This is a genomic window from Mesorhizobium sp. Mes31, assembly GCF_024519675.1.
Lineage (GTDB): Bacteria > Pseudomonadota > Alphaproteobacteria > Rhizobiales > Rhizobiaceae > Mesorhizobium.
Genome location: NZ_JALJRL010000003.1, coordinates 342,084 through 399,636, shown reverse-complemented (window position 1 = coordinate 399,636; position 57,553 = coordinate 342,084). Strand labels below are relative to the sequence as shown.

The 57,553-nt window shown below is 63.5% G+C and carries 49 protein-coding genes (2 of these 49 only partly in view); 17 read left to right on the top strand and 32 right to left on the bottom strand.

From position 1 onward, the window contains the following. The 8 genes from NR193_RS07160 to NR193_RS07125 form a co-directional block, all read right to left on the bottom strand. Nucleotides 1-1,600: the 5' portion of a peptide ABC transporter substrate-binding protein gene (locus NR193_RS07160; protein ID WP_256750170.1), read on the bottom strand. 71 nt of this gene lie to the left of the window's left edge; 1,600 of the gene's 1,671 nt are visible here — the first part of the coding sequence; the start codon lies at nucleotides 1,598-1,600; its stop codon lies beyond the left edge, outside the window. Between the two features lie 59 nt (nucleotides 1,601-1,659). Next, nucleotides 1,660-2,991, bottom strand: a complete 1,332-nt coding sequence (locus NR193_RS07155; RefSeq protein ID WP_256750169.1) for an FAD-binding oxidoreductase — start codon at nucleotides 2,989-2,991, stop codon at nucleotides 1,660-1,662. A 2-nt stretch (nucleotides 2,992-2,993) separates the two neighbouring features. Further along, nucleotides 2,994-3,713, bottom strand: coding sequence for an SDR family NAD(P)-dependent oxidoreductase (locus NR193_RS07150; protein WP_256750168.1), 720 nt, complete (start codon nucleotides 3,711-3,713; stop codon nucleotides 2,994-2,996). Then, nucleotides 3,710-4,198 carry a MarR family winged helix-turn-helix transcriptional regulator gene (locus NR193_RS07145; protein WP_256750167.1) on the bottom strand — a complete coding sequence of 163 codons (489 nt, stop codon included), beginning with the start codon at nucleotides 4,196-4,198 and terminating at the stop codon, nucleotides 3,710-3,712. Before NR193_RS07145 ends, NR193_RS07150 begins: the two co-directional genes overlap by 4 nt. A gap of 265 nt (nucleotides 4,199-4,463) precedes the next feature. Continuing rightward, nucleotides 4,464-6,110 carry an ABC transporter ATP-binding protein gene (locus NR193_RS07140; RefSeq protein ID WP_375162689.1) on the bottom strand — a complete coding sequence of 549 codons (1,647 nt, stop codon included), beginning with the start codon at nucleotides 6,108-6,110 and terminating at the stop codon, nucleotides 4,464-4,466. A 164-nt stretch (nucleotides 6,111-6,274) separates the two neighbouring features. Continuing rightward, nucleotides 6,275-6,418, bottom strand: a complete 144-nt coding sequence (locus NR193_RS07135; protein WP_256750165.1) for a hypothetical protein — start codon at nucleotides 6,416-6,418, stop codon at nucleotides 6,275-6,277. 147 nt (nucleotides 6,419-6,565) lie between these two features. Then, entirely contained in the window at nucleotides 6,566-7,027 is a 462-nt protein-coding gene (locus NR193_RS07130) for an Rrf2 family transcriptional regulator (RefSeq protein ID WP_256750164.1), read from the bottom strand. A 60-nt stretch (nucleotides 7,028-7,087) separates the two neighbouring features. Continuing rightward, entirely contained in the window at nucleotides 7,088-7,552 is a 465-nt protein-coding gene (locus NR193_RS07125) for a group III truncated hemoglobin (protein WP_256750163.1), read from the bottom strand. Nucleotides 7,553-7,985: 433 nt separating this feature from the next. Here NR193_RS07125 and NR193_RS07120 point away from each other — a divergent pair, with 433 nt between their 5' ends. Further along, the gene (locus tag NR193_RS07120) at nucleotides 7,986-9,152 is read left to right on the top strand and encodes a diguanylate cyclase (protein WP_256750295.1); all 1,167 of its coding nucleotides are present in this window, start codon (nucleotides 7,986-7,988) and stop codon (nucleotides 9,150-9,152) included. 240 nt (nucleotides 9,153-9,392) lie between these two features. Here NR193_RS07120 and NR193_RS07115 read toward each other — a convergent pair whose 3' ends face one another. The 10 genes from NR193_RS07115 to NR193_RS07070 form a co-directional block, all read right to left on the bottom strand. Beyond that, complete coding sequence (locus tag NR193_RS07115) at nucleotides 9,393-10,790, bottom strand: TolC family outer membrane protein (protein ID WP_256750162.1); 1,398 nt, start codon at nucleotides 10,788-10,790, stop codon at nucleotides 9,393-9,395. Between the two features lie 677 nt (nucleotides 10,791-11,467). Continuing rightward, nucleotides 11,468-11,815 (bottom strand): chaperone modulator CbpM, encoded by a 348-nt coding sequence (locus NR193_RS07110; RefSeq protein WP_256750161.1) that lies wholly within the window; start codon nucleotides 11,813-11,815, stop codon nucleotides 11,468-11,470. Beyond that, complete coding sequence (locus NR193_RS07105; RefSeq protein WP_256750160.1) at nucleotides 11,812-12,729, bottom strand: DnaJ C-terminal domain-containing protein; 918 nt, start codon at nucleotides 12,727-12,729, stop codon at nucleotides 11,812-11,814. The genes NR193_RS07110 and NR193_RS07105 overlap by 4 nt, the downstream gene beginning before the upstream one ends. A 109-nt stretch (nucleotides 12,730-12,838) precedes the next feature. After that, complete coding sequence (locus tag NR193_RS07100) at nucleotides 12,839-13,969, bottom strand: Acg family FMN-binding oxidoreductase (protein WP_256750159.1); 1,131 nt, start codon at nucleotides 13,967-13,969, stop codon at nucleotides 12,839-12,841. A gap of 272 nt (nucleotides 13,970-14,241) precedes the next feature. Then, complete coding sequence (locus tag NR193_RS07095; protein WP_256750158.1) at nucleotides 14,242-15,015, bottom strand: SDR family NAD(P)-dependent oxidoreductase; 774 nt, start codon at nucleotides 15,013-15,015, stop codon at nucleotides 14,242-14,244. A gap of 8 nt (nucleotides 15,016-15,023) precedes the next feature. Further along, nucleotides 15,024-16,358 carry a dihydroorotase family protein gene (locus NR193_RS07090; RefSeq protein ID WP_256750157.1) on the bottom strand — a complete coding sequence of 445 codons (1,335 nt, stop codon included), beginning with the start codon at nucleotides 16,356-16,358 and terminating at the stop codon, nucleotides 15,024-15,026. 22 nt (nucleotides 16,359-16,380) lie between these two features. After that, nucleotides 16,381-17,313, bottom strand: a complete 933-nt coding sequence (locus NR193_RS07085) for an allantoinase PuuE (RefSeq protein ID WP_256750156.1) — start codon at nucleotides 17,311-17,313, stop codon at nucleotides 16,381-16,383. An 11-nt stretch (nucleotides 17,314-17,324) separates the two neighbouring features. Then, on the bottom strand, nucleotides 17,325-18,344 hold the full coding sequence (locus NR193_RS07080; RefSeq protein WP_256750155.1) for an NAD(P)-dependent oxidoreductase: 1,020 nt from the start codon (nucleotides 18,342-18,344) through the stop codon (nucleotides 17,325-17,327). Nucleotides 18,345-18,374: 30 nt separating this feature from the next. Next, complete coding sequence (locus tag NR193_RS07075) at nucleotides 18,375-19,142, bottom strand: SDR family NAD(P)-dependent oxidoreductase (protein WP_256750154.1); 768 nt, start codon at nucleotides 19,140-19,142, stop codon at nucleotides 18,375-18,377. After that, nucleotides 19,142-20,392, bottom strand: a complete 1,251-nt coding sequence (locus NR193_RS07070) for an MFS transporter (protein ID WP_256750153.1) — start codon at nucleotides 20,390-20,392, stop codon at nucleotides 19,142-19,144. The genes NR193_RS07075 and NR193_RS07070 overlap by 1 nt, the downstream gene beginning before the upstream one ends. Nucleotides 20,393-20,708: 316 nt before the next feature. Here NR193_RS07070 and NR193_RS07065 point away from each other — a divergent pair, with 316 nt between their 5' ends. From NR193_RS07065 to NR193_RS07035, 7 genes are read left to right on the top strand one after another with little or no spacing between them, the layout of a single operon-like run. Next, entirely contained in the window at nucleotides 20,709-21,059 is a 351-nt protein-coding gene (locus NR193_RS07065; protein WP_256750152.1) for a RidA family protein, read from the top strand. 32 nt (nucleotides 21,060-21,091) lie between these two features. Then, nucleotides 21,092-22,522 carry a dihydropyrimidinase gene (hydA, locus tag NR193_RS07060; RefSeq protein ID WP_256750151.1) on the top strand — a complete coding sequence of 477 codons (1,431 nt, stop codon included), beginning with the start codon at nucleotides 21,092-21,094 and terminating at the stop codon, nucleotides 22,520-22,522. Then, complete coding sequence (locus NR193_RS07055; RefSeq protein WP_256750150.1) at nucleotides 22,507-23,421, top strand: nitrilase-related carbon-nitrogen hydrolase; 915 nt, start codon at nucleotides 22,507-22,509, stop codon at nucleotides 23,419-23,421. The genes hydA and NR193_RS07055 overlap by 16 nt, the downstream gene beginning before the upstream one ends. Before the next feature lie 46 nt (nucleotides 23,422-23,467). Next, nucleotides 23,468-24,766 (top strand): Coenzyme F420 hydrogenase/dehydrogenase, beta subunit C-terminal domain, encoded by a 1,299-nt coding sequence (locus tag NR193_RS07050; RefSeq protein WP_256750149.1) that lies wholly within the window; start codon nucleotides 23,468-23,470, stop codon nucleotides 24,764-24,766. Continuing rightward, a complete protein-coding gene (locus NR193_RS07045) occupies nucleotides 24,763-25,920 on the top strand; it encodes an FAD-binding oxidoreductase (protein WP_256750148.1) in 1,158 nt (385 codons plus the stop codon). The genes NR193_RS07050 and NR193_RS07045 overlap by 4 nt, the downstream gene beginning before the upstream one ends. Continuing rightward, the gene (locus NR193_RS07040) at nucleotides 25,917-27,200 is read left to right on the top strand and encodes a Zn-dependent hydrolase (RefSeq protein WP_256750147.1); all 1,284 of its coding nucleotides are present in this window, start codon (nucleotides 25,917-25,919) and stop codon (nucleotides 27,198-27,200) included. Before NR193_RS07045 ends, NR193_RS07040 begins: the two co-directional genes overlap by 4 nt. Continuing rightward, on the top strand, nucleotides 27,197-27,862 hold the full coding sequence (locus NR193_RS07035; protein ID WP_256750146.1) for a cysteine hydrolase family protein: 666 nt from the start codon (nucleotides 27,197-27,199) through the stop codon (nucleotides 27,860-27,862). Before NR193_RS07040 ends, NR193_RS07035 begins: the two co-directional genes overlap by 4 nt. Here NR193_RS07035 and NR193_RS07030 read toward each other — a convergent pair. The 9 genes from NR193_RS07030 to NR193_RS06990 are packed head-to-tail and all read right to left on the bottom strand — an operon-like array spanning nucleotide 27,847 to nucleotide 39,212. Then, nucleotides 27,847-29,337: an amidohydrolase family protein gene (locus tag NR193_RS07030; protein ID WP_256750145.1), complete on the bottom strand. Its 1,491-nt coding sequence runs from the start codon at nucleotides 29,335-29,337 to the stop codon at nucleotides 27,847-27,849. The genes NR193_RS07035 and NR193_RS07030 overlap by 16 nt on opposite strands. 30 nt (nucleotides 29,338-29,367) lie before the next feature. Beyond that, nucleotides 29,368-30,909 (bottom strand): trimethylamine methyltransferase family protein, encoded by a 1,542-nt coding sequence (locus NR193_RS07025; RefSeq protein ID WP_256750144.1) that lies wholly within the window; start codon nucleotides 30,907-30,909, stop codon nucleotides 29,368-29,370. Between the two features lie 21 nt (nucleotides 30,910-30,930). Further along, a complete protein-coding gene (locus NR193_RS07020; RefSeq protein ID WP_256750143.1) occupies nucleotides 30,931-31,899 on the bottom strand; it encodes a D-2-hydroxyacid dehydrogenase in 969 nt (322 codons plus the stop codon). A gap of 10 nt (nucleotides 31,900-31,909) precedes the next feature. Then, complete coding sequence (locus NR193_RS07015) at nucleotides 31,910-32,818, bottom strand: dihydrodipicolinate synthase family protein (protein WP_256750142.1); 909 nt, start codon at nucleotides 32,816-32,818, stop codon at nucleotides 31,910-31,912. Beyond that, nucleotides 32,815-33,405, bottom strand: coding sequence for a hypothetical protein (locus NR193_RS07010; RefSeq protein WP_256750141.1), 591 nt, complete (start codon nucleotides 33,403-33,405; stop codon nucleotides 32,815-32,817). Before NR193_RS07010 ends, NR193_RS07015 begins: the two co-directional genes overlap by 4 nt. Further along, complete coding sequence (locus NR193_RS07005; RefSeq protein ID WP_256750140.1) at nucleotides 33,406-36,264, bottom strand: 2Fe-2S iron-sulfur cluster-binding protein; 2,859 nt, start codon at nucleotides 36,262-36,264, stop codon at nucleotides 33,406-33,408. Beyond that, the gene (locus NR193_RS07000) at nucleotides 36,261-36,527 is read right to left on the bottom strand and encodes a sarcosine oxidase subunit delta (protein WP_256750139.1); all 267 of its coding nucleotides are present in this window, start codon (nucleotides 36,525-36,527) and stop codon (nucleotides 36,261-36,263) included. The genes NR193_RS07005 and NR193_RS07000 overlap by 4 nt, the downstream gene beginning before the upstream one ends. 19 nt (nucleotides 36,528-36,546) lie before the next feature. Then, nucleotides 36,547-37,788: an FAD-dependent oxidoreductase gene (locus NR193_RS06995; protein WP_256750138.1), complete on the bottom strand. Its 1,242-nt coding sequence runs from the start codon at nucleotides 37,786-37,788 to the stop codon at nucleotides 36,547-36,549. A 5-nt stretch (nucleotides 37,789-37,793) separates the two neighbouring features. After that, a complete protein-coding gene (locus tag NR193_RS06990; RefSeq protein WP_256750137.1) occupies nucleotides 37,794-39,212 on the bottom strand; it encodes an MmgE/PrpD family protein in 1,419 nt (472 codons plus the stop codon). A 167-nt stretch (nucleotides 39,213-39,379) separates the two neighbouring features. Between NR193_RS06990 and NR193_RS06985 the strand changes: the two genes are divergently transcribed. The 4 genes from NR193_RS06985 (at nucleotide 39,380) to NR193_RS06970 (ending at nucleotide 45,707) form a co-directional block, all read left to right on the top strand. Continuing rightward, nucleotides 39,380-40,267 carry a LysR substrate-binding domain-containing protein gene (locus tag NR193_RS06985; protein WP_256750136.1) on the top strand — a complete coding sequence of 296 codons (888 nt, stop codon included), beginning with the start codon at nucleotides 39,380-39,382 and terminating at the stop codon, nucleotides 40,265-40,267. Between the two features lie 193 nt (nucleotides 40,268-40,460). Then, nucleotides 40,461-42,116 carry an ABC transporter substrate-binding protein gene (locus tag NR193_RS06980; RefSeq protein ID WP_256750135.1) on the top strand — a complete coding sequence of 552 codons (1,656 nt, stop codon included), beginning with the start codon at nucleotides 40,461-40,463 and terminating at the stop codon, nucleotides 42,114-42,116. Nucleotides 42,117-42,270: 154 nt separating this feature from the next. Continuing rightward, nucleotides 42,271-44,691 (top strand): FAD-dependent oxidoreductase, encoded by a 2,421-nt coding sequence (locus NR193_RS06975; RefSeq protein ID WP_256750134.1) that lies wholly within the window; start codon nucleotides 42,271-42,273, stop codon nucleotides 44,689-44,691. A gap of 113 nt (nucleotides 44,692-44,804) precedes the next feature. Further along, nucleotides 44,805-45,707, top strand: a complete 903-nt coding sequence (locus tag NR193_RS06970; RefSeq protein ID WP_256750133.1) for an SMP-30/gluconolactonase/LRE family protein — start codon at nucleotides 44,805-44,807, stop codon at nucleotides 45,705-45,707. A gap of 53 nt (nucleotides 45,708-45,760) precedes the next feature. Here the strand turns inward: NR193_RS06970 and NR193_RS06965 are convergent, their stop codons facing one another. After that, nucleotides 45,761-46,666 (bottom strand): allantoinase PuuE, encoded by a 906-nt coding sequence (locus NR193_RS06965; protein WP_256750132.1) that lies wholly within the window; start codon nucleotides 46,664-46,666, stop codon nucleotides 45,761-45,763. A gap of 33 nt (nucleotides 46,667-46,699) precedes the next feature. Continuing rightward, on the bottom strand, nucleotides 46,700-47,767 hold the full coding sequence (locus NR193_RS06960; RefSeq protein WP_256750131.1) for a histidinol-phosphate transaminase: 1,068 nt from the start codon (nucleotides 47,765-47,767) through the stop codon (nucleotides 46,700-46,702). 394 nt (nucleotides 47,768-48,161) lie between these two features. On the opposite strand from NR193_RS06960, the gene NR193_RS06955 reads away from it, so the two are divergent. The 4 genes from NR193_RS06955 (at nucleotide 48,162) to NR193_RS06940 (ending at nucleotide 53,555) form a co-directional block, all read left to right on the top strand. Continuing rightward, nucleotides 48,162-50,711, top strand: coding sequence for a caspase family protein (locus NR193_RS06955; RefSeq protein ID WP_256750130.1), 2,550 nt, complete (start codon nucleotides 48,162-48,164; stop codon nucleotides 50,709-50,711). Then, a complete protein-coding gene (locus NR193_RS06950; protein WP_256750129.1) occupies nucleotides 50,708-51,013 on the top strand; it encodes a hypothetical protein in 306 nt (101 codons plus the stop codon). The genes NR193_RS06955 and NR193_RS06950 overlap by 4 nt, the downstream gene beginning before the upstream one ends. A gap of 189 nt (nucleotides 51,014-51,202) precedes the next feature. Further along, the gene (locus NR193_RS06945; protein ID WP_256750128.1) at nucleotides 51,203-52,303 is read left to right on the top strand and encodes an OmpA family protein; all 1,101 of its coding nucleotides are present in this window, start codon (nucleotides 51,203-51,205) and stop codon (nucleotides 52,301-52,303) included. 7 nt (nucleotides 52,304-52,310) lie between these two features. Further along, on the top strand, nucleotides 52,311-53,555 hold the full coding sequence (locus NR193_RS06940) for a caspase domain-containing protein (RefSeq protein ID WP_256750127.1): 1,245 nt from the start codon (nucleotides 52,311-52,313) through the stop codon (nucleotides 53,553-53,555). Nucleotides 53,556-53,602: 47 nt separating this feature from the next. Here NR193_RS06940 and NR193_RS06935 read toward each other — a convergent pair whose 3' ends face one another. Beyond that, nucleotides 53,603-54,178: a DUF6931 family protein gene (locus NR193_RS06935; protein WP_256750294.1), complete on the bottom strand. Its 576-nt coding sequence runs from the start codon at nucleotides 54,176-54,178 to the stop codon at nucleotides 53,603-53,605. Between the two features lie 182 nt (nucleotides 54,179-54,360). Between NR193_RS06935 and NR193_RS06930 the strand changes: the two genes are divergently transcribed. After that, nucleotides 54,361-54,897 (top strand): OmpA family protein, encoded by a 537-nt coding sequence (locus NR193_RS06930; RefSeq protein WP_256750126.1) that lies wholly within the window; start codon nucleotides 54,361-54,363, stop codon nucleotides 54,895-54,897. 136 nt (nucleotides 54,898-55,033) lie between these two features. On the opposite strand, the gene NR193_RS06925 is transcribed toward NR193_RS06930, so the two are convergent. Beyond that, complete coding sequence (locus NR193_RS06925) at nucleotides 55,034-56,659, bottom strand: caspase family protein (RefSeq protein WP_256750125.1); 1,626 nt, start codon at nucleotides 56,657-56,659, stop codon at nucleotides 55,034-55,036. A 213-nt stretch (nucleotides 56,660-56,872) separates the two neighbouring features. After that, on the bottom strand, nucleotides 56,873-57,553 hold the final stretch of the coding sequence (locus NR193_RS06920) for a M23 family metallopeptidase (protein WP_256750124.1). 1,677 nt of this gene lie beyond the right edge of the window; only the last 681 of its 2,358 coding nucleotides appear in the window; its start codon lies off the right edge, out of view; the stop codon is at nucleotides 56,873-56,875.

Here is a 57,553-nt window from a genome sequence, read left to right as displayed (position 1 = left end):
CACCGGACTTGTGTCCGCGGACCGTCGCGTATTGGAACATCGGCAGGAATGGCAGGTCGTTGCGGACGGTCTCCTGGATTTTCAGGTAGGCCTGCTTGCGTTTCTCCGGCACGAATTCGACACCGCCGGCCTCGAGCAGCTTGTCCACCTCCGGGCTGGCATACTGCCAGGTGTTCTGGCCGGCGCCACCCTTGGCGGGAATCGACTTCGAGCTGAGGTAGTCCGAAGTGTCGGGATCGGAGCCCGTCAGGAAGTTGATGCCGACGACGACGGAATCGAATTCCGACTTCATCCAGTAGTCGCCCCACATCACGGCCGGCGGCAGGTTGGAGATCACCACCTCGACGCCGATATCGCGATACGATTGCTGGATGAACTGCTGCGCCTGTTCGCGGATGTGATTGCCCGCCGTGGTCGAGTTCTTGAAGGAGAGGCGGACACCGTCCTTGACGCGGATGCCGTCCGCGCCGGGAAGCCACCCCGCGTCGTCCAGCAGTTTCTTTGCCTTGTCCTGGTCGTACTCCTGCTTCGGCAAATCCGGATTGTAGTAGAAGGACTGCTGCGGCATGTAGGTTTCGGTCGGGGCCGGCAGCCCATAGTAGAGGGCGTCGATGATCGTCTTCTTGTCCAGCGCATGGTACAGCGCCTGGCGGACGGCGAGTTCCTTGAACTGGGGGCGCTCCATGTTGAAGCTGAGCGACTCGACCGTGGCGGCGGGGATGACGGCGACCGACGTTCCGCTCAATGCCTTGGCTTCCTCATAGTGGTCGGCCGTAATCCACTGCAGTCCGATGACGTCGATATCACCGGTCTTGAACTGGGTGTAGAGAACGGTCAGATCCGGAATATACTTGTAGATCAAGCTCTTCAGATAGGGGCCGTCGGCGAAGTAGTCGGTATTGGCGGCCAGTTCGATATGATCGCCGGCCATGCGTTCCACCCATTTGAACGGGCCGGTCCCGATCGGGGCGTTGTTGAACGGCGCGGTGTTCTTGTCCTCGGCCGCGCCGAGCACATGCTTGGGAACGATGAAGGTCGCGGCCAGGATCGACGGGTAGGGCGCGTAAGGCTCCTTCATCTTCCACTTGATCTCGGTTGGCGAGACGACAGTCAGGTCCTGGACAAGTTCGTGGCCGGCGCGCCGCCAGCTGCGAAACTTCGGATCGACCAGCAGTTCGAGCGTGAACTTGACGTCCTCCGCGGTGAACGGCTGTCCGTCATGCCACTTCACGTCGTCGCGCAGCTTGACGTGCCACTCGAGTCCGTCGGCCGAGATGCCACCGTTTTCGACGGTCGGCACCTCCTTGGCCAGCGCGGGGAAGAAATTGCCCTTGGGATCGACACCAAACAGAGGATCGAAGACGCTGAAATGAATGCCTTCGTCGACCTCGATGTGGGGCAAATGCGGGTTGAAGACGGTGGGTTCCTGGGAAAAGCCAACGATCACCTGTCCCTTGGGTTCGCTCGGCGGGGTTGCCGCATGGGCCCTGCCTGCTCCCGTCAGGCTGGGCATGGTGAGGCCGGCGGCACCGGCGATTGCCATTCCAAGCGCCTGACGACGCGTCGGTCGAAAGATAGTGCTGCTGCTCTTGTCTGACATTGGAGGCTCCTCTTGATAGTGTTCCACTTTCGCTGCGTCACGCTCTCTTGTCGGAGCGCTTATAATCCTGAGATCGGCGCGACCTTCGATCCGTCCGAAAACCGCGACCATCGAAAATCCGTGGCATCGACGATCGGCGGCCGCCCGGTGACGATATCCGCCATCAGCCTGCCTGCCGCGGGGCCGATGCCGAAACCATGGCCGGAGAAACCCGTCGCCACATGAAAGCCGGGCACGCCGTCGACGGCGGAAATGACGGGAACGGCGTCGGGCGTGACGTCGATATAGCCGGCCCAGCGCTGTGCCACCTGTGCCTTTTCCAGAACCGGAAATGCCTTGCGGGCATTTGCAAGGACGCGTTCCGAGCTCTTCCTGGAAGGCTTGGGATCGAGCACGCGGCAGTATTCGAAGGGGCTGGCCTCATCCATCGCCCAGCGGCTCGGCATCTTTGCCTCGTCAAGAAAACGACCACCCAGGCGGAATTGAAGCGATCGCCACTCTGTCTTCCAGGCCGGAAGAAAATCGCGCGCATAGCGAAAGGAGTTGGGTACGATGTCAACGAGATTGCTCATGCTGGAGGCGACGGTGTAGCCACCGTCCTGGCGCTTGCGGATGGCGAAGTTGTTTGCCCACACGGCTTGGTCCGGCCCGTTCTCGACAGGGGTCGTGCGAAGAACCGTGTTCATGACCTTCAACTGCGGCAGGTCGAGGCCAAGCGCTCCGCAAAACAGGTTCGACCAGGCCCCTCCGGCAAGGACGACCGCCTTGCAGGCAATGAAGCCACGTTCGGTCACCACGCCCGAGACGGCGCCGTTCGTCGTCTCCACGCCGCGCACGGCACATTCCGTGAGTATGGCGGCGCCGCGGTCGCGTGCGGCTTCGGCAATCGCGGGCGCCGCCTTCTGCGGTTCGGCGCGACCGTCGGCGGGCGTGTAGAGCGCTCCTTTGACATCGAGATTGGAGCCGGGGAGGAGGTCACGCAATTCGCCCGCGCTTATCATTCGCGACTCGAGCTGATAGCCTTCGAGGTGTCGTCCCCAGCGCTCGTGCTGTTCGTATTCCTTGTCGTCCGCGCAGGTGAACACGATTCCGGCCCGGGCATAACCGGTGTCTCGTCCCGTCCGTTCGGAAAGCCTCGCCCATATCCGCAAAGCCTCCGCCATCAGCGGAACCTCGCGTGGATCCCGCCGGGAAATGCGAACCCAGCCCCAGTTGCGGCTAGACTGTTCCTGTCCGATCCCGCCCTTTTCGCACAGGGCGACCCGCAAGCCTCTCTCGGCCAGTTCCAGTGCCGTCGAGGTGCCGATGATGCCGCCGCCGATGACGACGCAATCCACCTCCCTTGGCAGCTCGATATCTCCATGAACGGGGACGACGAACGGTCCGGGCATGCTCAGTAGGACTCCTCAAGCTGGCAATTGATGGAAAATTCCGCGACGCTCGCATGGTCGGGCAGATCGAGAAGCAAGCCGATGATGCGCGCGAGGTCGTCCGGATCGGTCATCAGCGCATCGGCGCGATCGGTGATGCCGCGGGCCATGTCGGTGGCGACGAAACCGGGACAGACTGCCGTTGCCCGAATTCCGAGGTCCCACCCCGCCTGCCGGATGCCGTGGGAGAGCGCGACGGCGGCAAACTTGGAGATCGAGTAGGAACCTGCCGCCACGGACTTGACCCGCTTGCCCGACAGCGAGGCGAGGATGATCACCCGGCCCGCGCGGCTCGCCGCAAGTGATGCCCACGACGCACGGACCAGACGGCGCGGAGCCTTGACATTGATCTCGAACATGCGATCGAGATCCGTGTCGTCGATGTCTATGACCGACTTTGGAATCATGATGCCGGCGCTAGCGATAACCGCGTCGATACGCTTGAAGGCCTCGATAGTGCCGTCGACCCACGTCTGTTCGCTGCCGGCCTCCGTGGCATCGTAGGCAAACACGCGGACGCGCTCACTATCGGCCCAGTCGGGCCGCACCGGTTCGCGCATGCCCAGCGACAACGTCCAGCCCGTTTCGAACAGGTGCCGGGCGCAAGCCGCACCGATGCCGCGGCTGGCACCGGACACGAGTGCCACACGCTGGCCGGCTGGGCGTCCTGCGGGTTTCGTCATTGGTCGAGTCCCGCGGTGCGGCGGTAGACGCGCCGCAATATGTCCAGCAGACGCTTCTGGTCTTTCTCGGGCACATCAGCGAAGAAATCGCTGGATTGCTTGGTGGCGATCTTGCGCACCTTGCGGGCGAGGTCTGCCCCCTTCGGGGTGATGTGGAGTTCCTGCGCGCGTCCGTCGTCCGGCGCCGCCTGACGCGTGATCAGTTCGTGCTCGATCATCTGGTCGACCAGCCTGCCCATGGCGGATCGATCGCGCATGATGAGCTGCGCGATGACCGAGGGCCGTATTCCTGGATGGCTGTCGACAAGGAGCAGGGTGGTGATCTTGCCCGTCCCCCGGGCAACATCGAGACCTTCCAAGCGGTCATCGAGATCGCGCGAAAGCGCTATGTTGATGCTGCGGATATAGAAGCTCAACGTGTCTTCAAGAACATCCAGCCCGACTGTCTCGACGGGATAAGGCGGACCTTTTTTCTTCACCGGCATCGAACACTCTCCAGAGGCTGTCGTGGACAGCCTTCATCGAGATCGCCGCAGCCCCATCCGGGGTTGTCGAGGGTCTTTCCAGGGCATGATTGAGCGGATAGTGGATAAATGCAACTACTTTTAGTGGACAAACGCAACTATTCTGCTCGGCAGCAAGCCTGGCGCGGCTCGCATCAGCGGACTGATCTAGGAACAGGCGTGCGGCCGCGCCCTTGGGCACGATCATTCATCGTTCAGGGAAGGGATCTTCAGCGTCGCCGGCGGCTCAAGCGGCCGGCACCCATGCCTTGCCGGGAATGGCGGAGATCAGTTGCCTCGTATAGGGGTGATGTGGCGAACGGAATATCTGCGAAGGCGGGCCGCACTCCACGACTTCGCCGCGGTTCATCACCAGGATCTCGTCGCAGATGCGGCTTGCCACCCTCAGGTCGTGAGTGATGAAGATCATGGCGATCTTCATTTCCTTCTGGATGCTGGCCAGCAGATCGAGGATCTGCGCCTGGATGGAGACATCGAGGGCTGAGACCGCTTCGTCGGCGACCAGGACCTTGGGATCCATCATCAGAGCCCGTGCGATGCCGATCCGCTGACGTTGGCCGCCAGAGAATTCGTGCGGAAAGCGGTCATAGGCACCCTCGTCGAGGCCGACCAGACGCAGCAGTTGCAGCGCTTTCGCGCGCGCTTCCTGGGCGGACAGACCATGTGCCATCGGGCCGACGGTGAGGATCTTGGCGATCGTCTGGCGCGGATTGAGCGAAGCGAACGGATCCTGGAAGATCATCTGGATGTGCGGCCGCATCGGCCGGAACTGGGAGGCCGAAAGTGCAGCGATATCCTTGCCGTCGAACAGGATGCTGCCTCCGTCGCTGTCCAGGAGTTTCAGCAGGACGCGGCCCAGCGACGATTTCCCCGAGCCAGACTCGCCGACGATGCCGAGGGTCCTGCCCTGGCGAACCTCGAAGCTGACCTGCTTGACGGCATGCACGATGCGGGACCGCGAGAAGAAGCCGATGCCCGGCCGATATGTCTTGTCGAGTTTCTGCACCTCCAGCACGATCGGAGTATCCTCACGCGCCTTCGTTTCGCTCTCGATCATATGCGGGACGGCGGCGATCAGCCGCTTGGTGTAGGGGTGGCTTGGATTGCCCAGCACGTCGGCGACGGCGCCTTGTTCGACCATCGCGCCCTTCTCCATGACGATGACGCGATCGGCGATTTCCGCGACAACGCCAAAATCGTGCGTGATGAACATGACGCTCATGTTCTTTTCGCGTTGCAGCCGCCGGATCAGGGCGAGGATCTGCGCCTGGGTGGTGACGTCGAGAGCCGTCGTCGGCTCGTCGGCGATCAAAAGATCGGGCTCGAGTGCGAGCGCCATGGCGATCATGACGCGCTGGCGTTGCCCGCCAGAGAGCTGGAACGGATACTGGTGGCGCAGAACCTCCGGCTCCGGCAGGCCGACTTCGCCGAGCAGATCGACAACCGCCTTGGCGCGGGTCGCGGAGGTGCCGGACCGGTGTGCTTCCATGACCTCCGCCACCTGCTGGCCGACAGTCATCAGCGGATTGAGCGCCGAAAGCGGATCCTGGAAGATGATGGAGACCGAACGGCCACGCAGGCTGCGCATCACGTCTTCCCCGGCGCTGGCGAGATCGTGGCCCTTGAACCGTATGCTTCCCTGCGCAATCCGCACCGAAGACGGCAGCAGGCCCATGATGGCATTCGCGGTGACCGACTTGCCGGAGCCGGACTCGCCGACGATGCAGAGCATCTCGCCCTTCCTCATGTCGAAGGATATGTTTTCGACTGCGTTCTCTCGCTCCATGTTCTTTGGCAGACAGATGGTCAGATTTCGAACAGAGAGAACAGTCTGCTCGCTGGGCTCGAGGGGTGTCGTTTCGCTCGGCGCCATGGCTCGGCCTTTCGAAATCCAATGATCTGACCGGGCATACTAGTCGCACATCCTACCTTCAGCACAAGCCCCGACGACTATTTCATTCGTCGGCTGGCCGGCGAACCATTGGCGTCCGGGGTCGCGCAATATGCGGTTTCGGACTAGGGACCGGTTCCCTCAACCTAGACGAACATCATCACGACGATCGCGCCGATGATGATCAGGACAAGGCCGCCGATCAGCATCGGCAACAGACTATTGTCCGGGTCGATACCAGACTCAAACTGCCTTGCTATCGACTTGTCGGTCTTCTTTGCTTCAACCATGGTTCGTCTCCGTGCGGGAAAAATCTGCAGCTTGCGGCAACAGGGGCCGCGCGTGCGCAGGTGATTGTGACGGCTATCTGTTCCGCCCAAATCGCGGATGTGATGCCGTGCTTGATTTTTCGCTGCGCGACATTTTGTAAGGAGATCTTACGCGCCGCTTCGCGCCAGGCGGGAAGGTTGGGGCGGCGGCAGCCCGCCGAGGAAATCCTGGGGCATGAGTGTCACGTCGGCCAGCGTGTAACGGTCAAGGATGCTCTGGAAGGAGGCCATCGCTTCGCCAAACATGCTCGAAAGCTTGCAGGAGCGGGTGAGCACGCATTGGTTTCCAGTGGCAAAGCACTCCACAACCGCGAAATCCGGCTCGGTCAGTCGTATGACATCGCCGATCCGGATCATCTCGGGCCGGAGCCCCAGAGCAAGGCCGCCGGAACGGCCTCGGACTGCTTTCAGGTAGCCGCTACGCGTCAGGGTATTGGCGACCTTGTTGAGGTGTGTTTTCGACACACCGAAGGTGCGTGCAGTCTCCTCGATCGTAATCAGGCGGTCGCCAGCGGAGGCCGCGTACATCAGCATCCTCAAAGCATAGTCCGAGAAGTTGGTCAGCCTCACGGGCGGTTCCTTTCTTGGATCGGCGTGCTGCTATGGAACCTCCTGCAAACCAATTCGGCCTCACAGGTCTTTGTCGGCAATCGGCTCGATGCCAATCGTGGTTTCGCCACGGTTGAAGGCGACCGCAAGACGAAAGCTGTGAGCGATGCGCAACGCGCGATCCATGAAAAGCGCCGCCACCTCGGGCGGGCAGATGCGGCGCACCGTGGCGCGAAACAATTTCAACCAACGCCGGAAATGCACCTCGCCAAGGCCGGCTATCGCCAGATGTGGCGGCAGGGGCCGCCCTTCATAGCGGGTCGTTCGCAGGAGTGTCGCGGACCAGAAGTCACACATCTTTGACAGATGACGCGGCCACTCGTCGGGCTGTATCTTCTGGTGGAAGAGGGGCCCGAGAAGCTCATCGCGGCGAATTTCATCATAGAAGCCGTGAACCACGCCATGGATCATGGTCTCGTCAAGCACATCCGGCAACGGGACGCCGTCCAGGATGATGGTGCTCTTGCTGCGGCGATTTCCGCTCATATGTGCTCCTGGTTCACAAGGCCGAGGCGGCATTGGGTATCCTTGCTCGCACATGCGGCGCTCTGACGGTCGAACGGCCGATACGAAGCATCGCCTCGTTTGCGTTGCCCGCTATGTCCTGGCGTGGAATGGAACCAGCATTTCAGTTAAAACATATATTGTCAATGTATGTTATATCTGCGGCGACCATGGAGTGCCAGGGATGCGGCCGAAGCGGGCTCGATCTCGCCATCGCGCGCAATCCTCACCTTTTCGCGAAGTCCACAGCCTGTCCACGGCTTGCGTAAAATCTTACCATTCGCATTCAGGCATCATTGGGCGTGATTTGGTAGCGTGCCGTGACAACAATCAGGAAAGCGAAGGTAAGGTCTCAACAAGGGAAAGAATGACTCAGTCCCCGTCAACGATCGCAATGTCCTTGATCGCCCCAGGGATGTTTCTTGTGTTTTCCTTTGTTTTTTGCTGCGCTTGGCTGGTCGAGCGAAAACGGCACTACCTGCTGCTTCTTGCCCTCTCTTGCATACTGTTCTGCGCGGGCGCTTCGGTGCAGATCTTCCATCTTCCGGACTCGGCGTATCCTAACGCGGTTATATCAAGCGTGTTTTACACATCGGCTGTCATTGCGGCCACCGAAGGGATCCTCGGGCGATCGCAAAAACAACTCGGGCTGCGCGTCGAGCTGGCGATGCTGCTGGTCATCACGGGCCTGATCTGGTTTTTCTGCTATGTCACGCCGCATGTGCTTGCGCGCATTTATATCCAGAATTTTGGATATGGCGCGATCCTGCTGATCGCATCGCTTCGGCTCGTTCCCGGACCACGGACAAGGCCGGTGGATCGTGCTCTTTTCTGGATCATGTTCGTCTTTGCGGTTCAGTTCTTTCCGAGGACCGCGCTCACGGCCGGGCCGAACGCTTTGTTCTCGGCGCGCGACTTCGGCCAATCGCCGTTCTGGCAGGCGCTGCAGGTGTCATTGGCCGTCCTTGGTGCCGCGCTCGCTTTCGCGATCCTGGCGGCTGCGCTATCCGATCTTCTGGATGATCTTCGTCGCGAGCGTGACAACGATCCGCTCACGGGTGTGCTCAATCGGCGAGGATTCGAGGAGCGATCTGGCGTTTTGGTCACTCGAGCCGGCGGAGCCTCCGTTTCTCTCGTCCTTTGTGACCTCGATCACTTCAAGTCGATCAACGACACCTATGGTCATCCCGCCGGCGACGACGTCCTTCGACAGGTAGGTGCGATTTTAGTCAGCGAGCTGCAATCATCCGACATCGCCGGCCGGATTGGTGGGGAGGAGTTCGCTATTCTGATGCCTGACACGCCGGAGGAAGACGCCGCCGCCGTCGCGGAGCGGATTCGAAAACGGATAGAACGCCAGGCCTTTGATCGAATACCCACTTCGCGTCGCGTTTCTGGAAGTTTCGGGGTTGTCGAGCGTCGATCCGCGGAGAGCCTCCATGACGTGATGGTGAGAGCCGATCAACTGCTTTACAAAGCCAAATCTGACGGTCGCAACCGGCTGGCACGAGCGGTGGAAGAAGAGAGGCCGCCGGCCAGTATTTCGTCACTAAAGCTCGCCGCCGTTCACGTGGTTCCGTGAAGGGCCACGCGCGTCCCGCTGCGCCGAGCCGGTCCCGATTTCACAATCCCATGGTCTCAGGACGTGCTGAGTTCGGCGCCCTGTCTCGTACATCGCGGCTGGCGGGAATTGCGAGCGTGCCAGCTTGCCAAGGCACCTCCTCTGCCTGCTTGGTATGCCACGCAAACGGGCGAACGCACCCTTATTGCGAGGTACCAGAAATCTGACACCCCGTGCTAGGGCCTGGCCTAGGTTTCGGTTTTATTTGTCATCGGGCGCCCGAAGCCCGGACCACATGTCCCTGACCGCGCGATAATGCTCGTCGGGCTTGTACTCCGTGACCCGCAGCCCAAGGCGGGAAGCGGAAAGATGGCCGATCGCAGAAAGGATTGCATAGCTTGCGAGAACCTCGTCGCGCTCGCTCGACACACGATTTATCTGCGTCGTGATCAATGACGCCTGCGCATTGAGGACATCGAGCGTGGAGCGCTGGCCGACGTTGCGTTCTTCGATAACGCCCTGCAAAGCCAGCTGTGCCGCAGAGATGGCTTGTCGATTTGCCTGAACCGCCACCCCGGCAGCCTGATATTGGCTCCACTGTGACGCTAACGCGCTGCGAACCTGATCCCGATTGACATCAACTTCTATCCGCGCCTTCGCCAGCGCCGCCTTGGCCTGCCTGATCTCGGCCGAGGCTTTACCGCCTTGATATATTGGAACGTTCAAGGTCGCGCCGATCTCCGCCGAGTTATAGTAGCCGTTGGGAGAGTACGAAATCTCAGGCGAGTAGTTCTGATAGAGCCGGGTGATGCTGACTTCAGCCGAGGCCCTCGGAAGAAGTGCCCCCTCGGAAGACTTCACCGAGAACTCTGCTGCATCGACGAGATGCTCTGGACTGAGAATGGCTGGGTGATCGGTCTGCGCGACCGCGAATGCGGCCTTGAGCGTTGAAGGCAGCAATTTGGCAATCGGCTTGGTTGGCTGCAGCTTCCCCGGCGCTTCACCTACAACCTGGCGGTACGTTGCTTCACTGGACAAGACCGACGCCTCGGCACTGGCCAGCTGCGATAGCGCCTCGGCTTGGCTGGCCTGCGCCTGAGCGACATCGGTGCGCGCGCCATCTCCAACTCGAAATCGATCCTCGGCTGCACGTAATTGTTCGTTCAGAAAGGCTAAGTTCTTTCTTCGCAAGATGACAATCTGGCGATTTGCAAATACATCGGTGTAAGCACTTACGGCTGCATACAGGGTGTCCTGTTCAGCGCTGCGCAGATCTTCATTCGAGGCTTTCACCTTCGCCTCGGCGACGTGTACGTTGTTAGGCGTCTGGAATCCGTCGAACAGAGTCTGGTCCAACGTTATCCCGAAGGAACCTGTCGACAAGCGACTGCCCGGGGAAATAAACCCCCCTGTTGAAAGCTTCGTCTTGGATTGAGAAAGATATCCAACGCTGGCGGAGCCATTCACTGTCGGCCTCAAGCCGGACTTCGCTATCGCAACATTTTCATCGGTGATCCGCACACCGGCGCGGGATGAATTCAACGTCGAATTCAGCGCATACGCCTTCGACATTGCGTCGAAGACAGTCTCGGCCCGTCCGAGTGCCGGCGTGAAAATGCATGTCAGAAAAACCGCCGCGGACTGAAGCTTGCTAACCATTCACCTGACTTTCGAAATCGCAGCATCCGCCTTGGGCCGAATAAATAGATGTTTCGTCACACCGACAAATCATCAGATTTTGAGAAGCTTGAAAAATTTCAGAATTTTGACAAGGAAGTTTGTTTTAACAAATGCACTTTCATCAATTTCGCCAGGAATTCGCCGCTTTATACCAAGTCTGTTTTTTGAGTATTTCTTCCGTCTCAAAGGTGCAGTAATGTACGGAGATTTTGTTTGTTTTTTGTCAGTATCTATCTTTCCAAATTTTTCCACTTTGGTTTACACCTGTAAAATTGGCGTCATTTGCGTCTGTGCAGCAATGGCAACAGCCAAGCTATCACTGTATAGAGATGAGATGTCATACCTATAAACTTCGACAGGCGGGCGCCGAAGCTGATTTTTGTAAAGAATTGTTTCTGGACATTTCTGATTTTTGCTATCATGCGCGCCGCATGATGCTCATGCTTCGTTCGACTTTCCGGGAGCCTCACCAGCTAGGAGCGCCCCGTTTTTTATGGCTAGGGACAGGTTGGTAGCGGACGCAGCTCACGACACTGACCCCCCGATCAAGCGCAGCGGAAAGTGCAGTTCGGTCGAGGGTGGTGCAAAAGCAGTTTCGGTTGAGCCGGGTCGACATGGCCGGCTCGCTTCCGATCCGTTGGGGACTGCGTGCTCGACTATGTCTCCTCGCTGCCGGGCGCGGGGCTGTCCCGCTCCATCGCAGCGATGATTGCGGCCTGAACGGACTTGTCCTGCGTCATTACGGCCGCGCTCAGCGATCGCAGGCGCTGCCGCGTTTCGTGGAGCTGATCGATCAGTGACAAGACGACCGGCAGCGTGTCGGCGTCGATCTCCAATTCATAGCGAAGCGTGCAGATCAGACGGACGCGTGCGAATTCCATGTCGTTGAAGACCATGGTCCCGGCGTCCTGCCGCGGCACGACAAGTTCGTCCCGGATCCAGGCCTCGAGATCGCTGCGCTGGAGCGCGGTTATGCGCTCGACAAGGTCATCGATGCGCATCATGCCAGCATCTCCTTGCGGGGGTGATCAGGATGTTTCGGCTGCCAGTTTTCGAGGAACGCAACCAGTTCGTGCTCTTCGGCCGAGGGCAGAACAGCCTTCAGGGTGATCAGCTGGTGTCCGCGTTGTCCGGTCTTGCGGTTCCGAATGCCCTTGTCGCGCAGTCGCAGCGTCTGGCCGGTGTTCGACCCTTTCGGGATAGTCATCGCAACAGGACCGCTTATGGTCGGAACCTCGATGCGTGCGCCAAGCATCGCCTCCTTCAGGGTAACGGGAACCTCGACATGAATGTTGTCGTCCTTGCGATGGAAGAACGGGTGCGGCTCGACATGCAGTTCAACGTAAGCGTCTCCTGCCATTCCGCCGCCGAATCCGGCCATGCCCTGGCCCTTCAGTCGCAGCATTTGCCGGTCCTCGGCTCCTTCGGGGATCGTCACCTGTAGCGTCTTGCCTTCAGGCAGCGTGATCGTGCGCTGGGCGCCATTGACCGCGTCCATGAATTCCACCGGCAGCACATAGCTCACATCCTGGCCGCGCGCCTGAAAAGTCTCGTGTCCCCGCTGACCGCCGCCTGCAAACGCCCGCCTGAGGAATTCTTCCAGATCCTCGTTGCTGGCGAATCCTTCGTTGGCTGCGTGCGAGGCGTCGACACCGCCGTCGGCGAAGTCGCGATAGAACCGCTCCCGTGGCCGTTCCGCTCCGGAGGCGTCTATCTCGCCCGCGTCGAAGCGGCGCCGCTTCTCCTTGTCCTTGAGCAGATCGTTGGCTGCGGAGATGTCCTTGAACTTCCCTTCCGCTGCCTTGTCGTCCGGATGCAGGTCGGGATGGAACTTGCGCGCCAGTTTCTTGAACGCCTCCTTGATCTCCTTGTCGGTGGCAGTGCGGGCTACGCCGAGCGTCTCGTAAGGGTCTTTCATTCACCTGATCCCATAGCAATCTCCCCGCTCAGCCATGAAAGGATCGGCACGCGTCACGCGCTGCTTTTCTTCACGCCATGCCGGACAGCTCGCGAAGCGCATGCCGAACCTACGCCCGAAGAATGACGTGCTCCACGGGGCGGCGGAGCGATCTGGGCAATTTGGGACCATAGCCGAACCTCATCACGAGATCCGGTCGACGGTCACCGATACCCAGATAGGTTGCGAATTGGCCTCGCACGACGGGAACCTCGACCGGTTGATTGATGAAAGCATGCCGCAGTTGGAGAGCCGTCGCCTGGAGGGCGAATCGCTGGCAGCAACGGCCGGCTTCGGCCCAAGAGGCCGGTTCATTCTTGTCGGAGACGAACACGGCAACGCCGGCCGAACTCCTGAGCTGGCTCTCGTATTTCCTGTTCTCGGCACCCTTGGTGAACACCTGGCTGAATATCAAGCGGCCGATCCAGCCTGGCAGGACTGGACTGCCGGAGGATTTCGAAAACAAGCCGTCTCGCGTCGAAAGGGCTTCGCCATAGCTGAATCGAATCCACGATTCCAATTCCTTTACGAACGCGACATCGTCCAACTGCGCACTGTTGCCTGCGACGAGATAGGAGAGGATGTCTTCACGTTGCTGCCGCTCGGTGAAAAGCAGCATCCGCACACCGTCGCCGTTCCCGGCGGCTTCCAGAAGCCGCAGATGCCCGGGCGGGACAGACCGCCCATCATAGAGAGCGCGCGTCGATTGACGATGCGGGATGGCGTCGAACAGGTCCGTCCGTTCGGGCAGCGCGGCCTCCAGGTCGACCCGTATTCCGCGCGCAACTGGGTCGTAGCTCGGAACCGCCCGAAGTCCGAACGCGCGAGCCGCTTGAACCATATTCTCGACGGCGCAGCCGAGGCTGGCGAACACGTGATGGTCATCGGGATCGACGGCGGGCAAGCGACGCCCGGGATCGGGCAGCACAAGGACGGAGCGGTCCGAGAGCCGGAATTGCCAAGGCTGGGTGTTGTGGCTGTTTGCCGCCAGGGTGGCGTAACGGACAAGTTCTCGTCGGGCCGATGACAGTGGCAGATCGGTGCTGTCGCTATGGCGCCACGTGGCGTTGATAGCGCCCTCATAACCGGAAAGACCCCGGGCGTTCATAACAAGCGCGGATCCGCCACCAATCGCGGCAAGCCCTGCTCCGACGGTAAGCGCGGCCAGGAACCGGCGACGGCCTTGATGAACCTCAGACATGATGGCTGCATATTACAACCAGACCCCGCCTGGCTTTGATTTGAATCATTGCCTACTGTGGCGGTGGCCTCGACTTTGCGTCTTCGTCAGGCGCGACCCTGAGCGACCAGCAGCTGCAATAGCTCGTTCGTTGTTTCGAACAGCTCTGGCAGCAGATCGCTGTCGCGGAAGCGGCCATCACGATTCTTAGGTCGGTTCTTCACGCCTATTTCATTCGCTGCCGGAGAGGTTGTGAAGAGGCAGGGGAGGTCAACTCCTGATTCCTGCACCCATCAGCCTGCCATCCAGCCGCCATCCACCATCAGGTTGATGCCGGTGACATAGCTCGCCATGTCGCTGGCGAGGAACAGGGCAGCGCCCGCGACATCGCTCGGGGCACCAAGCCGTGGCCACGGCGTGCGCCGCCGTGAATAGTCGAGTGCGTCGGGATCGTTGGCCACGCCCGGCTTGCCGGTGATGATCTTGCCGGGCGCGATGGCGTTGCACACGATGAGGTCGCCGGCGTGGTCGACGGCGATCTGCCGCGTCATCTGTACGATGCCGCCCTTGGTCACCGAATAGGGAAAATCGCCAGGGCAAGCGACCATGCCGTGCTGCGAGGAAATGTTGATGATGCGGCCGCGCACATCGTTGACCGGCGCTTGGGCCCGCATCTGCATCACCGCCCGTTTGCAGCAGTGGAAGAAGCCGGTCAGGTTGACGCCGATGACGCGGCTCCATTGCTCGGGCGATGTCTCGATCAGGTTGGTGCTGGTGTAGACCGCCGCGTTGTTGACCATCACATTGAGCCGCCCGAAGCGCGCGACGGTTGCCGCGACCAGCGCATCGACCGCATTCCACTGCGCAATGTCGGTCTTGACATACATCGCCGTTCCGCCGGCCTGCCCGATCAGGCTGGCGGTGCTCTCGCCGCCCTCGATCGGCAGTTCGACCGTATCGGCGATGACGATGCTGGCGCCTTCCGCCGCGAGCTTCAGGGCGATGGCGCGGCCGATGCCGGAGCTTGCGCCGGTGACGATCGCGACCTTGTCGGTGAGCAGCGGCATATTGTCCTTCAGCTTTCTCGACGAACAGGCTTGCCCTGCGCCGGATCGATCAACACCTGGTCGCGCACGATCTCTTTTCCGCCCAGGAAAACATTCGTCAGCCATGCCTTGACGGTCCAGCCATTGAACGGCGTGTAAGCCGCACGCGACAGCTGATCGGCATTGGCGACGGTACTGGATTGCCTGGGATTGACGATCAGCATGTCGGCGTCCCACCCGGCTGCGATCCGTCCCTTGCGCCGGCCAAGGCCGAAGCGCTCTGCAGGATTGCGAGCGCATAGGCGCACCAGATCGGGCAGCGTGATCAGACCCTCGTCGACCAGTTTCAGCATCGCCTGAAGCAGCGTCTGCAGCCCTGGCATGCCGCCCGGAATGTCGGCGAAGGCCGCGTAGGATGCTGCCTTTTCGGCTGGCGCGTGCGGCGCATGATCGGTGGCGACGATGTCGATCAGTCCAGCGCCGAGAGCCGCGCGCAAGGCATCGACATCCCGCAGCGATCGCAAGGGTGGCGACCCCTTCAGCCGGGCGCCTTGCGTCTCGTAGTCGTCGGCGCTGAAGAACAGATTCTGCGGCGTGGTCTCGACACTGGCATCCGCCAGGTCGCGCAGCCTGCTCCAGACCTTTGTGCCGAGTTCCGAATTGATCTGCCGGACATGGATGCGGGCTCCCGTCGCGGCGGCGGCCAGCACGGCGCGTGAGATGCCGCCGGCTTCCGCCAAAGGCGGGCGGCTGTCGAGAAAGTCGGCAATCGTCCCGGCTTTGTTACGCTCCACACTGCCGGTCAGGATCGATTGATCGCCCGGTGAAATGCCGATCAGCGTATCGGCCCGGTCGAAATTCGCCAGAGCCCGGGCAATTTCATCGAAAGTCGAAAACAGGAAGGCTTCCGGTACATCGGCGGTGAACAGCTCGAATGACACCGGCGCCAACTCGAGCAGGCGAGGGGTGAACGACAGGTCGCGGCTGACCACGGCCTGGAAGCCGACATCGACATGGATGCGGCCTTCGGCCATCGCCATCTTGTCGGCAAGCTGTTCGGCCGTAGCCGTCCAAGGTTCGTCGGTGGGCATGTCGAGCACCGTCGTCACGCCGCCAAGGGCGGCTGCATGCGTGCCGGAGGAGAAATCTTCCTTGTGCGTCAGTCCAGGCTCGCGCAGATGCGCATGCGCATCGACCAGGCCGGGCAGCAGGAAACAGCTCCTGGCTTCGACGACGGTTCCGGCTACAGCCGTTTCGCCGGGTGCGACGAGCGCTGCGATCCGGCCCCCGATGATGCCGACGTCGCGCCGGTCGAGCCCTTCGGCGTTGACGATGGTGGCTCCCCGGATCAGCGTTTCGAACATGCCGCCATTCCCGTTGTTCTGGTCAGCCGCGCCGCTCGAAACTGGCGTGGTTGGCGAGCCAGAAGCGGGCGATGTCTTCGCGCCGCATGAAAGCAGCGGCCGGGTTCGTCTTCACATGCTCGATCACCTCACGCAGCCCGGATGCCCGGTTGGGCTGGCCCATCCATCTCGCATGGATGCCGATCGTCAGCATGCGGCCGCCGGTCTCATCCGCCTCGCCGAGCATGTAGTCGATCGCCGAGCGGCAATCCTCGGCGAAGTCGCGCGGATTGCTGTAGCCAGGCGCCACCAGATAGCGGCTGTCGTTGAGGGTCTTGGAATAGGGCACGACCAATATCTCCGTGCCCTGGTGATCGACGAAGTAGGGCAGGTCGTCGTTGCAGGGATCGGAGTGATAGAGAAAGCCGCCCTCCCGCACCAGCAGGTCGCGCGTGTTCACGCTCGGAAACGAGCGGCAGTTCCAGCCGGAGGGGCGCCTGCCCGTCAGCTTCTGGTAAAGGGCGACTGCTTCGTGCAACTGGCGCTCTTCCTCGCTCCGCTCCATCGTCGTGTAGTCGACCCAGCGCAACCCGTGGCCGAGCAGGTCATGCCCGCGCGCGTTCATCCACTCGACGACCGCCGGATTGCGTTCCAGCGCCACGGCGCAGGCGGAGATGGTGACTGGAATACTGTATCGGTCGAACAGTCGCGCGAGGCGCCACACACCGGCGCGGCTGCCATATTCGAAATGGGTCTCGGTGCCGAGGTCGCGCACCGGCGGGCTGCTGGCGAGATTGTATTCGCCCCAATTGTCGTTGCGGCCGTCCTCTGCCCAGGAATATTCCGATCCTTCCTCGTAGTTGAGCACCAGGTTGATGGCGAGCTTGGCGCCGCCTGGCCAGGTGACGAAGGGCGGGCGCGGGCCATAGCCGACGAAGTCGCGCGGCTGCGGCGCTGGCGGCGGATCGGTCGGCATCGGCTTTCTCCTCAAAGACCCTCGTTGGCGGCGATCCAATCCATGTAGTCGTGGAAGGCCTGCCTGGCTGGCCTTGGCCGCCAGTCCGTGTCCCGCTCGATGCGGGCAAGGTCGTATTCGCCCCACATGCCCGTCTTCAGCGCCGCGTTCATCACAATGTTCGCCGTCTCGGTCGGGGCGAGCTCGGCCTTCAGGCAGGGAACGCGCTCGGTGGCCCAAGCGATGAAATCGCCGACGGTCTGCGTACCGCCGCTGCCGATATTGTAGTGGCGGTAGCGCAGGTGCTTTGCGTCGAGCAGCGCCATGACCGCCTTGGCGACATCGCTCGACAGCACATAGTCGCCAAGGGGTTCGAGACTGTTCGGCCGGATCGTCTCGCCGGCCAGCGCCATATGCGCGACGCGGTTGGGCAGATGGCGGACGTTGCGGCTGCCGGTGACGCGGTCCATCGGACCGTAGACCGAAGACAACCGGACCGAGACGGCGGAAAGGCCGAACAGGTCCGCGTAGCGGTTGGTGACCATTTCGGCCGCAAATTTCGAGATGCCGTAGAGCGTCAGCGGCGCCACATAGCCGTCCTCGGGCAGCGGTTCGCCGTTCCAGTCCGGCCCGTTGTGACGATAGACCGACCCGGAGCTGACATAGACGAAGCGTTTGATGCCCGGTCGCCCGCGCGCCCATTCCAGCATGCGCACCGTGCCCATCAGATTGACGTCGACGATATCGGCCGGATTGTGGGCCTCCGGCTGCATCTGCGGGTCGCTCGGGCGCGAATTCGGCGTCACCGTCGCGCCGTGCACGATCGCGGTGATGTCGTGCGCATCAAGCGCTGCCGTCCAGGCGGAGGGCTCCAATATGTTCGCCGTCAGCACGGTGAGGCGGTCGCGCACCGGGGCGAAGAATTTCTCGGCGATCGCATCGAGCCCCGAGCGATCCAGAATCACGGCGCGGGCTTGCGGATCACGGTCCAGCCATTCGCGCGCGACCACGCTCATGACAAAGCCGGTGCCACCGGTGACGAGCAGCGTCATGTGAACTCCTGTGAAAACGAGTGAGCGATATCAGCGTGTCGCATAGCCGCCGTCCACGAGCACGTCGGAGCCGGTGACGAAGGATGCGTCCGACGACAGCAGGAACGCCGCCGCCGCCGCGATCTCGTCGGGCTCGGCGATCCGGCCAAGCAGATGCGCCGGTCCGAGGCCGGCATTGGCCGCCTCGAAGTCTGGAAATCTGCGCAGCAGGCGCGTGGTCGCCACCGCTCCCGGCGACAGGCTGTTGACGCGGATTTTGTCGGGCGCGTGGTCGACCGCCATCGCCTTGGCGAGGTGGATGAGCCCTGCCTTGGCGGCGCAATAGGCGACGGCCCTGGTGGTTGCGACGCGTCCGAACTGCGAGCCGATGAACACCACCGAACCGCCGCCGCCTGCCGCGATCAATGGCACCGCGAACTTGCTCATCAGGAACGCGCCGGTCAGGCTGACGTCGATCTCATGCCGCCAGGAGCTTTCGTCGAGATTGACGACCGTGGCGTTCGTCGAAGGTGCGGCGGCGTTGTGCACCAGCCCGTCCAGCCGGCCGAAGTGTTTTTCGGCAATGTCGACCGCGCTCCTGGCGGAGACGGCGTCGGTGACGTCGCATTGGCAAGCGACCGCCGAGGTGCCGAGCTCGTCGGCAAGTGTCTGCGCCGCCGCACCGTCGTAGTCGGCGCAGACTATCCAGGCGCCTTCGGCGGCGCAGCGGCGGGCAATGGCCGCGCCAATGCCGCTTGCGGCACCTGCGATCAGGATGACGCGGCCTTTCAGCCGGTTCGTCGCGGGGTTGTCCGTCATCAAACCTGTTCCTCGACAGTTTGCGCGGTCGGTGCCGAGGCCGGCCGGCGCACAAGATTGTAGCAGGCTGCGAGCGTAACCAGCACCGCTCCACCGCCGAGCAAAAGGAACATGGCCGGCGGACCGAGATGCGCCATCAACCCGGCAGCGACGCCCGGCGTCGCCACATTGCCGATCGAATAGAGCAGGAGAAGCGTACCAGAGGCGGCGACCATGTGCCGGACCGGCAGCTGCGAGGCGGCGAATGCCATCGCCACCGGATAGATCGTCAGCGCGGTCACGCCATAGAGGAAGAACAGGACGAACAGCAGCGGCACGGAGAGCGTGCCGAACCAGGCGATCGATGCGCAGGCCGCCACCGCCACGAGCCCTTGCACCAAGAGCATCACGCGTCGGTCAAACCGGTCCGACAGCCAGCCGACCGGCGTCTGCGCCAGCATGCCGGCGATGCTTATCGTGGTGACCAGCCAGACCGTGGTCGATGCCGACAATCCGATCTGCGTCCCGTAGATCGGCGTCAGCACGAAGATGTTCATGTTGGTGATGCCGGCCTGGAAGATGGCGACGACCGTCACTGGCGCCAGTTTGAAAAGTGCCAGCGGCCCCAGCCGCGCGGCCCTTGTTCCGATCGCCGGCGTCGGATCGGCCGGAACCGAAGGCAGCGCGGGCCAGCGCAGTCCGGCGACTTTTGGCAAGAACGCCAGCAGCACCATAACCGCGGCGACGGAAAACAGATGCGGCGACTTTGGGCCGACCAGCGCGACCAGCACCTGTCCGAGCAGCACCGCTATCGCCGTCGTCAGCATGTAGATCGAAAACATCGCGCCGCGATTGTGCTGTTCGGCATAGAGATTGATCCAGCTTTCGCAGACGACGAACATCGAGGCCATCGACATGCCGCCGAGCAGCCGGAAGCAGAACCAGCTCGGCACGAAGTCGGTGAGGACGAAGCCCGCGGCCGCCAGCAGTGCGGTTGCCAGGATCACGACGAATGTTCGCTCATGGCCGTACCGGGCGACCAGCGGACGCGTCATCAGGCACCCGATCAGGAAGCCGACTGGATAGGCTGTCAGCACGATCTGGACCACGTCCGGGGCGATACCGGGTTTTCCAAGGTAGAACGACACGGCGGTGGTCAGCATGGCGCTGCCGATGCAGGCGAGACAGATGCTGGCCATGATCGGCAGCAAGGCGCGCGAGCGTTCCGCGTTCCGCCAGAAGCCCCTCGGATATCGAGCGATCGGCCCCATGGATGCCGCCGTCAGCCGGCTACGAGACGCATCGGGAATCGGAAGCGGGGCCGATGACCGACGCGGGACTTTCATGCATTGCGACGGCTCCCCTTGGCAGTGCCGTTGATCAGCGGCTGCTGCTCGCCCTCACGGAAGCTACACCGAGCCAAGCGTGTCACAAACGAAGATTGACACGGCTATGGCGTCAATTTTTTTGGCCATCCGAATTGCGGAAAGCAGCGCCTCGCCGTCTGTCGGGCTTTACAGTCGTTTTGTCTGCTCCATACCATGGCCAAACTGCCGAAAACCGAAATCCGCCAACGGGAGAACCTGCATGACGATCGAACGTCTCGAGAACGGCCAACGCTTCTGCCGTGTGCTGCGCTACAACGGCACCGTCTACCTGGCCGGTCTGACCGCCGACGATCTTTCCGGCGACACTACGGAACAAACGAAGCAAATCCTTGCCAAGATCGATGCCTGTCTGGCCAAGGCCGGCAGTGACAAGACCAAGCTCTTGAGCGCCCAGATCTGGCTGCGCGACATCGCCGATTTCGACATGATGAACACGGCGTGGGACGCGTGGATCGACAGGAGTGCCATGCCCGTCCGCGCGACCGTGGAGGCGCGGCTTGCCGGCGACCAGTATCGCGTAGAGATCATGGTGACGGCGGCTGTTGGCTAGGAGCCGGATCCGCAAAGGGGGCGGCAAAACCGATGCATGAGCTGGTGATCAGAGGTGGACGCGTTGCCCTCGACGACGGCTGGGCCGAATGCGACATCGGCATCGACGAAGGCCGTATCGCAGCCATTGGCAGCGGGCTGACGGGGGCGACGCTGCTCGACGCAGGCGGCCGTTGGGTCATGACCGGCGGTATCGACGCCCATTGCCATCTTGACCAGCCGGTCTGGGGTGGCGCGGGCAATGCCGACGATTTCGAGTCCGGCACCATATCGGCCGCGTTCGGTGGCACCACCTGCATCGTTCCGTTCGGCATGCCGGGCCCCGATATGTCGAGCGTCGATGCGGTGGATCGTGCGTTAGATCGCGCCGCGGGCCGCGCGGTGATCGACTATGGACTGCACGCCGTGGTGACCATGGGCACGGGCGCCGACGTCAAGGCGCAGCTTTCCTCGCTGGCGATGCGCGGCATCGCCTCGGTCAAGCTTTTCATGACCTATCAGGGTTTCGCGGTCGACGACGATCTCTTCTTCGACATACTGGACGCTGCGCGCGGCCTTGGCTGGATCGTCATGGTCCATGCCGAGAACGACGCTGCCATCCGCCGCACGCGCCAGCGCCTGATCGATCTCGGCCGCACCGACATCCGCTACCATGTCGTTGCCCACAGCGAGACGATGGAGCGGGAGGCGACGCATCGCGCCTTGGCCTTCGCGGAAATGACTGGTGCGCGCATGACCATCGTCCACGTCTCCTCCTGGCAATCGGCCGAGGAGATCGCACGGGCACGCACCCGGGGCGTCGATGTGGTCGCCGAGACCTGTCCGCAATATCTGTTTCTCGGTGCGGCTGATCTCGACCGTCCGGCCAGGGATGCGGCACGCTTCGTCTTTTCGCCGCCGCCTCGTTCGCCCCGCAGCCGAGAGCATCTGTGGCAGGCGCTGATCGATGGCGGCATCGATCTTTGGTCCTCCGATCACTCCCCCTATTTTTTCGCCGACAAGATAGGCAGGGCGGAAACGCCCGGCTTCAACACCACGCTGAGCGGCATCCCCGGCATTGAAACGCGGCTGCCGCTGCTGTTCTCGGAGGGGTTGCTGACCGGCCGGCTGACGCTTGGCCGCTATCTCGATCTCACCTCGCGCAATGCCGCAACGGTTTATGGGCTCGCGCATGCCAAGGGCAGGATCGCCGTTGGCCTCGACGCCGACCTGGCGCTGTGGGACCCCACGGCACGTTGGACGCTTGGCCATGCGGCCCTGCATTCGCGCGTCGACTTCACGCCCTACGAGGGCCGGAGCGTGACCGGCAAGCCGACCACCGTCCTGGTGCGCGGCGTGCCGGTGATTGCCGACGGCGTGCTGCGGGCGCAGCCGGGTTTCGGACAGTTCCTGCCACGCACCGCCGCCGATCCGGCCCGATCCGGAAAACCTGTCGAGGAGACGACCCCATGGCTAGATGCCTGACCATCGCGGTCTGCCAGACCGGGCCTATCCAGCGCAGCGCCTCGCGCGCCGAGACGGTAGGCCGCCTTGTCCATTTGCTGGAAGAGGCGGCAGTTGCCGGAGCCGAGCTCGCGGTGTTCCCTGAAATGTCGCTGACGACGTTCTTTCCGCGCTGGCGCATCGACGATACCGCCGAGATCGAGGCCTTTTTCGAACGCGCCATGCCGGGGTCGGAAACACAGCGGCTCTACGACGCCGCTGCCCGCCTGAAGATCGGCTTCGCACTCGGCTACTGCGAACTCGTGCGCGAAGACGGCCGCACACGCCGCTTCAACACCATGGACCTCGTCGGCCCCGATGGCGATTTCATCGGCCGCTACCGCAAGATGCATGTGCCGGGGTCGAGCGAACCGGAAGAGGGCACGACCACGCATCTGGAGCGGCGCTATTTCGAGCCCGGCAATCTCGGCTTTCCCGTCTTCGACTATCGCGGCGTCCGTGTGGGTCTCGCTATCTGCAACGATCGCCGCTGGCCGGAAACCTACCGGATGCTTTGCCTGAATGGCGCCGAGGTCGTGCTCATCGGCTACAACACGCCGCTGCTGCTCGACGAGGCGCCGGCGCTGGCGCATCTGCGCATGTTCCACAACCATCTGCCGATGCAGGCCGGCGCCTATCAGAACACGCTGTGGGTGGCGGCCGCCGCCAAGGCTGGATTCGAAGACGGCCAGGCGCTGATTGGTGGCTCCTGCATCATCGCACCGACCGGCGAGATCGCCGCGCAGGCGCTTTCGCTCGGTGACGAGGTCATCGTCCATCGCGCCGATCTGGACTTGATCGCGACATGCCGGAAGGTGAACTTCGACTTCGCCCTCTATCGCCGCCCGGACCAGTATCGCCTGATCGCCGAGCAGGTCTGATGTTGAGATTCAAATGGGCCGCGACCCAGCCAGTCGAATGCAAGGTATGAGGGTGCATCCGGCCATTCCCCTGTCGCTGGGCGAAATCGTCGAGAACGGACTGTGCATCGGCTGTGGGCTGTGCCCGTCGCTTGCCGGCCCCGGCGTAGTCGAGATGGTCATGACACCTGAAGGTCGCCTCCGTCCGCTTGTCCGGCAGACACTCGACCGGCCGACACTGACGCGCATCAACGCCGTTTGCCCGGGGACGCGGATCGCCGGTCCGGATCAGGCGCAAACAAACGATGCGGCTGTGCAAGACACCATCTGGGGATCCGCCGAACGGCTGGTCCTCGGCCATGCGGTGGACCCGACGGTGCGGTTTCAGGCGTCGAGCGGTGGCGTGCTGACGGCACTCGGCCAGTTCTTGCTGGACTCCGACCGCGTCAGCTTTGTCTTGCACGTCGCCGCATCGCAGTCAGCGCCGATGCGCAGCGAGCAGCGCCTGAGCTTCGACGCGGCTTCGGTCCTCGAAGGCGCCGGGTCGCGCTATGGCCCGGTGGCGCCGCTGGCGGATTTCGGCGAGATCCTCGACCGCGGCGAGCCCTTTGCGCTGATTGCCAAGCCTTGCGACATCACCGCCGTGCGCAACCTGGCGCGGCTCGATCCGCGCGTCGATGATTTGATGCGCTATGCCCTGGCCTTCGTCTGCGGCGGCGCCTCGGACCTGTCGAAATCGGAGCAGGTGCTGCAGCGCTTCGGTCTCGGCGAGGAAGAGCTTGCCCTGTTCCGCTACAGAGGGCATGGCAATCCCGGGCTCAACCGGGTCGAGACCAGGGACGGCCGCGCTTTCGAACTCACCTACCGGCAGCTGTGGGAAGACGAGGACAAGTGGATGATCCAGCCGCGCTGCAAGATCTGCACCGACGCGATCGGCCAGGTGGCCGACATCGTCGCCTCGGATGCCTGGTTGAATGGCGGGCCAGCGCTCGACGACGAAGCGCTCAACGGCATCATCGTGCGCACCCGGCGTGGGCTGGAACTGTTCGATGCCGCCGTTGCCGCCGGCGCACTGGCCATCAAGCGCGAGACCAGCTTTGCCGAGCTCGGCGAACTGCAGTCGCATCAGGTTCGCAAGCGCCGTGCCGTGTGGGCGCGGCTGAAAGGCATTGAGATGGCCGGCAAACCGGTCCCTGCGGTGATCGACCTGGCCCTGGAGGACTGTGCGCTGCAGAATTCGCTGGCCGATAATCTCGCCGAGGGGCGCGGCGCTCGCGACCGCGCCCGCCGCGGACGCCTGGGGGAACCGCCTCCGGTGCCGCGTAGCGGAGCCGGTGCAGCCACGTTGAAGGATGAGCCTGTATGAGTGCCGCCGAGGAAACCGACGTGATCATCATTGGCGGCGGCATTGCCGGCGCCGGCGCCGCCTTTGAGATCTCCCGTTCGGCCAAGGTGGTCCTGCTCGAGCGGGAAAGCCATTGCGGCTACCATACCACCGGCCGCTCGGCGGCGAGTTTCACCGAAAATTACGGCAACGGCGTCATCCGCCGGATCGTGCTGGCAAGCCGGGCGTTCATGATGGAACCGCCCACCGGCTTCTCGGACTATCCGCTGCTCAGCAAGCGCGGCATGATCACGGTGGCGCGCGCCGATCAACTCGAGCTCTTGGCTCAGGATCTGGAGGCCGCCCAGGCCCTGGTTCCCTCGATCGTCGCCATGACGCCCGCCGAGGCGATCGCGCGCGTGCCGGTGCTGCGCGCTGATTATCTCGCCGGCGCTTACATCGAACCGCATTCGATGGATATCGACGTCAACGGCCTGCACCAGGGCTATCTGCGCGGTGCTCGTGCGCGCGGCGCCCGGGTCGTCACCAATGCCGGCGTCAAGGGTATCGGCCGGCAAGGCGGCCAATGGCGTGTCGAGACGCAGGCGGGAACGTTCCTTGCACCAACGCTCGTCAATGCCGCCGGCGCCTGGGGCGACGAGATCGCTGTCATGGCCGGCGTGCGCCCGATCGGCCTGCAACCCAAGCGCCGCACCGCCTTCAACATTCCAGCACCCGCCGGTGTCGACATCACCGACTGGCCGCTGGTCAACGATGTCGGTGCCGAATTCTATTTCAAGCCGGATGCGGGCCAATTGTTCGTCTCGCCGGCGGATGCGACGCCGTCGGCGCCGATGGATGCCTATGCCGACGATATGGATGTCGCCATCGGCGCCGAGCGTCTCGAAAAGGCGACGACGATCGAAGTGCAGCGCGTGTCGCGTTCATGGGCGGGCCTCAGGACCTTCGTCGCCGACGGCTCGCCGGTCGTCGGGCCCGATGACGCGGTTCCGGATTTCATCTGGGTGGTCGGGCAGGGCGGCTACGGCATCAAGACCTCGCCAGCGCTGTCGCGCGTCTGCGCCAGCTTGATCGGCGGCGGTGGCCTTCCCGACGACGTCGCCAGGCAAGGTGTTGAGCTGTCGGATCTCACCCCGCAAAGGCTGCGGAGCGCTCGCCAGGTTTCGGCGTCGTGACAGCCACCGGCCTGACGATAGGTGGCGCTCTTGCCGGGCGCGTGCTGGACGCGCTGGCGGAGGCCACCACCGACGCACCGGGCATAACGCGGGTGGCCTACGGCCCCGGCGAGCGTTTCGCCCATCAACTGATCCGCGAGGAAGCAGAAAGACGTGGCGCCATGGCGCGTGTCGATGCCGCCGGCAATCTCTATTTGACGCTGAAAGGCCTCAACGCCGACCTGCCGGCGATCATTATCGGCTCGCATCTCGACAGCGTGCCGCATGGCGGTAATTTCGACGGCGCCGCCGGTGTCGTGGCGGGACTTGCGGTGATCGCCGAGTTTGTCGCTCAGGGCAAGCGCCCGTCACGCGATCTCACCTTGCTGGCGACGCGCGCCGAGGAGGCGGTGTGGTTTCCTCTGTCCTATCCCGGCAGCCAGGCCGCTCTCGGCCTGCTCGAACCGCAGGCGCTCGAAGCCAGGCGATCCGACAACGGCCGGACCCTGGCCGAGCATATGCGCGAGGAAGGCTTCGATCCCGACGCGGTCAGGCGCGGCGTTGCCGGCATCGAAGCCAGCCGCATCGCAGCCTTCGTCGAAGTCCATATCGAGCAAGGCCCGCGCCTGGTGGCCGCCGGCGTGCCGGTCGGCATCGTGACCGGGATTGCCGGCGGCTTTCGCTATGTCGATGCCGCCTGCTTCGGCGCCTACGGCCATTCCGGCGCCGAGCCGCGCTTTGCCCGCCATGACAGCGTGCTCGGCTTTGCCGATCTGGTCGCCGGTCTCGAAGCGGAGTGGGACGCGCTCGAGCGCGAAGGCCACGAGGCCACCATCACCTTTGGGCGGGTGGAATCCGATCCGAGCCAGCATGGCGGCAGCCGGGTGCTGGGCGAACTTCGCTTCACGCTCGATGTGCGCAGCGCCGATGCCGCCGTATTGGAGAGGATCGAAACGCGGCTTCATGCGCTTTTCGCCGAGGTCGGGGCTAGGCGTGGCGTCACTTTTGAGGCCGGGCCACGCTTCACCTGGGAGCCGGCAACCATGTCGCCGGCACTGATCGCCGCATTCGACCGTGCCGCCGGCGATCTGCAGATGCGTGCACCCCATGTGCCGAGTGGGGCCGGGCATGACGCCGCCACCTTCGCCGCGGCGAATATCCCGAGCGCGATGCTCTTCGTGCGCAACGAGAATGGCAGCCACAATCCTCATGAAAGCATGGACATCGCCGATCTCGACCAGGCGATCCGTCTGCTTTTCCGTTTCGTCACCGACTTTGATAATCCCCGAGAACAGCCATGAACCTTGCCGCGACCGCATTGCTCGCCATCGATCTGCAGAACGAATACCGCCCCGGCGCCGCCTGGCCGGTTGTCGGCTATGACGCGGTGCTCGCCAACGCCGCCCGCTTGATCGCCGCGGCACGCGCGGTAGGCATGCCGGTCATCCACGCCCAGGCCTGGGTCAAGCCTGAGGAACGCAACGGCTATGCACGGCAGGAGGAAATCCTGACCGAGGAATTCCGTTCGGCCGTGGCCGGCAGCGCTGGCGCCGATATCTGCGCCGAGGTCGCGCCGCTGGCTGGCGATATCGTGATCCACAAGCATTGGCCGAGCGTCTTCCGCAGGACGCATCTTGCGCAACGTCTTGCCTCACTCAAGGTCGAAAACCTGATGGTTGCCGGCGTGCTGACCGACAGCTGCGTCACCGAGAGCGTTTTCGACGCGGTCTATCAGGGGTTCAGGGTCTGGCTGGTCAAGGATGCCTGCGGCAGTATGACCGAGGCCATGCACCGCACCGGCATGCTCGACATGGCGAACCGCCTATACGGCGGCGGCATCATGCGCGTGCCCGAAGCGCTGAAGGCGCTGGCCGGACAGCCGTTCGACGGCTGGCGCTGCACAAGGCCGGTGGAGTTCACCTACACGCTGGAAACCGTCGACCGGCTCTACGAAGCACTGTGATCAGCACCGCATTTGCACCCGCCCTTGATGATTTTGGATGACGCCGGCGGCTTGAGAACCGTGCCCGGCAGTGCGCCGGTCGCCTTGCCATCGCGCCAGACGGATATGCCGTTGACGAAAACATGCTCGATACCGGCGGCGGGCTGACGCGGCTGCTCGAAGGTAGCGGTGTCGATGATCGTCGCGGGGTCGAAGATGACGAGATCGGCGAAATTGCCTTCGGCCAAAACACCGCGCCGGTCGATACCGAACTCCCGCGCCGGCAGGCCTGTCATGCGATGCACGGCCTCTTCCAGGCTGAACAGCCCGACGTCGCGGGCATAATGGCCGAGCACGCGCGGAAAAGTGCCCCACAGGCGCGGGTGTGGATGAATGTCATGGGGCAGGCCATCGGAGCCGATCATGGTGCGCGGATGTGCGATGATGTTTCGCACATCCGTCTCGTCGAGCTGGAAATAGACGGCACCCGCCGGCAGCAATCGCTGGCCTGCCTCGCGTTCGCTGCAATTCCATTCGCGCGCTATGTCGCTCAGCTCGCGCCTTGCCATTTCCGGATGCGGATCGGACCAGGTGACGAGGATCTTCAGGCCTGTATCGCAGCGTTCCAGCCGCAGCACGGTCGAGCTCGCGGCATAGGGATAGACATCCATGCCGATGTCCATTGTCTCGCGCGCCCGGTCGATCCGTTTCAGCGAAGGGCCGCTTTTGCCAAAATTGGCGCGGCCGGTGCATTGGTGATGCGAGATGAACAGCTTGCCGCCGGCATGGTCGGCGATGTCGATGGCTTCTTCGATCGCCTCGTCCATCGTCTCGAAATAGTTGCGCGTATGGGTGACATAAGGCCCGCCAAGACGTGCCGCCGTTGCCGCGAGCGTCTTGACCTCCTCGGTCGATGAGTTGACCGCCGGCGGATAGTCGAGGCCGGTGCTGAGCCCGAACGCACCTTCGGCCATCGCCTGCGCCACCGCTTCCTGCATCAGCACCGTCTCTGCGTCATTGGCAGGGCGGTCGGTGATCGGCATGACGCGCTGGCGCAAGGTGGTGTGGCCGACGAGCAGCGCCGCATTGGTGGCGATGCCGCGCTGCCTGAGTTCCGCGACATAGTCGGCAAAGCGGTCGAAGCGGAAATTCTCCTGGCCGCCGACCAGCGTGAAGGGCGGCGGTGGCGTCCTGTCGAGCAGCAAGGGGGCGAGGCTCACGCCGCAATTACCGGCGATCACCGTGGTCACGCCCTGACTGATCTTCGGGTCCATGCCATGCGGCGCCAGCAGCGCGCCGTCGTCATGCGTGTGCACGTCGATGAAGCCCGGCGCCACGATCTTGCCCGAGGCGTCGATCTCCAGCGCGCCGCGCACGTCATCCAGTACGCCGATGGCGGCGATCCTGTCGCCGGCAACCGCCAGATCGGCTTCGAAACGCGCCGAACCGTCACCGGAAATCAACGTCGCATGGCGGATGACGAGGTCGTATGGCATCAGTTTTTCCCTTTGCGGCAGGTCCGGCCATCAACCTTCGGGGTTGGCGGTGATCTCCTCGCGACGGTGTGCGACATAGGCGTCGAGCTCCTCGCGGACCGCAACGTCCATGACTGGCTCCTCGTAATCGTGAAGCGCCTGCTGCCAAAGCTCGGTGGCGCGTTCGAGCGCATCCTTGCCGCCCGCTTCCTGCCAGGCGCCATGATTCTGCCAGTTGGATAGCATCGGCTGGTAGAAGGCGGTCGTGTAGCGCGACATCGTGTGCTCGGCGCCGAAGAAATGGCCGCCGGCCGGTACGGACTTGATCGCCTCGAAACCGAGATCGTCCTCCTGGAATGGTAGTGGCCGCAGGAACTCCATCATGTTCTGCAGGATCTCGACATCGAGGACGAGCTTCTCATAGGAAGCGGTCAGCCCGCCCTCCAGCCAGCCCACCGCATGGTAGATCAGATTGGCGCCGCCGAGCACCGCGCCCCAGGTCGCCATCTCGGTTTCGTAGGCGGCCTGCAGGTCGACCACGTTCGACGCATTGGCGTTGGAAGTGCGGTAGGGCAGATGATAGCGCCGCGCCAACTGGCCGGCGATGATGTTGGCCTTGGCGTTCTCCGGCGTCCCGAAGGCCGGCGCGCCCGACTTCATGTCGACGTTGGACGTGAAGGCGCCGTACATCACCGGCGTGCCCGGGTTGACGAGTTGCGTCAGCACCACACCGAACAGCGCTTCCGCATTCTGCTGGCAAAGGGCCGCCGCCAGCGTGACCGGCGTCATCGCGCCCATCAGCGTGAAGGGGGTGACCGTCACCGGCTGGCCGTGCTCGGCCATCGCGATCAGGCCTTCTGCCATGGCGTCGTCGAACAGGCGCGGCGAGTTGATCGATATGATGGTCGTCACGCCAGGCGAGGCGCGCATTTCCTCGACGCTGATGCCGCGTGCGATCGCCATCATGTTTATGCCGTCCATTGCTCTGGCTCGGCCGATTGCCGTGCAATGGAAGCTGAGATCACTGAGCGTCAGGTTGGCGTAGTAGGTGTCGAGATGGCGCGAATTGGCCGGCAGCTCCATCGGCGCCACGACCTGGTTGCCGATGATGTGGATGGCGTTGAAGTGGTGCGCCAGCCGGATGAAGTTCTGGTAGTCGGCAAGGTTGCCCTGGCGGCGGCCATTGATGCGGTCATGGACGTTGGGCGGGCCGGCGACCAGCCCGAAGACCAGCGAGTTGCCGCCAAGATGCACCTGCTTGTCGGGATTGCGGCTGGTCAGCGTGAAGGAAGATGGAACCTTCCGCAGCGCTTCGGTCACCAGGCTTTCGTCGATGCGGATGGTCTTGTTCTCGCGGTCGACGATGGCGCCCGCCGCCGCAAACAGGTCCATCACCCGCTCGCTCATGACGCGGATGCCGAGTTCCGACAGGATGCGCATCGACGTGTCGTGCAGCCGCTGCATCCGCTCCTCGTCGAGGAGCTGCATGGGCGGATAGGGGTTCTCCACGTGCTGCCAGGGCAGTTGCGCGATGCCGCCGCCGCCGCGTCCGACCTTCGCTCTGCGGCCACCGCCGCGCCTGTCCTGTGTCATGAGATTGCTTTCCTCTCGGCTTCAGTAACCGCGTTCCGGACTGACGACGTTTTCAAGCGGCGCGCCGCTGCGGTAGCGCTTCAGATTGTCGGCGAACATGCGCACCGACTTGATGTCCCAGCCGTCGTAGACCGCCGCGCAGTGCGGGGTGATGGCGACGTTGTCGTAGCTCCATAGAGGATGGTCCGCCGGCAGCGGCTCGGTCGCGAAGACATCCAGCGCCGCGCCCTTGATCTGCTTGCCGTCAAGGGCGGCGAGCAACGCCGCCTCGTCGACGACGCCGCCGCGCGAGATGTCGATGAGCACGGCGGAACGCTTCATCGCGGCGAACGCGGCCACGCCGAGCAGACCGCGCGTGCTGGGCAGCAGCGGGACGCAGCAGACGATGAAATCGGCGCGCCCGAGCAAGGCCAGCAGAGCATCCGGCCCATGCACCTCGTCGAGGCAAGGCATCGGTTTCGGCCGCGCGCGGATGCCGAGCGTGCGCACGCCCATCGCCTGTGCGCGGCTGGCGACGGCTGTCCCCGTCTTGCCAAGGCCAATGATGAGAACCGTCTTGCCTTCGATCGGCTCGACGCGGCCGCCGCCCCAGAGGCGCGCCTGCTGGCGGCGTTCGAAACCGCGCAGATCGAGCGAGAAGGACAGCATGGCGCCGAGCACGTATTCCGCCAGCATGCCGGCGGCAACGCCTGCCGCATTCGTCACCATGAGCCGCTCCGGGTCCCAGCGCCCGAGATGATCGGTGCCGGAGCCGCCGACCGATACCCATTTCACCGTCGGGCTTTCGACCAAGGCCCGGCGCGGATATCGCGGCGTGCCGTCGAAGCGGACGGAATAAACCACCTCCGCCGCCACGCGCCCGATCAACTCGGGCAGGGCGGCATAGCTGTCGCAGCCATGGACGGTCAGATCCGGATGGGTCTCCTTGAGCACGGCCAGCGCCGCGACCGGCCTGTCGGTGTGCAGGATGACGGATGGATCAGCCGACATGATGCCGCTCTCAGCTCCGGCCAATGTGGTCGGCCGAAGGACCGAGCGCGGCAAGCAGCTTTTCGCCGCTTTCGAGCGTTGCATTCTCATGCGGCGCTCGCAGGTTCAGCCAACGCTTGTCGCCGGAACGCACCGCCAGCACGGCTTTCATCGCCGGGATGAGACCGGCATCCTGGATGATCTTGCGGAACGCCTTGATCGCCGCATCCGCCTCGGCAACGTCCTCTCCGGCCATCGTACGATCGTAGAGGGCCCGGATGGCCGCGGCATTGAGGTTGACGGTCGCCGAGATGCAGCCCGCCGCGCCGCTGGCAAGCCCCTTGGTCAGCTGCGCTTCCGAGCTCGGGAAGACCGCGACCTTGGGCGCCGCGGCAATCACTGCCGCCGTGTTGTTCCAGTCGCCGGCGCTGTCCTTGTAAGCCACGACGGTGTCGGGAAACGCCTCGTTCAGCCGGGCGGTCAGGGCCGGGCTCACCGGCACGCCTGAATTTTGCGGGATGTGGTAGAGGATCACGCGCATTGCCGGGTTCGCCACCCGTTCGATCAGTTCGCTGTAGTAGCGGGCCTGGCCGTTGTCGCCGACAGCGGTGTAGAAGAACGACGGCAGCACCATCACTCCGGCGCAACCGAGCCCGACCGCATGGGTCGACAGCTCGACGGTTTCGGGCAGCGCGGTGACGCCGGTTCCAGGCATCAGCCGGCTGGGCGAAATGCCGCCCTCGATCAGCCATTCCAGCGCCTGCATACGCTCGCGCAGCGAGACTGACAGCGCCTCGCCCGTGGTGCCGAACGGCGACAGGAAATGCGCTCCCTGGTCCAGCACCCATTTGGCGTGGGATACCCAGAGGTCGCGTGCGATGCGGCCGTCGTCTTCGAAGGGCGTCAGGATCGGTGCGATGGTTCCTTGCGGGCGGGTCATGTGTGTCCTTCCGTATCGATCAGCAAATCTGTGCAGTGCCTGGCCGCCGCCGCTACCGTCCTGGCGAAGTATGCCGACGCGGTGACGTCGAACAGTACATCGAAACCCGTCTGCGAGCGGACCATAACGGCCTCGATGTGGCCAACGCGCGTCTGCGCAATGTCCTCGGCGCTGAATTTATCGGCTCTGAGATCAAGCGCGCATAGCCGCTCCATCGCTCGCGGCACCTGCGGGCCCGAGACGCGCATCCACGCCCAGCCCTCCTCACGCCACGATGAATAGCCCTTTGGCGCAGTTGCGCCATGCCAAGTGCTTGCAAGCTCGGCGAGCGCGTTGTCGGCTCCTTCGGCCAGCAACAGGATATCTTCGTTGCCGAGGCGCAGCACGCGTGTGCCGCGCCAACTGCCGATGCGATTGACGGCAGGCAAGGGCACGCCTTGCGACGCGAGCCAGCCGGCGCTGCCGCCGCCTTTGAGGCCGAAGCGAAGGCTGCCCGTGAGATCTGTCAGCATCACCGCGCCCGAAGCCAGCCTCGTTCCGTCCGCGGCACCACCCGGCATGAATGGAAAAACAGGGAATGCTGCCATTTACATCTCCTGCCGTGCATTTGCAGGATCGAAGAAGGCATGGGCGACCACCGGTACTTCGACCAGCTGGCCATTCCGGCACTTCACCGTCACCCGGCTCCCTTCCGTGGAGTCGTCGACATGGGCGTAGGCGAGCGCGATGGCACAGCCGAGCGTCGGCGAGAAGCCGACCGAGGTGATCTGTCCGACGGGAGTAGTGCCGCGCAGCACCAGGCAGCTTTCACCGGGTATGTTCCTGGCATCGGCCGGAAATCGCAGGCCGACGAGCTTGCGCGACTGGCCCAGCCTTGCGCGCATTTCGATCGACCGTTTGCCGACGAAGAACGGCTTCTTCTTCGAGACCGCCCAGCCGAAACCGAGTTCGTCCGGCGTGGTGATCGCATCGGTGTCCTGGCCGATCAGGATGTGGCCTTTCTCCAGGCGAAGGATGCGCGATGCCTCCAGACCGTAGGGCTTGAGGTCATGCGGCTTGCCGACGGCGATCACCGCGTCCCATAGGGCGGGCGCGAGGCTCGACGGACAGTGCAGTTCGTAGCTCAGCTCGCCGGTGAAGCCGATCCGCATCACCCGCACCGGCACGCCGGCGACGACGCCTTCGCGGCCGCTAAGATAGGGGAAGGCCTCGCGGCCGAAATCGATGTCGCTTTCCAGCGCTTGAAGCACGGACCTGGCCTTGGGTCCGGTCACATTCAAGCCGGAGAACGCGCCGGTGAGGTTGAGGACATCGACCCGCAAGCGCCATTGCGCGTTCCAGAACAGCATGTCGGCATAGACGCGCGCGACCGCACCGGTGGTGGCGGTCACATAGAACCGGTCCTCCGCCATGCGGTAGGCGACACCATCATCGACCACCGACCCCATCTCGTTGAGCATCAGGCAATAGCGGACGCGCCCGACCGGCTGGTTGGCATGCGCCATGGTGTAGAGGCGGTCGAGGAATGCGCCGGCATCCGGCCCACGCAGTTCCAGCTTGCCGAGCGTCGAGACGTCGAGCAGGCCGACGCCTTCTCGCACGGCCATGATCTCGTCGCGGATCGCCTTTTCCGCCTCACTGGCCTCGCCATAGAAATACGGCCGCCACCAGGCGCCGACCGGCTTCATCACGGCGTTGAGTGCGAGGTGCCTTGCATGCAGCGCCGTGCGCCGTTCGAGCGGCTCATGATGGCCGGCAAGCACACCCAGCGTCTCCGGCCCGACCGGTGGTCGCGCGGTGGTGACGCCGACCTCGCCAACCGTCCGGCTGGTCGCCTCGGCGACGATCCTTGCCGTCGCCAGGGCCGAATGGCGGCCCTGGCTCGGACCCATGCCGACGGTGGTGAAGCGCTTGACGAGCTCGATCTCGCGATAACCCTCCTTGACCGCGTTCTGCAGATCCTTGACCTGCAGGTCCTCGTCGAAATCGACGAAATCGCGCCCCTTTGGATGGGCGATGATCGGCTGCACATGGACCGGGCTGGTGGCCGTCGGCCTGGTGGAGGTTCTGTCCTCCACGACCGCCTGGCCGAGCCGCGAAAGCGCGGCGGCCGCCACCCGGTGACCGCCGGCAATCGCGCCCCGCAGATCGTTATCTCCGGCAACGGAACCGGCGAAGTGGACCGGCGCTTTCGGGAGAGTGAGCGTCATCGATCCGGTAGCGGCGTCATAGCCGACCTTCGCTCCCGCCTGGCAAGGCAGCTGCCAGGCCGGCACCTGGCCGGCCGAGACGGCGAGCAGATCGCACTCGATCCAGCGCCCGTCGACACGAACGCGGGCAAGGTGGCGATTTCCCGCCGTCCCCTCGGCGGCTTCGATCGTCGCGGCCTTCTGGATGGCCACACCCTTGCCGTGCAACTCGGCTTCGAAGGCGCCGGCCTCGCCGCCGGATCTCGGATCGGCGACCAGCATGACCGAGACGCCGGCCTCGACCAGATCGAGCGCCACGCAATAGCCTTCGTCGCCAGTGGCCAGCACCACTGCCTTTTGTCCGGGGCGCACGCCATAGTGGCGGATCAGCCGCTGCGCGGCACTGCCCAGCATGATCCCCGGCAGGTCGTTGTTGCGGAAGATGGCGGGCTGCTCGATGGAGCCGGTGGCCAGGATTACCGCGCGCGCCCGTGTGCGAAAGAGACGGTCGCCCTGGATCAGCGGCAGCCAGTTGTCCTCATACCATCCGTTGCAGACGGTCCCGGTCAGCAGGCGCAAATTGGGCAGCGCTCGAAGCCTGGAGGACAGGCCTGCAAGCGTTGCCGGATCATGCCGGCCATAGGTCAGCGATCCGCCGATCTCCGGGTTCTCGTCGCAGAGCACGACATCCGCGCCACCCTCGGCGGCAGTGATCGCGGCGTTCAGTCCGGCCGGACCGGCGCCGACCACGAGGATGTCGCAGTGCAGGTGCGTCTTGTCGAAATGCCGGTACGGGGCCGTGGAGTCGACCACACCCAGCCCGGCCTTGCGGCGGATCATCGGCTCCCAGAATTTCAGCCAGCTGTCGCGGCGTGGTCCCATGAAGGTGCGGTAGTAGAAACCGACCGGCAGAAAACGCCCGAGCCTGTCGATGATCGCGTCGCGGTCATGTTCGAGCGAGCCGTTGACGTTCTGCGCGCTGACCCGCAGCCCCGCGCTGATCGGCGTGCGGTCGGCGGCGACGTTCGGCTCGAACGGCAGTTGCACCAGCGCATTGGCGTCCGCGCCCGTCATTGAGAGGATGCCGCGTGGCCGATGATATTTGAAGGAACGCGACAGCACCCATTGTCCGGAGGCGGCGAGCGCGCTGGCGATGCTGTCGCCGGCATAGCCTTCAAAGTTCTTGCCCTCGAACGTGAAGCGGATGGGACGGCTTCGGTCGATCCGGCTCCCCCAGGGTTCAGCCAGCCGGTTCATGGTTGAGCCCGACGTTCGGAAGCGTCGAAAGTGCGGATGACCTCGTTGGTGACGATGTCGCGCTCGGCCAGGAAGAAATAATTGCTCGGCACGTGCCGCCACCACTCGACGACGATGCCCTTGCGGTTCTCGGCGCGGAACAGGTGTCGCGACCAGTCCGCATCGGCGGTCCGATCCGGGTCCGGCTCAGCGCGGACGGGTCCGAAGGATTGGAACTCGTCTATGTTGCGCGGGCCGTTCATCGGGCAGGTCAGGATCTTCATGGTCAGTGGCGTTTCATGGTCAGTGACTGGCCGCCGTAGCGCCCATTTCGTTGAGCAGCCGGAAGGTCTCGAAACGCTCCAGCGCGAACGGCTTCAGCATGTCGGGCACGCGGCCATTGGCGATGGTCTCCGCCATCCGCTTGCCGGCGACCGGCGTTGCCTTGAAGCCCCATGTGCCCCAGCCGCAATCGAGCCACAGATTTTCGAGTGGGCTGGCACCCATGATCGGGCTGTAGTCTGGCGTCATGTCGGTGATCCCTGCCCATTGCCTGAGCAGCCGCACGCCCTGCAGGAACGGGAAGAGATGCACGGCGCCTTCGGCGAGGTGCTCCTTCATGTCGAGCGTCGAACGGGTGGAATAGAGCTGGTAGGGATCGGAGCCGCCACCGATGACCACCTCGCCGCGCGAGGACTGCACCAGATAGGTGTGCAGCGAGACGGAAGAGACCAGCGTGTGCAGCCAGGGTTTCAGCGGCTGCGTCACCATCGCCTGCAGTGGATAGCAGCGGATGGGAAGCTCGACGCCGGCCATCAGCGCCACGTCGTAGTTCATCCCGCCGGTCGCGATCAGCACATGTCCGCAGGCGATGCGGCCGCGGTTGGTCTTGACGGCCTGGACCCGGTCGCCGACGACCTCGAAGCCTTCCACTTCGGTCCGCTGGTGGATCTCGACACCGCGCCGCGCCGCCTGCGCGGCATAACCCCAGGCAACCGCATCGTGCCGCGCGGTGCCGCCGTCGGCATGCCAGAGCCCGCCAAGGATCTCGAGCGCGCCGCCATAGTCCATGTTGAGGGACGGCACGAACTCCTCGACCGCCTTCTGGTCGACCACTTCGGTCCGTGTGCCCAGATGCTTGCCCATCTCGGCGCGCGCATGGAAGCTGCGAAGCGTCGCTTCCGTATGCGCAAGCGTCAGCTGGCCGCGCTGCGAGAACATGACGTTGAAGTCGAGTTCCTGCGACAGGCCCTCGAACAGCTCGACGGCTTCCTTGTAGAAGGCGATGCCTTCCGGTGTGATGTAGTTCGAGCGGATCGTGGTCGTGTTGCGCGCCGTGTTGCCGCCGGCGAGGTAGCCCTTCTCGATCACCGCGACGCTGCTTATGCCGTGGTATTTCGACAGGTGATGCGCGCACGACAATCCGTGGCCGCCGCCCCCGACAATGACGACATCGTAGGATGGCTTGAGGTCTGGCGTTGCGGGAATGTCGCCGCTGACCGGATAGTCCCTGCTGAGACCGTATTTCAGAAGCCTTAGCGGCATCTAGCCTACCACGCTGGCCGCTGGAGCATCGTACTGATCACCGGAGGATCGTAGAGCAACACCGAAAGATCGGAAAAACGGCTGTCATGATCCGCAAGCGACAGGACTGCGTTGCGGATCGCGCTGGCGCGGCCCTGTCCCAGCACCGGCGCCGCGAACTCCATGTACTTGGCCTCGATTTCAGCGTGTGTCAGCGGCGCCTCCGGTCCGCCGCGCGCGTGGACGTCGCCGGAAGCAAGCATCCGCCCATCGCTGGTCGTGATCGTCACGTCGGCCCAGCGGCCTGCCGGGAAGCGGGCGCTGTGGCGCTCCGATTCCGAGACCGTGATGCGGCCCAGCATGTCGGCGACGGCGGCATCCTCGAGCCCGCTGCCGGAAATATGTTCCAGTCCGATGCGGCCATGGACGATGAAGGTCGCGACGGCGAAGCGCAGGCTGTACTGCGCCTTCGAGGTGGTGTCCGGCATGCCGTCGAACAGCGTTGCGGCGTAGTGGAAACTGTTGATCTCGACGTGGTCGATGTCGGACGGCGCCAGATGATGTGCCGCGCAGAGCCCGCGCGTCGCGTCGATGGCCGCATGCGCCCAGCGGCAGATCGGGTAGGGCTTCACATACTGGTGCAGCACCTGCCAGAAGGCGCCGAGGTCCTGCCAATGCGGGGCGACGTCGGGTGCCTCGACCGTGATCGCCGGCGCGCCGGTAAAGCCGCGCTCGGCCAGCACCGCCGCCGACAGGCCGATCAGCGCGCCGATGCCCGAGCCGTCGTGGAGCATCGTGGGGTTGGCGATCTCGCGCATCATCTGGCTGCGCGGGCCATGATATTCGGCAATGCCAAGCGCCTCTCGGAACTGCTCGTCGCTGAGCCGCCGCAACCTTGCCGCCACTGCCGCGACACCCAGCGCGTTCCAGGCGCCCGACGTGTGGTAGTCCGACACTGTCGCATGCAGCGCGATGCCTGCCCGGCCGGCGACTTCGTAGCCGACGACGAGGGATGCCAGCGCTTCTGGCCCGCTGAGGTCCGGGTGCGCCTCGGCCAGCGCTGCCAGGGCGGGCACGACGGCGACGCCGATATGGCCCTTGGTCGGGCTGTATCCGTCGTGGCCGTCGAGATTGTCGATCTGCGTCGCGGCCGCATAGGCGGCTCCAGCGATGCTGGCGCGGCGACCGTCGAAAAGCATGCGCGCCGAATACAGCGGATCGGCCGAGCCGTAGAGAAGGGCGGCGGTGTCGCGGGCGATCCGGCCGGCTTCCATCGGACCTGCCGCAATGGCAATTCCGAGCGTGTCGAGCAGGAGATAGCGCGCCTGTTCCAGGACAGGCACCGGGAATACGGCCGCCGGCCGCCGCAACACGAAATCGGCCAGGCGAATGGCAACGCTGGTACTCGCGTCAGGCCCTTCACGCCGATGCGACGGCACAGCCACTTGCATTACTCCCCTCTGCGTCACGACATCATTAATTTGGGTCCATCGTGCTTTCACGCAATTAGTTCGGCGGCTTTGGCCAAAAATATTCACGTCTTGCCATCAGGCACGATTGAATGGCGGCGCGTCTGTGGGATAGCTAGCGCTGCGTGTTGCAGGAGTTAACGATGAAGCCGCCGCCCCCCTTGAACTATATCCGTTCCTTTGAGAGTTCGGCCCGGCATCTCAGCTTCACCATGGCCGCCAGGGAGCTCGGATACACGCAGGCGGCCGTCAGCACGCATGTCCGTGCGCTCGAACATTATATTGGCCGGCAATTGTTCATCCGTTATCCGCGCAGTCTCAAGCTCACCGAAATGGGCGAGGCGTTCCTGCCGACTTTGCGTCAGGCGCTCGATCAGATCGACCAGGCCACGGAGGCGATCGTGACCTCGTCGCGCAACCGCACGGTGGTCGTCTCCTGCCCGATGAGCCTGGCGGAGAACTGGCTGGCCGGCTGCATGGCAGCCTTCCGCAAGAAGCATCCCGAAATCGAGATCGTGCTTCACGGCACGATCTGGGAGGACCTCAGCGAGCAGATCGCCGATATCACCATTTCCACACGGCGTTTCGACGACCGTCCGCCCGCCGGCATCCCACTGTGGAACGACGAACTGGTTCTGCTGTGCGCTCCGGCGCTGCTGGAGGGCGAGGATGCGCTGAAGGCGCCCGAAGATATCCTCAAGGTCGACTGGATCTTCGTGCATGGCCGCCAGGAATACTGGCAGGTCGTCACGTCGGCGCTGGGCGTCGACATGGAAGATTACGACAAGGGCCTGACGACCAACGCTTCCAACATCGCGCTCGAACTGGCCGCGATGGGGGCAGGGCTCGTCGCGACCCAGCGCTCGCTCGCCCACGCCTATCTCCGGCGGGGACTGCTCGTCGAACCGTTCCCCGTCCGGCCGGCGAGCCCGTGGAACTACTACCTCACCGAGAACCAGCTTTCGAAAGGAACCATCGCGCGCACGGTGCGGGAATGGATTCTTCTGCGGGCGCAGGAGGATAGCGCTTAGCGCTGTTTCCACGGCCGTTGAATTTTCCAAACTCAAAAATTTGACACGCCAATGGCATCGTTTTTTTAGGTCTTATCGGCCGGCTTTTGGCGGTTTGCTCGGGCTCGAGCCCTTCCGGGATTTTTGCATCGCCTCTAACATCTCCCATGCAAGGGGAATGTAACGGGCGGAAAGCCCAAACCGGAGAATCACAATGACGATTTTCAAGAGCAACGGTGACCGCGTCCCGGCAGCCATCGAAAGCTATGCAGACGAAGTCAGGAACGGCGGCATGGATCGCCGCGAGTTCCTTGCCATGGCGAGCGCGATGGGTGCCTCCACGGCGTTCGCCTATTCAATGATCGGCCTCTCGCCGGCCCAGGCCGCTGCCCAGGAGCCGGGCAAGAAGGGCGGCATCTTGAAGATGCAGATGATCATCAAGGACATGAAGGACCCACGCATGTGGGACTGGTCCGAAATGGCCAATGTGCTGCGCCAGTGCAACGACTACATGATCCGCTATACGACCGACTTCACTTTCGAGGGCCATCTGATCGAGAGCTGGGAAGTCAGCGACGATGCCACCGAATACACCCTGCATGTGCGCAAGGGCGTGAAGTGGTCGAACGGCGACGAGCTCAACGCCGACGACATCGTCTTCAACATCGAGCGCTGGTGCGACAAGGCGGCCGAGGGCAACTCGATGGCCGGCCGCATGGCCACGCTGATCGATCCCGCCACCAAGAAGGCCATTGCAGGCGCCATCACCAAGGTCGACGACCATACGGTGAAGCTGAAATGCGGCCAGTCGGACGTCACCATCATTCCGGGCTTCGCGGATTATCCCGCCATCATCGTCCACCGCAACTTCGACAAGGACGGTGCCGACATGACCAAGACGCCCGGCACCGGCCCATACGAGCTCATTTCATACAAGGTCGGCGAGTCCGCTTCCGTGAGGCGCCGCAAGGACTTCACCTGGTTCGGCGGCGAGCCCTATCTCGACGGAGTCGACTGGACCGACTACGGGACTGACGCTTCGAGCCCGGCCATCGCCAGCGCCTTCGAGGCCGGTGAGATCGACTGCAACTATCAGACGGTCGGCGGCACCGTGGACCTCTATGACGGCATGGGCCTGGTCAAGGAATCCGTCGTCACCGCGGGAACGATCGTGCTGCGCACCAATGTGACCAACAAGCCCTATGACGACAAAAGGGTGCGCAACGCCATCCAGCTCGCGGTCGACAACGAGACGGTGCTGAAGCTCGGCTACAGCGGCCTCGGACAGGTCGCGGAAAACCATCATGTCTGCCCGATCCATCCGGAATATTACGAGCTGCCGAAAGTGCCGCGCGACCTGGCTAAGGCCAAGGCGTTGATGACCGAGGCCGGCCAGATGGATCATGAGTTCGAGCTCATTTCCTACGATTCCGACTACGTCAAGGACCCGGCCGACGTCGTCGCCGCGCAGATGCGCGAGGCCGGCTTCAAGGTGAAGCGTACGATCATTCCCGGAACTTCATTCTGGAACGACTGGACGAAGTATCCGTGGTCGACCACGGAATGGGGTATGCGACCGCTTGGAGTCCAGGTGCTGGCGCTCGCCTACCGCAGCGGTGAAGCCTGGAACGAGTCGGGCTACGCGAACCCCGATTTCGACAAGAAGCTCAATGCCGCGCTTGCGGTCGCCGACCCCGCCAAGCGCAAGGAGCTGATGAAGGATGTCGAGTGGACGCTGCAGGATTCGGGCGTGCTGGTCCAGTCGTTCTGGCGTTCGCTTTACCGCCACCACGCCGCCTATGTGAAGAACCTCAAGATGCACCAGACATTCGAGCTGCAACTGGAGAAGGTCTGGCTCGACAAGGCATAGAACAGGTAAATCCATTGCAATAAGCCAGGGGCGCATCTTGTGCCCCTGGCTTCGCCAGGCGACTGCGATTGACCAGCCAGCCAAACAGATCTCCAAGGCGCTCTTCGAAAGCGCAAAAAACAAAAGTCGCCGAACCAAGGGAAGAAATCTCGATATGCGTACTCATGCACAAGCCGTTGTCATCGGCGGCGGCCTGATCGGTTGCTCGATCCTTTATCACCTCGCCAAATTCGGCTGGTCCGACGTGGTTCTTCTCGAGCGCAACGAGCTGACGTCCGGCTCTACCTGGCACGCGGCGGCCAACATCCACGGCCTGCACGATTCCACCAACATCAGCCGTCTGCAGCACTACACCATGGCGCTCTACAAGGAACTGGAGATCGAGACCGGGCAGGGCTGCGGCATCTTCCAGCCGGGCTCGCTCTACCTCGCCCAGACCGAAGCGCGTGAGCATCAGCTGAGGCTGCAGGAGGCCAAGGCGCGGCGCTACAAGATGAACTTCTACGAGGTCGCGCGCGACGAGGCGGAACGGCTGCACCCGCTGGTCGATTTCGACGGCATACGCTGCATCATGTACGAGCCGGAGGGCGGCAACGTCGACCCGTCCGGCGTCACCGCCGCCTATGCCGCCGGCGCCCGCCAGCGCGGCGCCGAGATCCATCGCTTCACCCCGGTCACCGCGACCGAAGCACAGCCGGACGGCAGCTGGATTGTGCGCACGCCGAAGGGCGATATCCGCACGCAATGGGTGATCAACGCCGCCGGCCTCTGGGGGCGCGAGGTCGCCGCGATGGCCGGGCTTCAACTGCCGCTAATCCCCACCGAGCATCAGTATTTCGTCACCGAGACCATTGCGGAAATCGCTGCCATGGGCCGCCGGCTGCCCTCGGTCGCCGATCGCGACGGCGAATACTATCTGCGCCAGGAGGGGCTTGGCCTGCTCATCGGTGCCTACGAGCGCAAGATGAAGTTCTGGGCCGAGGACGGTACGCCGCTGGACTTCGGCCACGAGCTGTTTCCCGACGATCTCGACCGCATCGAGGAGAATATGCTGCGCGCCATCGCGCGTGTTCCGGCAGTCGGCACCGCAGGGGTCAAGAAAGTGATCAACGGGCCGATGATCTGGTCGCCCGACAGCGCCGTGCTGTTCGGGCCTGTGCCCGAACTCAGCAACTATTTCTGCTGCAACGGCATCATTCCAGGGTTCTCGCAGTCGGGCGGAATGGGCAAGCTGGCGGCCGAGTGGATGATCGAGGGCGAGCCTTCGCTCGACATGTTCGCCTGGGACATGGCGCGCTTCGGGCACTGGGCCGGCAAGGCTTTCACCAAGGCCCGCGTGCAGGATCAGTACAGCCACCGTTTCAAGATCCATTTCCCCAACGAAGAGCGTGCCGCCGGGCGGCCGGTCCGCACCCGGCCCGCCTATGACATGCAAAAGCAGATGGGCGCCGTCTTCGGCCTCAATTTCGGCTGGGAGCATCCGCTCTGGTTCGCCGCCGAGGGCGAGCCGCGCGAGGAAACGATCGGCTTCAAGCGTCAGAACTGGTGGGGTCCGGTTGGACGTGAAGCGCGCATGCTGCGCGAGCATGCGGGCATCATCGACGTTTCGAATTTTGCCAAATACGAGGTCAGGGGACCCGGTGCGGAAGCTTGGCTCAACGCGCTGTTCGCCAACCGCATGCCGACGGAAATCGGGCGCTCCTGTCTCACGCCGCTGATCGGCAAGCGCGGCGGGATCGCCGGCGACTTCACCGTGACAAAGCTGGCCGACGATGAGTTCATGGTTTTCGGTTCCGGCATGGCCGAGCGCTTCCATCAAAGGTTCTTCAAGGCCGTCCCTTTGCCTGAAGGCACCACGTTCCGTTCGCGCACCGAGGAACTGGCCGGCTTCAATGTCGCTGGCCCGAAATCACGCGAATTGCTGCAGCGCTTGACCAATGCCGATCTGTCGACGGAGGCGTTTCCGTTCATGCGCTCGCGCCAGATCACGGTGGCTGGTGTCGACGTGGTGGCGCTGCGTGTCTCGTTCACCGGTGACCTTGGCTGGGAACTCTATTGCGCGGCCGCCAACCAGGTCGAGCTCTACAGTGCCCTGCTCGAGGCCGGCAGCGAAGTCGGCGCCGGGCCGGTTGGCTCGCGCGCGCTGATGTCGCTGCGGGTCGAAAAGGGATATGGCAGCTGGAGCCGGGAATATTCTCCCGAATACTGGCCGCAGGAGGTCAAGTTCGATCGGCTTGTCAAAATGGACAAGGGCGAATTCCTCAACCGCGATGCCTACGCTGCCGTCGCCGACAGGCCGGCGCGCGACGAACTGATCATGCTGTCGATCGACGCCAGGGATGCCGACGCGACCGGCGGCGAGCCGATCTTCCTGCCGGACGGCACGCCGATCGGCCAGGTGTCCTCGGGCGCCTACGGCTATTTCGTCGAGCAGTCGCTGGCACTTGGCTATGTCAAGGCCGGCTCGGCCAAGGCAGGCGATGCGGTCACGGTCGCGATACTCGGGAGGCCGCACGACGCGGTGCTGCTGAAGCAGCCGCCCTTCGACCCCGAAGGCAAGCGGCTGCGGGCATAGATCTGGACCGTCTGGCGATCGGCGGGCCGACCGACAGAACCATCGACGCGGGCGGATAACGCCAGCGAACCTGACGCAGGGAAGATTTCAACTGGCTGAAAAAGGGGAATCGCGTGATCAAATGGCATCTGCTGGGCACCATGTTTGCCCTGGTTCTCACATCCTCCGCGCACGCCGGAGACGTCAAGGTCATCAATGACGACGCGTGGTTCGCCGAAGGTCCGATCTGGTACCAGGACAAGCTCTTCTACGTCGAATATGGCCGCGGCACGGTGACCGTATGGGACGGCAAGAAGAACGAGATCTTCTGGAAGATGGACGGCTGCGGCCCGTCGGCCGTGCTGCCGACCACCACCGGCGAGTTCCTCGTCACCTGCTACGACAGCAACTCGATCGGCCGCATCTCGGCCGACGGCAAGACGCTGCCGGCCTATGACAAGGACACGGACGGCAAGCCGTTCAGCGGGCCCAACGACTTCGCGCCAGACAAGGATGGCGGCACCTATTTCACCGGTTCCGGCAAGGGCGGCCCGCTGATCGACGCCTCGGCCTACTACATCGGCAAGGACGGCAGCGTGAAGAAGGTTGCCGGTGACCTGCACAATGCCAACGGCCTCGTCATGTCGAACGATGGCAAGATCCTGTATCTGGTCGAGACCGAGGATAACAGGATCATCGAGTTCGACGTCCAGCCCGACCACAGCCTGAGCAACCGCCGCGTCTTCCTGCGCCTCGACGATCTGTTCCCGAACCAGCCGCACATCTGGCCTGACGGCATCAAGATGGACAAGGCCGGCGAGATGTATATCGGCCAGAGCCCGCGCTCGCTCGATGCGCCCGGCAAGATCATCGTCGTCGACAAGGATGCCAAGCTGCTGCGCACGCTTTCGGTGCCGTCGCCATCCATGCCGAACTTCGCTTTCGGGCCGGACGAGAAGGTGCTCTACGTCATGGCGCTCGACCAGATCGACGCCGCGCCCTGGCACGGCAAGGTCTACGAGGTTCCGAACAAGTAGAGATCCACGGCGGACGGGCGAAAGGTTCGCCCGCCCGGTAAGGGTAGATGGCCTCAGCCGCCGAACCGGTCCAGCCAATGTTGGGCAAGGTCGGAGCGGCGGCAGATCCAGATGTCCGGATTGGCCTTGATCTTGTCGAGGAAGCGGGCCAGCCCGACCATGCGGCCCGGCCTGGCCGCCAGCCGGCAGTGCAGCGACACCGTCATCATGCGTGGCGTCCGCTCGCCTTCGGCCAGAAGCCAGTCCACCCCATCGCTGACATATTCGAAGAACTGGCTGCCGGTTTCCAGGCCGGAGCCACGCGAGAACCGGCTGTCATTGTTGTCGAAACTGTGCGGCACGACCAGATGCCGCTTTGGGCCGACCTCGACGAAGTAGGGCAGGTCGTCATTGTAGTCGTCGCAATCGAACAGGAAGCCGCCATGCTGCGCCACCAGGCGGCGCGTGTTGAGGCTGGGCCGGCCGGTGTACCAGCCGAGCGGGCGAATGCCGGTCAGCCGCTGGACTGTGTCAAAGGTCATCGCGATGTGCTGGCGTTCCTCCTCCTCGCTCAGCGGGGCGTAGTCGATCCAGCGCCAGCCATGGCAGACGACATCGCTGCCGAGGCTTGCGATCGCCTTGCCCGCTTCCGGATTGAGTTCCAGCGCCCGCCCGACGACGTAGAAGGTCGGAATGATCTCCTTGTCCTGGAACAGTGACAACAGCCGCCAGACGCCGACGCGTGAGCCGTATTCGTAGAGCGATTCCATATTGCGGTTGCGCAGGCCCGGCACCGCTGGCGACACGGCAAGGTCCGACAGGATCGCCTCGGAGACGCCGTCGCCTTCGCCAATGCTGTACTCGGCGCCTTCCTCATAGTTGACGACGATGTTGAGCGCCAGTTTGGCGCCACCGGGCCACGCGGCCGAAGGTGGCTTGTCGCCATAGCCGATGAAGTCACGGACGGGCAGGTATGGCATCTCTCAACGCTCCCTCGAATGCGGTCGCCAAAACTATCCGCCGTGCATATCGATCAGTATGCGTAGCGCCTGATCCATTGTCTCTTGCGGGCCGACCGTCGCGCGCAAACAGTCCGTGAGGCCGTAACCGCCCAGGCCGCGCACAATGATATCGGCGCCGCGCAAGGCTCTCTCGGCTGCCTCCGCGGCGGCCACGTCGGGGAAGCGGATCAGCACGAAATTCGTCCGGCTTTCCGGCACACCATATCCGGCAGCCCTCAGGTCCTGCGCGAACCGGTCGCGAATCCTGGCCGTGCGGGCCACGATTTCGCGCATGTAGGCCTCGTCTTCCACCGCCGCGACCGCCATTGCCAGGCTTGCGGTGGTGACCTGGTTGGAGTTCTGCATCTTGCGCACCTCGGCGGCGACCGAAGGCGGAAACAGCCCCCAGCCGACGCGCGCGCCAGCCAGGCCATAGGCTTTGGAAAGCGTGCGCAGCACGACGGTATCGCCGCGTGCGACAAGCGCAAAGACAGGCCGTGGGTCCTGGTCGTCGAACTCGCCATAGGCCTGGTCGATCACCAGCAGCACATCCCCGCGCAACGCGGCGCGCAAGCGCAGCAGGTCGGCGTTGCGGATGCGGGTGCCGGTCGGATTGCCGGGATTGCAGACGAAGACGACCCGCGTTGCCGGCGTGACGGCGGCGAGGATGCCGTCGACCGAAACGACGAAATCCTGTTCCGCGGCCCTGACATAGGCAGCACCGGTGCGGGCCGCCGCGGAGGCCACGAAATTATAGGCATAGGAGGTGCCCAGCACCTCGTCGCCCGGCCCCGCGAACGCCGCGATGGTGCAACTGATCAGCTCCATTGAACCGGCGCCGCACAAGATCAGGTTGCGCTCGACCCCATGGGCTTGCGCGATCGCCTCGCGCAGCGCCGTCCAGTCCGGATCGGGATAGAGATGGCTGCGGGCAATCGCGTCCTGGCCAGCGACGACCGCCCTGGGGCTGGGCGGAAAGGCGCTTTCATTCTGAGCAAGGGTTGGCCGGTCATGGCCGCCGAAATTCGCGAGTGCGAAGGCAGACATGGCCTCGATATGGGCTGCGGCTTTCACGGCCACTGCGCATCCATGGGAATCTGGATGTAGGTCATCTCGCGAACTACCTTGGTCGGACGGGCACATGGCCAAGCTACAATCCGCCGGCGTGTTCACAAGCAAAAACTAACCGCGCAATGGCTCCGAAATTCTGGCCCTTGTTGGGGCACGGCACACCGTCGCTGGAAGCCTGGCGGGTGCGTCGGTCCGCACAACTGCGCCGGCGCTTTTTGACACTCATTGCGGATGATCCGGCTCTGAGGTAATTTAGACTTCACTCAGACGATGAATGTGCCCGCTGTAGCGACGGCCTCTTCACTCTGTTCGTGTCTCAGCGGATTGTGAGCTCTTTAACAGACCTTGATACCGCAAGCTGAGAGCTTGTGGTCGTCAGGTAGCGACGGTTAAGGCAGTTGTCATGCTCCGACTTTGCGGATTCATTGCGGTCGTCGTCGTAGCGGCCCTTACGACGTTTGATGCGTCGGCCGATCGACGGATCGCCCTGGTGATCGGCAATTCCGAGTACCGGGAAATCCCCGCTCTCAAGAATCCGGACAAGGATGCCGAGGACGTATCCAGGACGTTCCGGCTGGCCGGTTTCGAAGTGTTCGTCGCCAAGGATCTCACAAAACTGCAGTTCGAGGAGCAGTTCCGCAATTACCTCGCGGCGGCGGACGGCGCCGATCTGGCCGTCGTCTACTATTCGGGTCATGGCTTTCAGATCGGTGGCGAAAATTTCCTGATCCCCGTGGATGCCTCGCTGAAGAACGCGGCCGACATAGAGGTCCAGGCTGTCAAGCTGGACGATGTGCTCGAGCAGTTGCGTTCGAAATCGAAGATCCAGGTGATCATCCTCGATGCCTGCCGCAACAATCCGTTTCCGCGCAAGGACTATTGGCTGAGGGACCAGTTGATCGCCGCGGGCAACACCGGCCTTGCGCAGGTCAAAAGCTCGCTGAACACGCTGATTGCCTTCGCCACCGAACCGGGCGCGGTTGCCTATGACGGAGCGGGTGATCTCAGCCCCTTCTCATCCGCCTTCTCCCGCCGCGCGCTGGCGCCGAACCAGGAGATCCGCACGGTCATGGCCGCGGTGCGCCGCGACGTGGTCGAGGCCACCGACGGCAAGCAGGTTCCGTGGGAAAACTCCTCGCTCATCGACGAGGTCGTCCTGATGCGCCGCGCCAGCCGGCCCTCGCTGCCGCCGGTTCTGGAGAAGATCGTGCCGTCCGGGGTCGGCCCGGTCGCTCTGGATCTGCCGGAACCGGTCGACGTCGATGGCGGAGCCATAACCGTCAGCATCGAAAGGCCGCCTGCGCTCGGACGTCTGATGCTGGACGGCAAGCCTGTCGAGGTTGGCGAGCAGATCCAGGGCAAGGATCTGCCGCGTCTGCAGATGGATGTGCCCAAGGGGGACGCCGCGCAGGACGAGGTGGATATGCTGGCCTACGCCACGCATGACAATTGGGGCGGCCAAACCCAGGGCATCCTGGTGTTCCGCGTCAAGAGCGGCGAAGGCGCCCAGGGTGAACAGATTGTGGCCTCGCTCGAGGCCGAGCAGAAGCAACAGGTCCTGGAGCGCGGCATCCATATCACCGGCGCCGCCGAGGCGATCGAAAACCGCGAGATCAGCGTCCCGGTCGGAGTAGGCCCGGTTCCGCTGAAGCTGGATTTCCCGACAAAGGATCCCTCCGTCAGCCTGAAACTCGCGAGCTATCCGGCAACGGGAACGCTGTCCCTGCCGGACCGTGCCCTGTCGCCGGAGTCCAGCCTGATGGCGGATGAGGTCGACAATTTGCGCTACGAACCGCAGATCGGTGCCGCCAAGCCGGTCGAGGTCGGCTTCGAGATCCGGGCCGACAGCAGCTCGTCCAAGCCCGCCACCATGAAGCTGTCGCCAAGCGTCGATCCGTGCGACCAGGCTGCCGGCGAACCTCTCGACCTGCAAGGCGTCGTACCCGGCCTGCTGCCGAATGAAATCGGCGCCAGCGCCGTGGAAGTCTGCGAGACGGCGGTGAAGGCTTATCCGGATGTGCCGCGCTTCCGTTACGAACTCGGGCGCGCGCTGCTTGCGTCCGGCAAGGTGGCGAAAGCCAGGACGGCCATCGACGACGCCGCCAAAAAGGGGCACGTGCGCGCCGTCTTCGAACTCGGATATATTGCCTCGTCCGGAATAGGGATGGCCGTCGATCCCAAGAAGGCCAACGAATTCTACTCAGTGGCATCCAACAAAGGCGACCCCTACGGGATGACGGCATGGGGCCGCGCTTTATTCAACGGTCTCGGAGTCCAACGCGACACCGGCAAGGGGCTGGACCTGCTGCTCAAAGCGGCGGCGATGGGACACACCTATGCCATGAACGATCTCGCCGCGATCTTCACGGAAGGCCGCAACGGCGTGCCCGCCGATCCGGCCCGTGCCGTCGCTTTCCTCAAGGCAGGCGTCGAACGGCAAGACATGTATTCCATGAACCTTCTCGGTCGCAATTATATCACCGGGCGAGGGGTCGAGAAGGACCCGAAGGCGGCGATGGCGCTTTTCCAGAAGGCCATCGACCTTGGCCAACCTTACGCGCCGGGCAGCCTCGGGCGCATGTACCGGGACGGTGTCGGCGTGCAGCAAGATCTTGACGAAGCGCAGCGCCTGTTCGAGTTGGCAACCGCTCGGGGTGATCAATCCGGCGCGTATGATCGCGCGGCCATCGAGATGCAGAAGGGCGACAAGGCCGACCAAGCCATAGCTGTGCGCTATCTTGCGTTCGCTGCCGCGCTCGATCTCCGCAACGAAATTCCGGACGCAAAGAACACATTGGCGAAATTCGGGGCGAAGGCGAAAACCGCCGCACTCAAGCAACTGCGCGCGGAACTCAAGTCGAAGACTCCGGCGAGTGGTTCCGTCGACACGCAACTGATCAACGCGGCCAGAGGGGTCTGGGAACAAGCCAACCCGCGTCGGGATTTGTTTTGATCGACAAGGAGGCAATGGTGGGCAGGGCAGTCAAACATGTGATCATCGCAACAGTTTTAGCCGGCGCCCTGGCGGGCATGATGGGCTGTACTTCGATAGTGCCAAGAGCAGAGCCCACACTAACGACGAAACACCGGACGAAGGTCGTTCGCACGACGACCACACCAAAAGTAATCAAGCAGAAGAAGGTGACGGCCAGGAAAGTGGTAAAGCCGGTTGAAGACGAACCCCCTCCCGTTGTTGCGCCCCTGGGTGGTGGCAGCGGTGGCGGTGGCACCGGCGGCGGTGCTGGCGGCTGGTGATGAGTTTTTAATAGTAGCCAAGCGTGGCGCACTGCTATTGACTTGGCACTGCTTGCCGTGGCCACCCACCACCATTTGGCGCGCCGTTCCGGTCCGGACCTTGACTGGAGGCCGGCTGCAACCGCTCGCCAAGCAGTCGCAAGTGCTCTATGCTCCCGCCTGGTCTCGTGTCCTGGGCAGGGGCGTTTCATGTTGGAAGTCGTCGCATTCTGGTGGAAAACACGGTCTGGAGGCCTCACCGCAAAGGCTCCAGGCCTGATCGTCGCGTTGTTGCTGTTGCTTGGATCGCAAGCCGCCAGCGCCGCGCCGAACTGGACGCTCGATCCCACCGCTTCGGTGCTCACCTACCAGTCGGTCAAGAAGAACACGATCGTCGAAACCAACAAGATCAGGAACATCGCCGGCACCCTCAGTTCGGCGGGTGATGCCAAGGTCACATTCGACCTCAATTCAGTCGATACCGGCGTCGACCTGCGCAATGTCCGCATGCGCTTCCTGTTCTTCGAGACATTCAAGTACCCGACGGCCGAGCTGACGGCGAAGGTGGATCCCGCCGCATTCGCCGATCTCGCGACAAAGCGCAGGGTGAAGGCGACCTTGCCTTTCCGTCTCAATCTGCACGGCGTCGACAAGGACCTCGAGGCCAGCGTCGTCGTCACCATGATCAGCGACAACATGGTGTCGGTCGCCTCGGAGGCCCCGGTCGCTGTCCACGTGGAAGACTTCGGCCTGCTGCCGAACGTCGACAAGCTGCAGCAGGCGGCCAATGTCACCAACATCGTGCCCACCGCGTCGGTGTCGTTCGACTTCGTCTTCACCGCCGACGGCAGCAAGCCCGCCGCCACCCAGACCGCCGCGGCGAGTTCCGCCGAGGTGGGCCCGGTTGCCACCGATGCCGCCAAGGCGAATTTCAGCGACGAGGAATGCCTGAACAGGTTCGCCGTGCTCTCGCGCACCGGCGCCATTTATTTCCGGCCGGCAAGCGCGCGGCTCGATACCCAAAGCCGCCCGCTGCTTGCGGAGGTCGTCGGTGTCGTGAGCAAGTGTCCCGGCCTGAAGGTCGAGGTTTCCGGACACACTGATTCCGATGGGTCGCCTGTCGAGAACAAGCGTTTGTCGGAGCGCAGGGCCCAGGCGGTTGCCGACGCCATCGTTGCCGCGGGCATTCCTCGCACGCAGATCACGGCGACCGGCTACGGCGAGGAGCGGCCGGTTGCCGCCAACGACACGCCCAAGAACAAGGCGCTCAATCGGCGGATCGAGTTTTCCGCCAGCAAGCTCGTGAACTGAGGTTCCGGTGAGGTCCCATCTGATCGCCCGTTGCGGTGGCTTCTTTCGCGCGGCCGGCCTCGCGGCGCTCGCCTTGCTTCTGACTTTGACGATCGCCAATGCGGAGCGCCGCGTCGCGCTTGTCCTCGGCAACTCCCAGTACCAGCACGCGGTGCCGCTCACCAATCCGGTGCGCGACGCCCAGGCCATGGCTGAGCGCTTGAAGAAGCTCGACTTCGAGGTCGTTTCCGGCTTCGACCAGACCAAATCGCAGACGCAGGCAACGATTGCCCAGTTCGCAAAACAGGTGCGCGGTGCCGACATCGCGCTGTTCTTCTACGCCGGCCACGGCTTGCAGGCTTCGGGCAAGAACTATCTGCTTCCGGTCGACGCCGCGCTCGAGGATGAGACCTCCCTCGACTTCGAGGCCGTGTCGGTCGATTTTGTTTTGCGCCAGATGTCGCGGGAGACCAGCATAAGGCTGGTGTTCCTCGACGCTTGCCGCGACAATCCCCTGGCCGAGGTGCTGGCCAAGACCGCGGGCGTCAGCGGTGCAAGCAGCGGCCTTGCCGAGATACCGATAGAGAACGGCGGCGCCGGCACGCTCGTCGCCTTCGCCGCCAGCCCCAATCAACTCGCCTATGACGGGTCGGGCGAACATTCGCCTTTCACCGCGGCGCTGCTCCAGCGCATCGGCGAATCCAACGTCTCCATCACCGAGGCGATGAACAGGGTGACCAGCGACGTCTTCAAGGCAACCGCCGGCAAGCAGCGTCCCTGGATCAACGTCTCGCTGACCACGGAGGTCGTCCTGCACAGGATCGATCTCAACGCGCCATTGATCGTCGGCGAGGCGAGCCCACTTCCGGCCGAAGGCGCCTCCGGCGCGCGCAACACCGGCGCGGCAGGTGGATCAGGCCAAGGTGACGACCAGCTTGCGCTCGATGTGCTGCGCCAGAAGATCCCCAGGCTGGCGTCGGACGCCCCGATCCTTTTCGACCATCCGATCGATTTCGGCGATCCGGCAATCGACGGCAAGAGCATCGCCCAGCTGATCAAGGGCAAGCCCCTCTTCAGCCCGGTGGAGGGACTGGACAAGTCGGTGTGGGAGGGCAAGCACTGCGACGGCTGCCATGAATGGAACGAGGCCCGGCTGTGCGATCAGGCGAAGAATTTCGCCGCCAACGATGTCTCTGTCCTGCGCCTGCAACATCCGCTCGGAACACGCTTCAAGGTGGCGCTCGCCAAATGGGCTCAAGGCGGCTGCAAGTAGGGCAGGAAGGTGAGGGCATCCATCCGGTATCTGTCGGGATGGAGGCGCTAATACGCATCCGCTGATTGGCGCGCCTCGATCTCGGCCATCTGGATGCCCATCTCGACAAATGCGGAAAGAACGGCAAATCGGTCCGCGAGCGCGACACGCGCCAGCCCGGCCAGAACACCGGCACTGACCGCATGGGCGGCGGGAAATGGGGGCAAGGCCGATACCGTCGTCGCGGCCATGGCCGAACCATTGTCACGCCATCCGGCAGCCAGCGTTATCCAGCCGACCGGCGTCGTCGGCGGCGTCGCCGCGGCCGTGCTGACCGCGGCCCGATGGCGTGGGCTGTCCGGTTCACCCACCCAGTCGCGAACAAGCGCGAGCAACTCGTGATCGGTCCCATCGAGCAGTTCGCTCAGATGGCTCAGGCATTCATGCGCCCACCAGACCGCGGCCCGATCGGGAAGCAGGTAGGCACAGAACGTGATCGCCTCCTCGGGAACGCGCCCGGCGAGGAGGTCGCGACAAAACGCGATCGGGTGCTGTTCGGTTGGAAGGGTACTCATGTCCCGGGCAACAGCGGGACAAGCCATGAAAAGATCCCGTGCCGTTTTGAATCGGAGCCCATTGGCCATGATCGCCACGCTTTCATCGAGGAGCCTTGGCCACTCAAGCCTTAGGCGCGGCGCGGGTCAAGTCTCAACCGGTGACACGGCGACAACTGTCGGCATCGCCGTATCCCCCAGCGTTTATCGACAGACAATTGCCTCGGAATTTGGTAGCATCGACACCGGATGCTCAAACAGGAGGAGCCGCTATGCAGTGGGGCAGTTCAGCCTTTGTGTTGGCGGTCGTGTTTTTCTCGACCCACGCTTCCGCCGACCCTGTTCAGAAATCAGAAGACATCGTGAAGTTTTTTGCCGGCGCGGCCGATCTCGGCAAGTCGCGAGGAATTTGTGTCGGCACCGAGGAGGAGTGCAAAAGCAAGACCAAGGCAAAAGACGCGCCGGCAGAAAAAACCAGCCTCGACATGCTGATCAATTTCGGACTGGATTCGGCCGAACTCGACACCACTGCGCGGGCTGAACTCGACGAGTTCGCCAAGGCGCTTAAGGATAGCCGGCTGAGCACGTTCAACTTCGTCGTCGAAGGCTACACCGACGCCACCGGCACGGTGCACTACAACGAAGGCCTGTCGCAACGGCGAGCGCGATCGGTGGCTGCCTTCCTGACGGCCAGCGGTATCGAGCCCGCCCGCATCAACGCGATCGGCATGGGCGAAAAGAATCCGCGCAGCCCCAACCCGTATGACCCGGTCAACCGCCGCGTGGAAATGCGGATAAAGACGCAATAGCTTGCGTTGATGCGCGCCGCCCAAAGCCGCGCAGCGGTTGTGGCTAGAGCACCGAACGCAGAGGCTGCCACGAGCGTCGCAACGACTGCGTTTCCAGGTAGGGTTCAGGTCGAACAGGCCTGCAAACGCGGATCTGTCAGTTCTTGAGCACTCCGCCCACAGCCACACCGGTGCCGAAGATCAGCGCCTTGGTGAGGAAGTCGTTGTTTTCCTGGGGCGGCGGAGCATCCTCCCGCACCACGGTCTCGCGGTTGCGCCGCTTCTGAACGACCTGCTGTTGTTTGCGGGGTCTCTGTGCCACCGACCTCTGCGTGCGGACCTTCTGCGCCACCTGCTTTTTCGGCTGCGTCGCGCGGGCTTGATCGGCGGCATATCTGGCGCGCACGGCCTCCATCATCGGATCTGTCTGGATCACGAGGAATGCCAGTTGTTCGCGCGTCAGATAGGTGGTCTGCGGCAGGCCGTTCTCCACTTGCCACACACCGATCGCCTGCCGGGTCTGCGGACCTATGTTTCCGTCGATGCGTCCAAGCTCGTTGCCCAGCGCTTCGATGCGCAATTGCAGGTCGATACGCCCCTGACGATCGAGGCCGATCGCGCTTTCCGTCAACTCGGTGCCCGGCGTTTGCTTCACCTCGTCGGGAACTCCGACCGAGGTGCGCACGGCGGAACCGGAACTGGCGTTCGCCTGGTCCGTATCGAGTGCCGCGACCTGCCGGTTCTGGGCTTTGGGGTCGTTCAATTCGTCGATGTTCAGTCGCGCCACGGTGGCGAAGCGACCGTTCGGAAACTGGTCGAGATAGGCCTCGTAGAACGGAATTGAATTGCGCTTCGAAGCCTCATCCCAGAGGCGTTGCTCGACTTCCCAGGAAGGAGCATCACTGGCAACCGGCGCAGGAGCGGATGTTGCTGCCGCGTTCGATGCGTCGGCCACGGGTTTTGCAGGAGGCGCCGCCGCCGCGACGGGTTTTCCCAGGAAGACCTCGCGTCCCAGCGATGCGTTGTGCCAGGGCCTCTGGCGACCTTGCGTGGTTTCGGTCACTTCGCCGCGCACGCGCGTCAGCGCGCTCTGGATTTCGACGCCGGGTTCGGTCAGATGCCTGGCGAGCGCCGTCGAGTAGGGACTGTCGACCCCGTTGCCGTCGAACGCGATGGCGCCCGGATCCGTTGCATAGGCAATCAGGAGGCCGCCGGTTCCGACGCCGTCCGATTTTGCTTCGACCGGCGCCAGACCGGTGCCCAACGAGGTGGAGCGGCTCTTCGGCAACGAAGCGGCCAGCGTTCGTGCCAGCGGATTGTCGCGGCAGGCGTCGAGGATGATGACGCCAATCGCCGGGTCGGGCGGTAACGCAGCCATGAAGTCATCGATCTGGATGGTGCGGGTCTTGAGATAGGCCGGCGACGTCAATTCGGCATCGACCGGTATCAGGTAGTTCTTGCCGTCGACCTGCATGCCGTGACCGGCATAGAAAATCACCGCGAGGTCCGCGTCGTAGGATTGCTCGGTGAACCGGCTGATGAGGCTGTGCATGCCTGCATTGTCCTGATCGACCCCCTCGATCACCTCGAACCCGGCATTGCGCAGCGTCGATGCGATGAGGTGGGCATCGTTGGCGGGGTTGGGCAAGGTGACCGCATGGACGTATTTGCTGTTGCCGATGACCAGCGCGACGCGCTTGGTGCCGGACCCGGCAGCCTCGGCACCGAGCGCGGCAAGGAAGAACAGGATAATCCCGCTCAGAAAGACGGCAAACGCTTTCATGGACCAGCCCTCCGCCCACCAGGGCGCACTATTGATGTCTGCGCATGCTAAATTTCGTCAGCGACAAAGTCGCTTATGCCAAAAATGGCTCCTGGGCGTATGTGATCTTGACCACAGTCTTGGTTCACAAAGGGCCCGAAAAAAGTTGCCTATGGTAACACTTGGCAGCAGGAACACCAATGGTCCGAGAGGCTGATGCCGAGACGGGCAGGTTCAAATCGTATTCTGAATCGAGCTTATGAGGGCCGTGACGGCCTGCTTGTATTTTTCGAACTCAGGCGACGTCTGGCGGATCTCCGTGGTCGTTGTCTGCGGGCTCGCGTCGGTGACCACACCGCTCAGCTTTTGCCCCATCTTCCTTTCGGCCCAGTCCACCACATAGCTGGCCGTCTTGCCGGTGAGAAACGGGTTGGCCTGGATGACGGCCGATCCCAGCACGGCGCTCAGTTGCGCCGAACCCGGCGCCGACAGCACCTGGTGCGCGCCTTCCATTCCCAGGAAGTGGCAGAGATAGAGCCGGCCGGCCGTGATCTGGTGACCGCGCGCCCGAAGATAGGCCTCGCCTTCGCGCGCCAGATTGCGCACCATCTCACGCGAGATCGTGGCGTCGTAGCGCAGAGCCAGCAGGTCGGCGGTCGACAGCGTGCGCGCGAGGTCCGGGCGATACGTATTCATCATCCTGATCCAGGTCTTCGTTATGAACTGGCCGGCGCCGGTGGCTGAAGAATTCGGGTTCTTGGCGCGAGCGCTGCCACCACTTTCGACATGAACGATACGCTCGGTGAGCGTCTCGACAGCAACATCGCCGGAAGTGCCAGAATTGCCGGTATCATAGGTGGCGACCGCGGTGACCGTCCCCAGCGGATCGATCGCCTCGCCGTTCTGGTAGAGCTC

What these genes read in the sequence shown, in the direction of transcription:
- NR193_RS07155 (WP_256750169.1), bottom strand. Translation starts at nt 2,991, where the DNA reads ATGCCCGGACCGTTCGTCGTCCCCGTTCATGGAGATATCGAGCTGCCA.
- NR193_RS07150 (WP_256750168.1), bottom strand. Translation starts at nt 3,713, where the DNA reads ATGACGAAACCCGCAGGACGCCCAGCCGGCCAGCGTGTGGCACTCGTG.
- NR193_RS07145 (WP_256750167.1), bottom strand. Translation starts at nt 4,198, where the DNA reads ATGCCGGTGAAGAAAAAAGGTCCGCCTTATCCCGTCGAGACAGTCGGG.
- NR193_RS07140 (WP_375162689.1), bottom strand. Translation starts at nt 6,110, where the DNA reads ATGGCGCCGAGCGAAACGACACCCCTCGAGCCCAGCGAGCAGACTGTT.
- NR193_RS07135 (WP_256750165.1), bottom strand. Translation starts at nt 6,418, where the DNA reads ATGGTTGAAGCAAAGAAGACCGACAAGTCGATAGCAAGGCAGTTTGAG.
- NR193_RS07125 (WP_256750163.1), bottom strand. Translation starts at nt 7,552, where the DNA reads ATGAGCGGAAATCGCCGCAGCAAGAGCACCATCATCCTGGACGGCGTC.
- NR193_RS07120 (WP_256750295.1), top strand. Translation starts at nt 7,986, where the DNA reads ATGTTTCTTGTGTTTTCCTTTGTTTTTTGCTGCGCTTGGCTGGTCGAG.
- NR193_RS07115 (WP_256750162.1), bottom strand. Translation starts at nt 10,790, where the DNA reads ATGGTTAGCAAGCTTCAGTCCGCGGCGGTTTTTCTGACATGCATTTTC.
- NR193_RS07110 (WP_256750161.1), bottom strand. Translation starts at nt 11,815, where the DNA reads ATGATGCGCATCGATGACCTTGTCGAGCGCATAACCGCGCTCCAGCGC.
- NR193_RS07105 (WP_256750160.1), bottom strand. Translation starts at nt 12,729, where the DNA reads ATGAAAGACCCTTACGAGACGCTCGGCGTAGCCCGCACTGCCACCGAC.
- NR193_RS07100 (WP_256750159.1), bottom strand. Translation starts at nt 13,969, where the DNA reads ATGTCTGAGGTTCATCAAGGCCGTCGCCGGTTCCTGGCCGCGCTTACC.
- NR193_RS07095 (WP_256750158.1), bottom strand. Translation starts at nt 15,015, where the DNA reads ATGCCGCTGCTCACCGACAAGGTCGCGATCGTCACCGGCGCAAGCTCC.
- NR193_RS07090 (WP_256750157.1), bottom strand. Translation starts at nt 16,358, where the DNA reads ATGTTCGAAACGCTGATCCGGGGAGCCACCATCGTCAACGCCGAAGGG.
- NR193_RS07085 (WP_256750156.1), bottom strand. Translation starts at nt 17,313, where the DNA reads ATGCCGACCGATCCGCCGCCAGCGCCGCAGCCGCGCGACTTCGTCGGC.
- NR193_RS07080 (WP_256750155.1), bottom strand. Translation starts at nt 18,344, where the DNA reads ATGACGCTGCTCGTCACCGGTGGCACCGGCTTTGTCATGAGCGTGGTC.
- NR193_RS07075 (WP_256750154.1), bottom strand. Translation starts at nt 19,142, where the DNA reads ATGACGGACAACCCCGCGACGAACCGGCTGAAAGGCCGCGTCATCCTG.
- NR193_RS07070 (WP_256750153.1), bottom strand. Translation starts at nt 20,392, where the DNA reads ATGGGGCCGATCGCTCGATATCCGAGGGGCTTCTGGCGGAACGCGGAA.
- NR193_RS07065 (WP_256750152.1), top strand. Translation starts at nt 20,709, where the DNA reads ATGACGATCGAACGTCTCGAGAACGGCCAACGCTTCTGCCGTGTGCTG.
- hydA (WP_256750151.1), top strand. Translation starts at nt 21,092, where the DNA reads ATGCATGAGCTGGTGATCAGAGGTGGACGCGTTGCCCTCGACGACGGC.
- NR193_RS07055 (WP_256750150.1), top strand. Translation starts at nt 22,507, where the DNA reads ATGGCTAGATGCCTGACCATCGCGGTCTGCCAGACCGGGCCTATCCAG.
- NR193_RS07050 (WP_256750149.1), top strand. Translation starts at nt 23,468, where the DNA reads ATGAGGGTGCATCCGGCCATTCCCCTGTCGCTGGGCGAAATCGTCGAG.
- NR193_RS07045 (WP_256750148.1), top strand. Translation starts at nt 24,763, where the DNA reads ATGAGTGCCGCCGAGGAAACCGACGTGATCATCATTGGCGGCGGCATT.
- NR193_RS07035 (WP_256750146.1), top strand. Translation starts at nt 27,197, where the DNA reads ATGAACCTTGCCGCGACCGCATTGCTCGCCATCGATCTGCAGAACGAA.
- NR193_RS07030 (WP_256750145.1), bottom strand. Translation starts at nt 29,337, where the DNA reads ATGCCATACGACCTCGTCATCCGCCATGCGACGTTGATTTCCGGTGAC.
- NR193_RS07025 (WP_256750144.1), bottom strand. Translation starts at nt 30,909, where the DNA reads ATGACACAGGACAGGCGCGGCGGTGGCCGCAGAGCGAAGGTCGGACGC.
- NR193_RS07020 (WP_256750143.1), bottom strand. Translation starts at nt 31,899, where the DNA reads ATGTCGGCTGATCCATCCGTCATCCTGCACACCGACAGGCCGGTCGCG.
- NR193_RS07015 (WP_256750142.1), bottom strand. Translation starts at nt 32,818, where the DNA reads ATGACCCGCCCGCAAGGAACCATCGCACCGATCCTGACGCCCTTCGAA.
- NR193_RS07010 (WP_256750141.1), bottom strand. Translation starts at nt 33,405, where the DNA reads ATGGCAGCATTCCCTGTTTTTCCATTCATGCCGGGTGGTGCCGCGGAC.
- NR193_RS07005 (WP_256750140.1), bottom strand. Translation starts at nt 36,264, where the DNA reads ATGAACCGGCTGGCTGAACCCTGGGGGAGCCGGATCGACCGAAGCCGT.
- NR193_RS07000 (WP_256750139.1), bottom strand. Translation starts at nt 36,527, where the DNA reads ATGAAGATCCTGACCTGCCCGATGAACGGCCCGCGCAACATAGACGAG.
- NR193_RS06995 (WP_256750138.1), bottom strand. Translation starts at nt 37,788, where the DNA reads ATGCCGCTAAGGCTTCTGAAATACGGTCTCAGCAGGGACTATCCGGTC.
- NR193_RS06985 (WP_256750136.1), top strand. Translation starts at nt 39,380, where the DNA reads ATGAAGCCGCCGCCCCCCTTGAACTATATCCGTTCCTTTGAGAGTTCG.
- NR193_RS06980 (WP_256750135.1), top strand. Translation starts at nt 40,461, where the DNA reads ATGACGATTTTCAAGAGCAACGGTGACCGCGTCCCGGCAGCCATCGAA.
- NR193_RS06975 (WP_256750134.1), top strand. Translation starts at nt 42,271, where the DNA reads ATGCGTACTCATGCACAAGCCGTTGTCATCGGCGGCGGCCTGATCGGT.
- NR193_RS06965 (WP_256750132.1), bottom strand. Translation starts at nt 46,666, where the DNA reads ATGCCATACCTGCCCGTCCGTGACTTCATCGGCTATGGCGACAAGCCA.
- NR193_RS06955 (WP_256750130.1), top strand. Translation starts at nt 48,162, where the DNA reads ATGCTCCGACTTTGCGGATTCATTGCGGTCGTCGTCGTAGCGGCCCTT.
- NR193_RS06945 (WP_256750128.1), top strand. Translation starts at nt 51,203, where the DNA reads ATGTTGGAAGTCGTCGCATTCTGGTGGAAAACACGGTCTGGAGGCCTC.
- NR193_RS06935 (WP_256750294.1), bottom strand. Translation starts at nt 54,178, where the DNA reads ATGGCCAATGGGCTCCGATTCAAAACGGCACGGGATCTTTTCATGGCT.
- NR193_RS06930 (WP_256750126.1), top strand. Translation starts at nt 54,361, where the DNA reads ATGCAGTGGGGCAGTTCAGCCTTTGTGTTGGCGGTCGTGTTTTTCTCG.
- NR193_RS06925 (WP_256750125.1), bottom strand. Translation starts at nt 56,659, where the DNA reads ATGAAAGCGTTTGCCGTCTTTCTGAGCGGGATTATCCTGTTCTTCCTT.